The sequence below is a fragment of the Haloplanus sp. GDY1 genome (assembly GCF_023703775.1).
In the GTDB taxonomy this organism is placed as follows: Archaea; Halobacteriota; Halobacteria; order Halobacteriales; family Haloferacaceae; genus Haloplanus; species Haloplanus halophilus.
The window spans coordinates 928,845-986,515 of the sequence record NZ_CP098514.1 but is presented as its reverse complement, the minus strand read 5'-3'; the positions used below and the strand labels follow the sequence as shown (position 1 = coordinate 986,515).

The following is a 57,671-nucleotide window of genomic DNA, read 5'->3' as shown; positions in this document are numbered from 1 at the left end:
TTCATTTTCCTCCAATAGATCAAGTAACATATCATGCAACGACTCGTCTCCAAACGAAAGCTGGACAGCGTTCACGTTCTCCATCCGGAAGCCGATCCCCTCCTGTGTGTAGAGTGATGGGGAGCCAAACATGTAACTCGGCTTGTAATCGAACGTGATCTCGTTAATGTAGGCGTTTACCTGACCGGCTGTAGTGAAACTCAGTTTCGCCAGCGACTCCGCATCACCCCGTATACTAGTGACGTAATCATAGTTTCCGGAGGTCGGATCCTGATAGCCACGTACTATCCCCGGATAAATCTTGAACAAGCGTTCGTACTGGAATGGTCCTTCGTAGTGGTCACAGCGACTACCGCCGGTGAAGTCAGGGCAGTGTTGACGCATCGGACACTCCTGCTTGTTCGACGATGTCAGGACCCACCCCAGCTGACAGCTGTATCCCGAATTTAGTGCTTCATAGCTGAATTCGGCATACATCGGAGGATACTGCCAGGCACTTCGTTGCTTGTATTTGTGATGCTTGAATTCGATTGAGGCATCATCCTCTTCTCGAAACGTCTTTGTACGGAGAGAATGGGGATGGACGACATCCTTCTCAAACGTCTCCTTCGTTACTTTGTACGAGTCACGAACGGACTGAGATCTGTATTCCGACTTCAGCCACCGATCTGTCCGGAGATACGAGACTGGAGTTAAAAGTAATTCGTACGGGCTAGTATTTTGCAGGCTGAACGGCGTGAAGCTGTACAAAGCCTGCATTCCTGAGCGGTTTGAAGACTCTGATGCCGTATCTAGGTCATCTGTGGTTTGATCGTCACTCATTATTCGAACCTCATTTCGAATTTCGGTCGTGGGGGTTCCAGGAGTAGTGAGAACTGAGCGCGGCCTTGTAACATCTCACTCAGCGCATCGAATATCGAGAGACCATAGTTTTGGTTGTCTAGTGCTTGATGGAAGTTGTCGATAGACTTTGAGGCGGAGAGTCGTTCTAAATCCATATTTTTGAGGCTCTGTAACGAATCGTCTAGGTCGGCTAAAAGATCCCGCACCCCATCAGGGCTCTGTTCTTGACCGTTTCCACTGAGTTTCGTTCTAATTTCCCCCCAGTCGTCACTGATATCGCTCATGCGATGACCGGTCTCATTATGGAAGTTCGCTGGTGACCCGTAGGCATCGTTAATCCATGGCTGGACGTGCTGGAACCGCAACGCTTCGATATCGTCTTTTGCCGGGAGTGCTTCTCGTGCCGCGACAAAATCCTCGTAATGGCTGTCGTACCATTCAGTTAGTAGGCTTTCATCACGCTCGGTCCAGGCCCTATGAATCGAATCTGAGAGTTCGGCCAAGATGTCCGTCAGCTCGTCAACTGTATCCACGAATTCAGAATACCGTCTATCTAAATCATCTGTAAACTCGTTTTCCGACTCCAGTACTGCTCGTAACGATACAAGATCTTTCTTTAGATGCGAGGTTTCGTTGAAGGCTCGTAGGGATCTGGAGATGACTATATCTGGCTCAACCGTATCATTGGCGTCTGCCTCTTTTTCTCGCCCTTCGACAATCATATCGATGTAGTTGCGGAACCTCTCAACCCCGTCTTCTAACTCCTTATCGGTGAGGAGTCCAATCCGGTCGTTCAGTGTGTCTATTCCGTCTAAATCTCCGGAAAGATTTCGTAATGCGACCAAGACATCTTTTTCGCTCTCAAGCCGTTGATCCCCCTCCAGGTAGGTTTTCTTGTCTCGAAGTGCTCGAGAGTACATCACTAAGGATAGAACATGTTGCAGCTTGATTGAGCGAGTATTTGAAATTTGTTCCGTATCCAAGAATTTGGGGTCTCGAAGCTTCCGAGTTAAGTTCTCATCGTACATGTACATCTGGCTCGCCGGGTTTGGCGAAAACATTAGAATCCCAAGCCCAACTCGCTGGGTCGATGGGTCACGACCCGCGCGCCCGACCCGTTGAATCACCCCCTCTTCGCCTGTCGGCGGGAGTTGATACTGGACGACCGCTGCGATTCCTGACAAGTCAATACCAACTTCCAAGGTAGACGTGGAAAACAGATATCGATACGTCCCATCGTTGAACCGATCCTCAACAGTTGATCGCGTGGACGGCTTGAGGTTTCCGTGGTGAGTTGCGAACAGTTGCCTGAAATCCTGAATCCGGTCTTGACCTGCCGCTCGGCTCGTTAGATATGAATCTGGAGAGAGTGGTCTCCACGAATAGCTATTCGATGGGATGGGGTCTTCAACACTATGGAGGTGATCGATAACTTCTGCACCTGCACGACGGCCGGGGTGGAGAATCGTGTCCTTTACGAAACTCTTCATCTTGTTTAACTCCCCAATACTGTCAATGAAATTGATCGCTCGGAAGCCGTGCTTCTCAGACCACAGTCCAAGTATCAAAGTAATCGCTTGATTCAGGGTTTCAACTGCTCTTCGAGGAGTGGGGAGGAGGTACAGGTGAATCAAGAGTCGCTTCTCTGTCTCTACATCCGCTGATTCAATGGCGTCCTCGTAATTGATGTACGTGAGTTCGCTGGGGTCGATAGCCGCCAAATTCGCGATAAATTCTTTTGGCTGGGCCATGGTAGCAGAAGAGAATACCATCTGTGCGCTCTCTCCGCGGCGAGAGGTAACATCTTGCAGCAGCTGCAGGATATAACTTACATGTCCGCCCTTGTAGCTGGTATTGACGTGCGCTTCGTCTAATACAACGAATTCTACATCTTGGAGTCGATCAACTCCACCTGACAAGAGGAGGTTTCTGTAGACCATATACAGATTGGAGACGGTAATGGTCGGTCGCTGTTTCCGGATGGGCTCTTTGCCGACCACGATGTGACTGTAATCAAGGGGGCAGGAATCATGATTGCTACACCGGATATGAATATTGCTTTGCGGATTTTGTACTTCCAGCACACCGTCACAGCCATCGTGAACGCAGTCCAATCCCCTGTAGGACTGTCCGTGATCGTATTCCTCCACTCGCTCTCGGTCACCATCTTCTAACCCGACGGTTATCGGCTCCGCACCAATCTCCGAGAGCACTCGATTCAGACTAGCAGTGTAATGGAGGATGTCAGAGTATTGGTCTCGAGCTAGTGCTTTCCTCGGATACAGTAGCAAACAGTTTGTTCCGTTCCGCCCAGAAGCTTCCTTATAAAAGCTCTTGAGAATCGCTGGCAACAAGAAGGACAGTGATTTGCCGCTCGCAGTTGGGGCTTCCAGACTGAGATACTCCGTTTCTTCGTCAAGCAGCGATTCGATAACCTGTCGCTGGTGACTCGATACCGTCTCGATTCCAACTGACTCTATCTGCGAGATTACGTTGGCACGGTGTTCGTCCGGGAGTTCTGATAACACCTCTTTGATTGGATGTGTATCAAAGTCTGGAACATACTGTTCCTCGATCTCAATTTTGTGTTCTGAAACTAGCGACGGTTGCTGTTCGCGGTTGCGGATATTGACAATCCGGAAAAGCAAATCGAAGTGGCTGGTCCGGTACGTCCCATCATCATATTCAATTAGCTTTCCAGCATCTTCGAGCTTCTCCTGGACGTCGTCGGATACACACGACTCGATATCACTAGTCGTCAATCGTAACGAGGCGTCTCCTAGTGCCTGCTGATCACCAGCTTCAGTATATTTCTCGTATTCACGGCGAATCAAGTCTCGATAGCCCTTACCAGCTGCTTCACCCAGAATCATTTTTTGCTACCTATCTCTGCCTGTTGGTCATGCTTGGTGAGCTCCGACCGGAGATTCCGAATGACCTTTCGAAATGCGGCTCTGTCAATATCCTCCTCCGGAATAGCGATATGTAATTCTGGTGGAGAGGCCGATCCAGAAAGACCCTCCGACCTGATGGCGCGGCTCAATTTCCCGACCTCTCGGTTGATGATTTGTTCGAACTGCGCTTCCTCGTCAATCAACGAGAGTAGTTCATCCTCGGGAGTGATATCCACTGTCGTCTGAGCTGCGAACAGACAGACCGTGTGAACAAACTGCTCAATTAAGAACTCCACTTCAGGTTGGAGGGCGGACTCGTTCGCCGCCTTAATATTCGACTTTAGATATTCAACCAGCATATTGACGGGGATTCCTGAGTCTCCTTTCACCCCGACGTAGTAGGTGTGTATTATTCTGGCGGTTGCATTGTTGTAAGCAATGATAAACGCAGCGTCCGGTGGCACGTCAGTATGACGTTCTGGATTTCTAATCCGGTGCCGCAGTAGTTCGGCCTCTCCGGTATGCCAAGACAGTCCTGAAGATAGGATGTTGGGAGATTTGGTGGTATACAATTCAATAAGAGCAAACAAATCCTCACCGCAGAACCTGTCTGAAGAGATGCTATCGGCCAGTAAGCGAAGTTGATTCCCGGCCACGACTAATCCTCTATGCATGACACAAGACTGAATTGCGCTTATGATACGGGATTCAATCTCGTATCGAGCGGCAAAGGAAGAGACTGTATCGTCATGCAGCATCCAATATACTTCGAAGAGCCCTTCTACGAGCAGCTTTGAGCGGTTCTCAGTGGCGGTTTCCATTAAAACATCCATCTCATCATAGAAATTTTCATATTTTTCTTGCGGGAGTTCGGTGAGGAGTTCAGAGAGATGAGACTCGTACACCGGCCTAAATAAATCCGCTCCGACATCGTTATAGCGGACCGTTAAGACCTCATAGAACTGGAGTTGTTCAGGAACCACAATCGTGGGCTGACCAGCACCAAACTGCGCCTCGTTGTCGAGAAAAAAGAATCCAGAGTGATTAATATGCGGCACAAGGAACTGTTGCAGTCTTAGATCATCTGATGGAACATAGAGACTGTACTCCATCACCTCACCGACGATCTCGAAATATTTCTCGAGGCTCAATTCCGCCAATTTGTCCTCATCACTTTCGTTCAACTCAACGACGACATCGAACAACCCGTCAAGTGGATGCCCACTTACAACTCGTCCGTCACGCTCAGCGACTTCTGAGATGTATGTACGCGGCGTCAGGAGCTCTAAGAATATGTCTATCACCCCACTAGGAGTTAGTTTCTCAATTGCCTCAATCAGATAGAAGTAAATCATTAACAACGTCACAGCACTTGCCATCGAGATAACGGCAGCCGCCGATGTCCGCTGCCACGGGGTCATCGAACTTGCGGCCAAGAGACATACTATATCAAGCAGAAGGGCTAGCGTGAAGACCTGAAACGTCCGACGAAAAATCCAGACGCGCGTAAAAATCCAGGAGACTCGTGAGGAGAGTTCAGAGGATTTGAGCTCGACACCAATCAGTGTCACCGTAAACGCAACTGCAAAAATCGCTGTCTTTCCGGTTAAGAGGGCGGTCGCGAGCGACTTTAGTGATGATGTGGACGTGGCTCCATAGATATTAGCAATTAGACTACCGACTACTCCTGCTACAAGAGCGAACCCCAAAAATAAGGCTGACAGCCAATCGCGATATTTGGGGAGCTCTCGGACCCTCATTACGTTCGCCACCCACAGCACTTGCAAATATAACTGTGCATGCCTTCACTTTACGGCAACTTCACGAAGCGACTTGGCTGCAGTATCTTCAATCAGAGATCTGACTGAGTCTGGGAGTCCGAGAGTTTCGTAGACCGTCTGATCAAGTTGCTCCCGGTTTTGAGTATCGAGAAAGGTGTTGAACGATTTTGACAATAACTCGTGGGCGTCACTGTTTAGATGATCGAATTCTGGGCACGCAATCGATTTAGCACCTGTCACGCTTAACTCGCATACACCCCCGCCATAGACCTGGCCACTTAGCCGAACACATACTTCACCGAGTGTGGAGTTTAAGAATGCGAGTAGACTCTCAGTCGTTGACGCATCATTCGGTGTGACAATCAAGAAATTCTCATTCGCGACGATTTGATCCTGATTCCAGTAAGCAGTATATGCCTTATAGATTCGTCGAGGAAGTAGAACCGGTCCAGTACACTTGGTCTTCTCATCGCTCAAATCGTACCAAGGGTCACGGTTGGCTCCCTTGATACGAGGTTTTTCGTTGTAACCAGTGAATGTCTCGTCTGTATTCCGTTGACCGACCTCACGGTTTTCTCCCCATTCTACGTATTCAGCTGCACTATTTTGATTGGCGACATCGGTTTCATCAATATCAAGCAGTTTCCGGTCTGCATTGTCGCCAGTGATTCGTGGCGATTCGAAATTACTTGGTGAGTGTGCAAATGGCTGTTTGTACTTTTCAGCAAGTGAGGGAGAGGAAGATGATTCTTTCTCCGGATCAAATGTATAGAACTCCTTCGCCAGCGTTTGCAGTCCAATTCGCACATTGGCGACGGTCTCGAGCTCAGTGAATAAGGAGTCGTTCCTGATGTACTCAATCAACTCTGGAGCTCGCAACAACTCGTCGAAGTTATCGTCAGGATTGACGGGACTCTCTACGGAGGGCAGCATTGCCTGTTTGCGGAGTTCATCAATGGTCTCGGCACCTACGAGCTCTGCTTCATCTCGTAATTGGATGAATTCAATCTCCTGACTGTCTCCGCTCGATTCCTCACTTCTCTCTGCAAGAAGACATACCGGATTTGTCCCCGCGTCGAAGGTCGTGTGCTCGAACCCAATGATGGCTCGAATATCGTATTCGCTGAAAAGGAACTGTTTGAACTCAGTCCCATACCGCTTCCTGAGCCAACTGTTTGACAGTACGACAGCAAGGCGTCCTCCAGATTCCAGATACTGTGTGACATGTGCCGTCACATAGCAGTAGAGATCCGTATTGCCATTGAATCCGTACTTTTCCGTGAATCGAGTTTTCACACTATCCGGTAGCGAAAAATTGCTCGCCCCAGCGTACGGTGGATTGCCGACGATCGCTTCGACCATCGGCCCGTCGTATGCGAAAATATCCCCCGCACTAATTCCCGGCAACGAGATTTCGAACTCCCTGTGGATCCTCTCTTTTAGTTTATTGACTGCATCTTCGTCGACTTCCCGCCCGAATACCGTTGTCTCAACTGTCTCTGGATTTGCACCCAAATCGAATTTCCGACGGCAGATTTGCTTCGCAATGTTCCCGCTCCCCACAGTCGGCTCCAAGACAGATGTTCTCCCCTGCCTTACGGCCCAATCGGTGAGGAACCGTGCGATTCGCGCGGGAGTGTATACTTGGGTCGGTTCATGGCCGGATGACTTGAAATCCTGTGGCTGGACTCCAGTATCAGGGGTAGGTCTATTAAGCTCAAATACGGCATTTTCGTCTGTATTGATGCAATACAGGCCCCGGTTGACCCGTGCGATATACCCCTTCTCAACGAGTTTCTGCAATGCGTACTCGACCTCCCCCTTTTCGAGGTCTGTGGTCTGTCGAAAGTAGAGAGGGTTACCGAGCCCCCACCCTGGCCCATCTATCTCTTTTTGATTACGTAAGGCAGATAAGATACGTACCTCAGTGGGAGATAAATCACCGCTGGGTGTTGTCACTATAACGGTAGTACAGCAGACCTGCACTTAGTTATTTTGCTCCGCAAAAGGTATCTGCAGAACTGGTGGGCTGTCTACGCATCTTGGGAGAGGCCTGGTTGTCCAGATGTGGGAGAGACGAATAACTGGGAGTTAGGAATGAAGTGCTAATGCACAGATTTTGTCGTTCGCAACTACTGCCCGGGCTGTAGTTCCAACAGTTTCGGAGGATCGGCTATTTTCATCCGAGACGGCGTCGATTCGTGTTCTATTCACACGTCGCTCCGGCAACACCGCCTCCCGAAGGTGGCCGAGGTCGGCATCGTCGAGTACGGCAAGGACCGCGGCACGGTCGAGCGGTCGCCGGAGCGACGGACGGTCGATCCCACACCGACATCTTTTATTCGCCGTCATCGAACGGTGAATCGATGGCGTCACCGTCGAACGATTCGCCTGCCGTGTTTCTGGCGACAGTCGCGGCGAACGTCGTCCCGCTGGTCGGCGTGTTCCACCTCGGGTGGAGCGCACAGACGTTCGCGGTCGTCTACGCGATGGAACTGGTCGTCGCCGTCCCGTTCGCCGGAGTGAAGGCGCTGTTCGCGCGCCGTCCGCCGAACTACGACGAACTGGAGCGCCCACAGGAGGGTAACCCGCTCAAGCCCGACGAGTGGGGCGGGGTCTCCGCCGGACCGAGCGACCTCAACCGCCGGCGCGGGAACGTCACGGTCGTCGACCCGCTCCCGCCGATCTACCCCCGGAACGTCCCGTTCGTCTTGCGAGCGTTCGGGGCTGCCGTGGCGCTCGTCGGGATGTTCCTCTTCGTACTGAGCCGGTTCATCGACGTGCCGGCGACGCTCGCCGATCCGATTGTGGCGGCGAGCGCCGTCACCCTGATCGTCTCACACGTCGGCGTCATCAACCGCGAGTACTTCCGGAAGCGGCGCCACGAGACGAGCACCCCCCGGGACGTGATCGGAAGCGCGAAGAACGAGGCCGGGGTAGCCGTGGTGGTGCTCTGGTTCGCGGCCGCCGGTGGTCCGACCGGCGCGCTGGTCGCGTTCGTCGCGGTGAAGCTACTCGCGGAGTGGCGGGGCTACCGCGGCGGGCAGTCGTCCGACCCCGACGAGGCGGCGGGGACGCTCCCGCCAGTGGCGGCTCCGGACGCGGCACCGACGGCCGAGATCCGTCCGGACCGGCGCGCCGTCCGCGCCGCCGCGCTCTGGCGGGGCGCGACGTCCGCGATCGGCGGCGGCCCGGCGTACCTCCTCGCGTGGGTCGGGCTCACCGGCGGGTCGGCGGGGGCGGTCGCCGCCACGGTGATCTGTTTCGGCCTCCTGCCGGCCGGCCTCGGCGGGCTGAAGGCCGTCGAGTACGCTCTCACCCACGGCACGCTGGCGTACCAGCGCCGCGACGACGCGGTGGTCGCGTACGACGACCTCACCGGGGCGGTCCAGTGGGCGACCCCCGTCGACGACCTCCGGGACGCAGAGCTGTGCGAGGGAGAGCTCGTCGACCGCGCCTGCGACACTCGGACGTTCTCGCTCACGCCGTCCGCGGGGGAGTACGACCGCAGCGTCGCGCACCTCCGGGAGTACGTCCGGGCCGTCGAGGCGTTCGAACTCCCCGTCGAGACGACGGCGTTCGGCCCGTTCGACCGACGCGTGGCCGGGGCGGCGGCCGCGGCCGGAGCCTGTGGCGTCGCCGCCGTGGCGGGCGTCGCCTACTACGCCCCCTCCGTCGCGGCGGTCGCGGCCGGGTTCGGCGGCCCGTTCGGCGTCGTCGCCCTCAGGTCGGCGTGGCGGTGGGCGCTCCCGGCCGCCTGAACCGACGCCGACGGCGGGCGGCGGCGCCGCGGCCGGTCACCGCGACGCGGCCGGGGACATCGTGACCTGGGGGCCGCTGGAGTGCTCGAAGACGGGGTCGGGGTACAGCTTCCCGCCGATCTTTCCCTCGGCGGGGAACTCGAGAACGAACGTACCGCGGCTGTGGTCGTCCGCTACGAACGCCAGCGGATCACACTGCTGTGAGACTCGCTGACGTCGACCGCTGGACGATGCGTGACGTCCTCCGTGAGCGCGGCGTCGAACTCCGCCGCCGACTCGTCGACGAAGACGACGCAGCTTACGAGGTAGGGACAGCACGCGAACTCGAATTCGCTGATGCGGACTCGGACGACGTGGAACCGCCCGCGAAGTGACAGGTGACGATATTCCGGCGACCCCGAGCGTCGTGTCCCCTCGGATTTCGCCCACATCGATCAGCTGTGGGTCGTCGTCGACCTCTCCGGGAACCGTAGGTACCCGTCGTTCGCGAGGAGATCGAACACGGCGTTGATACGCGTCCGTATCGCCAGTCTGCAGTTGAGACACTCGACGGACGGGATTCCAGTCGCGACGATTTCCGACACCGTCACAGACAGGGAGGCGGTCGTCAGTGACCGTCTCGATGCCGGTGAAACACAGGTCCACTCTCCCGCTACGAGTCGCCGGGGTCGCGTGTCCGACACAGCGACGGGTGCGTACCGCCGTTCACGATACGCGGGACGCCTTGCCCACCGGGCGGAGGGAAGCGGGTAGCGACGTGTGGCCGGGGTGGTTCCCGCCGTGTTGCTGCCCGACGGCTGCGTTCCCGACCGTGACTGTGCCGTTCGCGGTCGGCGGGGTCAGTCGTCCTCACGAACGGGTCCGATCCCTGACTCGAACTCCACGACCTCCTCCTGGATGAGGTCGCGCTCGAAGTAGAGGAGTTCGACGGCGAGCACGACGGCGGCGATACCGATCACCATGTAGAACGTGTTTGGCTCGCGATCGTAGAGGTTGTACAGCATCAGCGGAAAGAACGCCAGAGCGCCGACGGTTCCGACCGCGGGAACGACGGCGTTCACCTCGTCGTGGCCACGCCGGCGGAACGCGAGATAGCTCATCGCACCGAAGACCAAGATGAACGACAACGACGCGAACGAGGTGATGGCACCGAGACTCCCGTACCACGTGAACGCCGCGGTGATCGCGCCGAGGACCAGAACCGTTCGTTCGGGGATGCCGTCGGCGGCCGCGTCCCCGATCTGATCGGGGAGCAGGTCGTCACTGAGCATGCCCTTGGCGAAGTGCGCCGACGAGAACAGGGTCGCGTTGATCGCACTCCCCGTCGAGAACAGCGCCGACAGGGCGAGCACGACCGCCCCGGCGCGTGCCAGACCGTACGGCTGCATCACCATCGAGGCGGCGTCCTTCAGAGCGACGTGTGGGTGAGACTCGAGCGCCTGCGGGACGAGGTTCACCGTCACCATCCCCGCGAGGACGTAGATGGCGACGGCGACCGGGATGGAGACGTACACCGCCTTCCGGATGGTTTCGACGGGGTCCTCGACGCTCTCTTGGTCGTAAAACAGGAGCTGCCACCCCTGGAAGGCGACGAACGAGATAGCGGCCGCCATGACCGGTTCGAACCCGCCGAGCCGGCCGACGCCGTATTCGAAGGAGGCACCGCTGACGCCGAACGCATACACGAGCCCGAGGATACCGAACGCGACGAGGATGCCGACCTTCAGCGCGACGAGCACGTTCTCCGCGGCGCCGGTCGTCCGGGCTCCGAGCAGGTTCAGACCGACGAACGCGGCCACCGCGGAGACCGAGATGAGCGGCCGGGCCGGGAAGCCCCCGAGGCTTTTCGGGACGACGGCGAACGCGACCGTGAACTCCCCGAAAGCGAACGCGTACATCGCCATCGAGCCGATGTACCCGAACAGGAGCGTCCAGCCGACGATCCCGGCCGCGGTGGCGTTTCCGAGATAACACTGGACGAACGTCACGGATCCGCCCCGGTTGTCCGTGAGGCTGTTGAGCGTGTTGTACGAGTAGCCCGCACACATGGCGACCGCACCGGCGAGCAAGAACGCGACCCAGATGGCGGACATCGTTATCCCCGCCACCACGCCGAGGACGGCGTAGATGCCGCCACCGATCATGCCCCCGAGTGCCATCGAGACGGCTTCTTTCAGTCCGAGCGTCTCACTCATGGCTATCGACCTCCATCGAACACGCTCCTCTCGGTGCGTTAGTGAGCCGCGAGGAGAGAATCCTTCGCTTGAGAGTGCAAGGACCCGGCGAGTGCACGCCGCGCGTTCACCAGGTGTGCGCGCTCCGACTCCCCGGGAACTCCCCCCGTCGACGTGGTCGAGCGCTCCTGCTCGGCCACGCCAGGGGTCCTCGTCGCCGGTCGCTACGTCCGGACCATCGAGGAGGACCTCCGGACCATCGAGAGGCGCCTCTAGTCGCCCTCCGGCGCGAAGACCGTCACGTCGCCGTCGCGGGTCAGGCCGAGTTCGACCGCCGTGTCGAGGCGGTTTCTCGTGGTGTGCGCCTCCAGTCGCCCGAACAGGTGCGTGTAGAGTTCCGGGCGGCAGTAGGCGAGTTTCGTCCCCGTCTCGTCGCCCCGCTCGTACACCCGGTCGACCAGAGCGTCGAAGGTGGTGCCCGCCTCGACCGTAAAGCGAACCGGCGACCGGACGACCCGGATCAGATCGAGCGTCTCCCGGGCTTTCTCGACGTTCTTCTCCGCGGCCCGCTCGATGGCGCTCACGTTCGAGTCGGTGGTCCCCAGCATCTCCGCCACCTCGCGCTGCGTGTGGCCCGCCTCGCGCAGTTCCAGCACCTCCACCTGTCGTTCGGTCAGCGTCGTCGACGCGGCCGAGACCATGCGGGTCAAACGAACGTGTTTGAGATAAGCCTTTACCTCAATCCTTTCTTTGCCAGGCGTATGGACGAACTCTCGGTCGGCCGCCGCGGTGCGCTCGCCGCCATCGCCGCGGGAGTCGGTGGCTGTGTCGGGCGAACCGCCGATCCACCGCCGCCCGTGTCGATGCTCGCGGCCGGCAGCCTGAACGACGCGCTCGAAAACGGCCTTCGCCCGCGCGTCGACGCCCGGTTGCGGGTCGAGGCACACGGCTCGGCCCGGGTCGCCCGACTCGTCGCCGCGGGCACCAAGGACCCCGACGTCGTCGCGTTGGCGGACGTGGCGCTGTTCGACGCGCCGCTCGATCCGCCGTGGTACGCCGAGTTCGCGACGAACGCCGTCGTCCTCGCGTACGACGCCGACAGCGAGGGCGGGCAGCGGGTGGCCGACGCCGCCCCCGGACGCTGGTATCGGCCCCTCCGCTCCGATGCGGTGTCGCTCGGGCGGACCGACCCCGACCTCGACCCCCTCGGCTACCGCACCCTGTTCGCCCTCGAACTCGCCACCGACCACTACGGGTTGGACACGGACCTCCGGGCGGCGATCCCCCGCCGCGAGCAGATCTACCCCGAGACGCAACTCCTCAGCCAGTTCGAAACCGGATCGATCGACGCCGCCGTCACGTACCGCAGCATGGCCGAGGAGCGGGGATACGACTACGTCTCCCTCCCCCCGGAGGTGGATCTGAGCAGCCCTCGGTTCGCGGACCGGTACGCCGCCGTCTCGTACGAACTCCCGAGCGGGCGGGTCGTCGCCGGCGCCCCCATCAGTTACGGGGCGACGATCCGCCACGACTCGGCCCCGGTTCGTGACGTGTTCGCGCGCGCGACGGCCGGCGACTACCTCGACGAGTTCGGCTTCGCCGTGCCCGACGACTACCCCCGGTTCACCGGCACCGTTCCCGATGGCGTCGCGACCTGACGGCGCCGCCCGCCTCGACTGGCTGTCCGCGACCGCGCTGCTGGGCGCGGTGTTGCTCTGTTACTACCTCGCTCCCCTCGTCTCCCTGGTCGTGGCCCAGCCACCGGGGGCGGTCCTCGCCCGACTCACCGCGCCCGAGGTGATCGGCGCCGCCCGAACGTCCCTGCTCGGGGCGGGCGCGAGCACCCTGCTCGCGACGGCCCTCGGCCTCCCGCTTTCCTACTGGCTCGCCCGCTCGGAGGGGCGTCTGCCGGCCCTCCTCACCGCCGTCGTCGTGTTGCCGCTCGTCCTCCCGCCGATCGTCAGCGGCATGGTGTTGCTGACGGTCGTCGGCCCGGACACCGCCCTCGGGAGCGCGGCCGCCGCCGCGGGCGTGCCGCTGACGCGGTCGCTCGCGGGGGTCGTCCTCGCCCAGACCTTCGTCGCCTCGCCGTTCGTCGTCGTCACCTCGAAGGCGGCCATCGAGGGGGTGAACCCGCGGCTCGAACACGCCGCCCGCTCGCTCGGCAAGCGCCGGCTCACGACCGTCCGTCGCGTGACGCTCCCGCTGGCGTGGCCCGGGATCCTGGCCGGCATCACCCTGGCCTTCGCCCGCGCGATGGGCGAGTTCGGCGCGACGATCATGCTCGCGTACTACCCGCGGACGATGCCGGTCCAGATCTGGGTCTCCTTCACCACGCTCGGCCTCGACGCCGCCTTCCCCATCGCCGTCGTCCTCGTCGGCCTCGCCGTCGCGACGCTGATCGCCCTCGAAACGCTCGGCACCAACCCCCTACAGTGACCCTCGACGTCACCGGCCTCGCGAAGGCCTACGACGGGTTCGACTTCGGCCCCCTCGACCTGCGGGTGTCGTCGGAGACCCTCGCCGTCCTCGGCCCGTCCGGCAGCGGCAAGTCCACGCTCCTCTCGCTCGTCGCCGGCATCCTCGCCCCCGACGCCGGCCGCGTCACGCTCGACGGCCGGTCGCTCGTGGGCCGCCCGCCCGAGGACCGCGGCACCGGAGTGGTCTTCCAGGACGGCGCCCTCTTTCCGCACCTGACGGCCCGCGAGAACGTCGCCTTCGCCGCGAGCGATCCCGGTCGCGTCGACGACCTCGCGGCGCTTCTGGAGATCGACTCCGTCCTGGAACGCCGCCCCGCCGCGCTCTCCGGCGGGGAGCGCCAGCGGGTCGCCCTCGCGCGGACGCTCGCGGCCGACCCCGACTGCCTCCTCCTCGACGAACCGCTGTCGAGTCTGGACGCGCCGACCGGCCGTCGACTCCGCGACGAACTCGCCGGACTGTTCGCCGACCTCGACATCCCCGTCGTCTACGTCACCCACGACCGCCGCGCCGCGACGGTCCTCGGCGACCGACTCGCCGTCCTTCGGGACGGGAGCCTCGAACAGGTCGGGACGCCGGAGGCGGTGCTGAACCGGCCGCGGACGGCGTTCGTCGCCCGCTTCACCGGCGCCGAGAACGTCTTCGAGGCGACGGTCGTCGAGCGGACCGACGCCTCGGTCACCCTCGCCGTCGGCGACGCCACCCTGCGGGCGCGGGTCGAGGACCCCGTCCCGTCGCCAGCCCGGATCTGCGTTCGCCCCGCGCGGATCGGCGTGACGGCGGCGTCCGACGGCGACGACGGGGGCGACGGCCTCCGGGGGACGGTCCGCCGCACCCTGAACGAGGGCGACGACCGTCGGGTGCTCGTCGACCTGGACCGGGCGGGGGTGACCGTCGTCGCGGCCGTCCGCGCGGGAGCGGTCGACGCTCCGGCGCTCGACCCGGGGACGGCCGTCCGGGTGTCGATCCCGCCGGCGGACGTCCACGTGCTCCCGGAGGAGTGAGGCCGGTGCCGCGGCTCCCGACTGTCGGGCGGGACGACGGCGTGACCGTCCGAGGAGGGCCGAAGGCGGGTATCGGTGTCGTGGCCCGTCGACGTCGTTCCCCGGCGACCGTCTCGGGGTCTGAGAGATCGGCGCGAGCGACCGCCGGACGAACGATTTACGGCGCTCGGGACGGGTGTGTCAGCCATGTCATCGCTCCGCTCCGGGTCGATCCGGGTCGCCGTCGTCGGGGGCGACGGGACGGCGGCGACGTTTCGATCCGGCGTCGGCGCCGCCGACCCGCCGGTTCGCGTCGAGTCCGTTCCTCCGGCGGCCGTTCGCGAGGGGGACCCGACGGTCGACTGCCTCCTCGTCGACGACGGCGACCCCGGGGTCGACGCCGCCGCCCTCGCCGCGGACGTCGACGACGGTCCGCCGGTGGTCGTGCTGATCGCGGACGGCTACGACCGGACGACCGCGGCCCTGTCGGCCGGCGCCGCCGACACGATTCCGCGTCGGATCGTCCGCGACGACCCGCACCTCCTGGCGACCAGACTCGCCGCGGTGGTGGACTGCGAGTACGAACGCGCCGTGGCGGAGGAGCGCGAGAAGTACTCGACGCTGGTCGAGCAGAGTTCCGACGGCGTCGTCGTCGTGCAGGACGGCGAGTTCACCTTCGTCAACGAGCGGTTCGCGGAGATCACGGGCTACGACCGGGAGACGCTGCTCGACGGGCCGTTCCACGAGGTGTTCACCTCCGAGAGCCAGGAACTGGTCAGGAACCGGTACCGCCGTCGGGTCGCGGGCGAGTCGCCCCCGAACCGGTACGACGTGCAGGTGGAGACGGCGGACGGCGACGTGCGGACGCTGGATCTGGTCGTCTCCCGCATCCGGCACGGCGGCGACCCGGCGACGATGGTGAACTTCCGGGACGTCACCGAGCGCCGCCGGCGCGAACGCGAGTACGAACAGATCTTCGACGGCGTCAACGACACCATCTCGGTCCACGATCCGGAGTCCGGCGAGATGATCGACGCCAACGAGAGCCTGTGTGACCTCCTCGGCTACGAGAAGGGGGAACTGCTCGACGCGGGTGCGGCGGCGATCAGCGTCGAGGAGGAGGGGTACACCGGGGACCGCGGCAAGGAGATCATCAGTTCGGTCGTCGGCTCGGAGGAGCCGACGCAACTGGAGTGGCAAGTCGAGACGAAGGAGGGCGAGCGGCGCTGGCTGGAGATCAACGGCACGACCGCCCGGATCGGCGGCGAGACGCGATATCTGGCCATCGGGCGCGACGTGACCGAGCGCAAGCGTCGCGAGCGCGAGTACGAACAGATCTTCAACGGCGTCACCGACATCATCAACGTCTACGACCCCGAGACCGGGGAACTGGTCGCGGTCAACGACACCCTCTGCGAGTTGACGGGCTACGACCGCGAGACGATCCTCGACCGCGGAATCGGTGCCTTGAGCGCCGACGAGGAGGGGTACACCTCCGAGCGGGCGATGGAGGCCCTCGAGGAGGTGATGGCGGGCGGCGAGCCACGGGAACTCGACTGGGCGCTCGAAACCGCGGACGGCGAGATCCGGTGGCTGGACGTGACCGCCACGCCGACGACGATCAACGGTGAGGACCGCCTGCTGACCATCTCGCGCGACGTGACCGAGCGGCGACGCTCCGAGCAGCGACTGCGGGCCATCCTCGACCGCATCGACGAGGCGGTCTTTCTGGCGCCGGCCCACGAACTCGACCGGGCGTCCCCGGACCCCGACTTCCTGAGTTCCGGCTACGGGGAGATCTGGGGCCAGTCGCTGTCCGACCTCCACGACCGGTATCCCGACGGCTTCTTCGGGGCGCTCCACGAGGACGACGAGGCGGCGTACCGGCGGTTCGTCGAGGGGATACAGGACGACGTCGAGTCCGGGTCGGCCGACGACCGCTACGCCCACGAGTACCGCATCGAGCGGCCGGACGGCGAGATCCGGTGGGTTCACTCCGACTTCTACCCGACCGCGTGGCCGAACGGGCCGCCGCGGATCGTGATCGTCAGCCGCGACGTGACCGACCGGAAGTCGCGGGAGCGCCGGATGGCGTCGTTCAACGCGGCGACCGAGGACCTCGCGACGGCGGACCGGCCGGTCGAGGCCGCCCGCCGGGCCGTCGAGGCGGCGACCGAGACGCTCGACCTGCCCGCCGTCTGTGCGTTCCTCTACGACGACGACGAGGGCGTCCTCCGCCCCGAGGTGTGCGCCGGCCGCGTCCCCGACGGTCACCGGGATCGGGTCGTCGACGCCGGCGACGGCCCCCTCTGGAGCGCCTTCGCGACTGGGACGGTCGTCGACGCCGACGATGGCGACCTCGACGGACTCGCCGACTGGCGGGCCATCGCGCTCGGCAACCACGGCGTCCTGCTGGTGGGGGCGCCGGACCGGTCGCTCGATCCCGACGCGATTCAGGCCGCACACGTCCTCTCGGCCACGCTGGACGCCGCACTGAACCACCTCCGTGGGCAGCGACGCCTCGCGGCACAGGAGGAGCGCCTCCGAACGCAGACGGAACGCGCCGAGCGCCTGGACCGCATCGCCACCCTCACCCAGCAGGTCGAGGCGGCGATCACCGACGCCTCGGGCGCCGCGGAGGTGGAACGCGCGGTCTGCGACCGCCTCGCCGATGCCGGCCCCTACGAGCGCGCCTGGATCGGCGGCGTGGAGGTGGGGGGCGACCGGCTCACGCCCCGCGTCGGCGTCGGAGCGTCGTCCGGCGCCGTCGGCGAGCGGGGACTGTCGACGGCGGACGCCGGGGCCGACCCCCATCCCGCCGTCCGCGCCTGGCGATCCGACGAGGTGGAGGTCGCCGACTCGCTGGTGACCGACGGCCCGAGCGGCGACTGGCGGCGGGACGCGCTCGCCGAGGGCGTCCAGTCGGTCTGTGCCGTGCCGCTGACCTACGACGGCATCACGCACGGCGTCCTCGCGGTGGGCGCGTCCTCGCCCAACGCCTTCGGGGAGCGCGTTCGCGACTTCCTCGACCAACTCGGCACGTCCGTCGGCTACGCCCTCACGGCCATCGAACGCCGTCGCGCCCTGGAGTCGGACGAGACGGTCGAACTCGTCTTCCGCGACGGCGACGGGGCGGCGGCCCGACTCCCCTTCGCCAGGGCCGCCCGCGAGGCCGACTGCCGGGTGCGCCACGAACGAACGGTCACGCGCGACGGGGACGTGAGCGTCTTCTTCACCTTCGACGACGGGGGCGAGGACGTGAGGGCCGTCGCGGAGCGGACGCTCCCGGGGTCGGTGTCGGTCGTGACCGACGACGCCGACTCGACGCTCGTCGAGGCGCGAACCGACTCCTGGTTCGGGTCGCCGCTGGCCGAGTACGGCGCCGTCCTCCGGCGAGCGGCGGCGACGCCCGCGGAGACGACGATCGTCGTCGAGGTGTCGGCGGGCGCGGACGTGCGCTCGTTCACCGACCGCCTCCGGGAACTCGCCCCCGCCGTCGAACTGGTCGCCAAGCGACAACACCAGCGCCAGGAGCGGACGCCCGAGGAACTCCGCGATCGGGTGACCGAGCGCCTCACCGACCGCCAGCGCGAGGCGCTGACGGCCGCGCTCTCGGCGGGCTACTTCGAGTGGCCCCGCGAGAACGACGGCCGCGAGGTGGCCGAACGCCTCGGCATCACCCAGCCCACCCTCAACAAGCACCTGCGCCTCGCGGAGCGAAAGACGCTCTCCCTCCTGTTCGACGACGGCGCCCTCGACTCGACGTAGCCGGCTCCGGGACACTATACACGTAGCCCCGCGGCCGAACCGGGACGACGTTCGTAGACAGCAGGACTGGGTGGCTGGCGCGTGAGGCTAGGGACGAGACCGATGACCGCATCCACGCCGTCGCTCACCTCCACCCCCGAGGAACGCGAGTCGGATCGAACGGACGAGGTGTTGGCCCTCCTGGAGGACGACTACAGTCGTGCCATCCTCGAAGCGATCCACGCCGAACCCCGGTCGGCCCGCGACCTGGTCGAGGAGTGCGCCGCCTCCCGGGCCACCATCTACCGCCGACTCGACCGCCTCGACGACGCCGGTCTGGCGGAGTCGTGGCTCTCCTACGACGCGGACGGGCACCACCGAACCGTCTTCGAGGCGACCCTCGACGCCGTGACCGTCGGCCTCGACGCGGACGGCATCGGCGTGACGGTCGCCACCGACGACGCCGAGGGCCCCGCCGACGGCTCCGTCGCCGGGGACTGAAGGGGACCTTACCTTTATTCCGCCCGACGCGGCTTGTACGCACGTCCACATGTCACTGGATATCCCCGCTGCGATCGAAGACGGACTCTCCCGACTCCCGACGCGGGTGGCCGCCATCCTGTTCGTGGCCTATCTCGTCGTCGGCGTCCTGTCGACCGTCGCGTCCCAGACCGTCGGACTGGCGGTGATGGAACGGCTGCAGGCCATGCTCGACCCCGCCAACGCCCCACCCGGCGGCCCGGGCGCGATGTCGGGCGGCGCCTCTCCGCTGGCGCTCGACGTCGGACTGGCCGTCGCCGCCGTCCTCTTTCTGGCACAGATCGTCGTCGCGCAGGCGCTCGGCGTCGTCACCATCCGGACGTTCGTGAGTTCGGCGCGCCGGGAGTTCCCCGACTCCCTGTCCCGCCGGTTCGGCTGGGTCGTGGTGAACGCGCTCGTCGCCGGCTTCGTCGTCAACGTCCTGATATTCGTCGGTGGCATCTTCCTGATCATCCCGGGCATCTACCTCGCCGTCGCGCTCTACTTCGTCCAGTTCGAAGTGATCGTCGAGGACAAGAACGTCGTCGACGCCCTCCGCGACGGCTGGGCGCTGACCTCGGGCCGACGACTCCATGTGTTTCTCCTGTTGCTCGTCATCTTCGCCATCGGGCTGGCGAGTGCCGTCCCGGCGTACCTCCTCGGGATGGTGAACGCGCCGGCGCTCGCCGTCGTCGCGGTCAGCGTGGTGCTGGGCGCGGTGACGGGGCTCGTCGTCGCCGCCATCGGCTCCCGCGCGTACGTGCAGTTGAAACCCGACGGCTGGGCGCCGGCCGGCGAGGCCTCGCCGTTCGACTACTAGCGCGAGGTTTTTGACGACCGGCGCGTCAGTGTCACGCGTGCGCATCGAGAACAGTTTCATCCCGATCCGGGGGGTGGGCGAGACGACCGAGCGCCGCCTCTGGGAGGCGGGCATCACCCACTGGGAGGAGTTCGACGGCTCCGTCGTCGGCCCGAAGACGGCCGACCGCATCCACGAGTTCGTCGACGTGGCGACCGACCACCTCCGCCGCGGCGACGCCCGCTTTTTCGACGACTCCTTTCCCTCGGGCGAGCGCTGGCGCCTCTACGAGAACTTCCGCGACGACGCCCTCTTTTTCGACATCGAGACCACGGGCCTCGACGCCGACCGCGACGACGTGACGACGGTCAGTTGCTACCGCGACGGCGACGTCGAGACGTTCGTCCGCGGCGACGACCTGACCGCCGGCGCGCTCCGCGACCGGTTCGCGGACGCCCCCCTGCTCGTCTCGTTCAACGGCGCCCGCTTCGACGTCCCCTTCCTCGAGCGGTCGTTCGACCTCTCCATCGACGTCCCGCACCTCGATCTGCTGTACCCCTGTCGCCGCCTCGACCTGACCGGCGGCCTCAAACGCATCGAACGGGAGGTGGGCATCGACCGCGACCGGCCCGACGTCTCCGGCGAGGACGCCGTCCGCCTCTGGCGCGAGTACGAACGCGGCGACGACGCCGCCCTCGACACCCTCGTCTCGTACAACCGCGAGGACACCGAGAACCTCGAACGACTCGCCGACCACGTCACCACCCGCCTGCACGAGACCTGTCGTCCACCCGATGCGACGTTTTAGGCAAACCTAAACGTTCAAGTGGAGCGGGCTCCTGCACGCTGCCATGGGCGAGTACACCTTCGACGACGTGGCCGTCGTCATGGGGACGTACAACGAGGAGGCGGCGATCGGGAGCGTGCTGGCCGACATCGACCGCGTGACCGACGGACGGGCCGAGGTGGTCTGTGTCGACGGGTCGAGCGACCGGACGCCGGAGATCGCGCGGGGGATGGGCGCCCGCGTCGTCGAACAGGAGCCCCAGGGGTACGGCGTCGCCGTCCGCGAGGCGGTGCTGACGCCGGAGCGGCCGGTGGTCGTCACCACCGACTGCGACGACACCTACCCGATGGAGCGCCTGCCCGACTTCCTCGACCGGATCAACGAAGGGTACGACGTGGTGAGCGGCGACCGCATCACGCCCGGCGCGGAGACGATGCCCGCGCTGAACCGCCTCGGCAACCGCGCGTTCGCGGCGCTGGCGAGCCTGCTCCTCGGGCGTCGCCTCCACGACGTGACGACGGGGATGCGCGCCTACCGGCGTGACCTCCTCCACCGGATCGAGTGGACCGAAAACACGGGCCTCTCGGCGGAACTCCTGATGCGTCCGGTCGCGCGGGGGTACCGGGTGACGGAGGTGCCCATCGAGTACGACGAACGGGCGGGCGAGACGAAACTGGACCCCGTCCGGGGTGGCGCCGCCATCGCGAAGTCCATCCTGCGTGTCGGCTTCGCCGAGCGCTTCGACCGGGACGTCGAGCGGACCTCCGAGACGGTCGAACGCGCCGAGACCTACAGCAGCGATTGACAGTCATCGCACATCGGATCGCAGTACGGCGTCCGATCCGATGTGTGCACAGTTTCAATCGCTACGATGGCCGACGATGTCGCCGATCCGGCGCGGTTCGCCCGTCAGCGCCGGCTCCTTTTCGACCATCTTCAGCACCTCGTGGTCGGTCACGTCCGGGTAGGTCTTGCCGACGGCGTCCTCGATCAGCGCCTTCTCCAGTCGGAACTCGGTTCCCTCGTAGACGACGTCGACGCCGCTGTCGTCGAAGGAGAGCGCGGTCATATCGGTCGTAATCGGTGCGCCCTCAAAACCCTGCCTGTCCGTCCGACGGTCGTCTGACGGCCGTTTTAATAACAGCAGCGTCTATTCACGCGCGTGTCACTCGGGACGGACCCGCTCGATGCGCTGGAGATCCCCGACGGAACGACCGTCGAGGAACACGACCTCGTGACCGACGGCGACGTGATCGTCGGCGGGCAGAGCACCGTCGAGTTCGGCGTCCGCGGGCGGAACCTGGTCGCGGGCGAGCGCGTCCGCTTCGGCGGCGACATCGAGGCCGAGGGGGACTGCCGGCTCGACATGTGGTGTGACGTGGCCGGGAACGTCCTCGTCGGCGACGACGCCTACCTCGGCGAGCGCGTCCACGTCGGCGGCCAGCTGATGGTGTCGGGCGACCTCGACATCGGCGACGACGTGGAGATCGACGAGGGGTTCGAGGCCAACGGCTGGATCGTCATTCGGAACCCCGTCCCGACGCTCGTGTTCTACTTCATCGTCCTCTCGCAACTGCTCCGGGTGGGAGAGCAGGGCGCCGCCGAGGAGATCGCGGACGCGCTCTCGGGCGACGCCCCCGAGGACCCGCTCGTGATCCCGCGCGGGAGCGAGGTGTCCGACGACTCGTGGCAGGTCTCGACGCCCGCCCGGATCGGCGACGACTGCCGCCTCCACGGCAACGTCCGCGCGACGGAGATCGACGTGGGCGCCGACAACAACGTCTTCGGGAGCCTGCGCGCCCGCGGCGACGTGACCGTCGGCGAGGGCACCCGCATCCACGGCGACGTGACCACCCGCGGCGGGGCCGTGCGCTTGGACCCCGACGTGCGCGTCCTCGGCGACGTCTCCTGCAACGACCTCGAACTCCACGAGGACGCCGTCGTCGACGGGTCGATCCGCTCGCGCGGCGAGATGCGCATCGTCCGCGCCGAGGCGAGCCGCGAGGTGGAGTGAACCGCCCGTCGACGACTTCCCAAGCCTGATACGGCTCCGGCGTCCAGTCGGCACATGACCGAACCGGGGTCGGGTGCCGCCGTCGACGGCGACACCGGCGGATCGGCCGACGCCCGCCGGTACGCGGACCTCCGTGCCGACTTCGACGAACTCGGCCCCGGTCACCACGTCGCGCTGTTCTACGACTCGCTCGACGCCCAGCGGCGGGTCGCGGCCGCGTTCGTCGGGAGCGCGCTCGACCGATCCCGGCGGTGTCTCTACCTGACCGATCGCAACGACCCCGCGGACGTCAGGGCGGCGTTCCGGCGGGTCGGCATCGACGTGGCCGCCCGGGAGGACGCCGGCGACCTTCGGATCGCCCCCGCCGCCGAGGTGTACCTCGACGACGGCTTCGACGCCGACCGGATCGTCGACACGCTCGGGGCCGCCGCCGAGGCGAGCGTCGCCGACGGCTACGACGGGTTCGCCGCCGCGGGCGAGAACTCCTGGTCGTTCCGGACCGGGGCCGACTTCGACGAAATCGTCGAGTTCGAGGCCATGTTCGACGCCCACGACACCGACCACCCCGTGACGACGCTCTGTCAGTACGGCCTCGACGACTTCGACGAGAGGGCCGTCGCCAAGGCGCTTCGTACCCACGAGTACGTGGTCTACCGGGACACGCTCTGTCGCAACCCCTACTACCTGCCGCCGGAGCGGTACGCCGAGGCGTCCGACACGGGGCTGAACGCCACCCTGATGCTCGAACAGACCTACGGGCTCGCCCGGAGTCGGCAGGCGGTCGACCGCCACGAACAGCGCCTCGCCGTCGTCAACCGCATCCTCCGACACGACATTCGGAACGACCTCAACGTCGTCCTCGGCACGCTCTCGCGGGTGCGGGAGGGCGCGTCCCTCGACGAGGCGGAGCGAGCGCAACTCGACCGGGCCTACCGGGTGGCGAGTCGGCTGGTCGACCGGGCGGAGAAGGCCCGGTACGTCCAGCAGACCCTCGCCGACTCGGCGGTCGAGCGGTTCGACCTGCGGTCGGTGGTCGACGACGCCGTCGCGAGCGTTCGCGAGGAGCATCCGGCCGCGACCATCACCGTCGACGACGTCCCGGCGGTGTCCGTCTTCGCCGACGGCCACCTGGAGGTCGCGCTCGTCGAACTGCTCACCAACGCCGTGATCCACGGCACCGCCGACCCGCCGTCCGTGACGCTCGTCACGTCCCGCGACGCCGACACCGTGACCGTCGACGTCGTCAACCCCGGGCCGCCGGTCCCGGAGTCGGACCGGACGGCGCTGGAGCGCGGCCTCGAAACCACGCTCGAACACGCCGGCGGCCTCGGCCTCTGGCTGGTGAAGTGGATCGTCGACAACTCCCGGGGGCGACTCCACTTCCCCGACGCCGACCCCGAGGAGTGCCACATCGCCGTCGACCTCCGGGTCGTCGACTGACCGAAAGTAAGTTGCCGCCGACACGCCACCGTCCGGTATGCTCTCTCTCGCACTCGCGGGCAAGCCCAACGCGGGCAAGTCCACGTTCTACAAGGCGGCCACGCGCGCGGACGTGGACGTGGGGAACTACCCCTTCACGACCATCGACGCCAACCGCGGGGTGACCCACGCACGCACCGACTGCCCCTGTCTCGCACGCGACGAGCGCTGTGGCAACGAGCGCTGTCACGACGGCAAGCGATACGTCCCCGTCGAACTCCTGGACGTGGCCGGACTCGTCCCCGGCGCCCACGAGGGGAAGGGACTGGGCAACCAGTTCCTCGACGAACTCACGAACGCCGACGCCATCCTGAACGTCGTCGACGCCTCCGGCGGGACGAACGCCGAGGGCGAACCGGTCGAAGTCGGCACGTACGACCCCGTCGAGGAGGTCGACTTCGTCGAGCGCGAGATGGACCGGTGGCTCGCGGGCATCGTCGCCCGCAACTGGGAGGGCGTCGAGCGCAAGTCCCGCTCCCCCGACTTCGACGTCGACGAGGCCCTGACCGACATGCTCACCGGGTTCGGCGCGACGGTGGCCGACGTGGCCGCCAGCCTCCGGTCCCTCGAGTACCCCGAGGACCCGATCCAGTGGACCGACGAGGACCGCGCCGCCCTCGCCCGCGAGATTCGCGCCCGCACCAAACCCCTCCTGATCGTCGCCAACAAGGCCGACGTGGCGCCCGCCGAACATCTCGACCGCCTCCGCGACACCGACAAGCCCGTGATTCCGACGACGGCGGACGGCGAACTCGCGTTGCGCTCCGCGGCGGAGGCGGGCGTCGTCGACTACGACCCCGGCGACCCCGAGTTCACGGTCACGGGCGACGTGACCGACACGCAGCGCGAGGGACTGGAGCGCATCCGCGAGGTGATGACCGAGTACGGCGGCACCGGCGTCCAGGCCGCCGTCGACGCCGCCGTCTACGACCTGCTCGACCGGATCACCGTCTTCCCGGTGCAAAACGAGTCGAAGTGGACCGACGGCGCCGGGAACGTGCTTCCGGACGCCGTCCTCCTGCCGCGGGGGGCGACGCCCCCCGACCTGGCGTACGCCATCCACACCGACATCGGCGAGGGCTACCTCCACGCCGTTGACGCGCGCTCGAACCGTCGGATCGGCGAGGACCACGAACTCGACGAGGGGGACGTCATCAAAATCGTCAGCACCGCGAAGTAACGGTTCGGTGGGGGAGTCGGACGGTCGGTCGTGTCACACCATGTCGGGGTCCTCTCCGGCCCACTCGCTCGTCCGTCCGACTTCGGTCGGAGGCCCTGCGCTCCTTGAGGCCGGAGGCTCCACCTCGAAAACCTGAGGGGGAGGGGGATAGCCCGAGTCGCCAGCGGGCAGTCAACTTACGACGCGTGGATAGTTTAACGTAGTGTTTTCACCACCCTCGCGAGTTTATTCGAGTTCCTTCACGGCGCGTCGACCGTCCCGGGCCGGGCGAGCCGACGTGTGAGCCACCGCCGGCAGTCGCGCCCGCGGTCCCAGCGCGACGGAGCGGATGGGACGATCACGCCACTCCACCACGTATTAGTGGAGATACGTCGTATGACTCTCCGAATAGTAGGACGAATAGAAATAAGTCCCGGGGGCGACACGTACGGTACGTGAACGCACGCTCAGCATCGGCCGTCGATCCGTCCGTCCCCGGGCGGGCGGCGGAGTGAGTCGCCGATGGGCGACGCTCGGACGGTCGGGTTCGGCATCGAATCGCTCCGCGAGGCGTACGCCGCCGGGACGCGTACGCCGACCGACGTCGTCGACGAACACCTCTCGCGGGCCGCGGCCGGCCCGGACGAGGTCTGGATCCACCGGCTCGACGGGGACACCCTGCGCGAGCGGGCCGCAGCGCTCGAAGCGGCGGCGGGCGACGGCATCGACTGGGAACGACGGCCCCTCTACGGGATCCCGTTCGCGGTCAAGGACAACGTCGACCACGCCGGGTCGCCGACGACCGCGGCGTGTCCGGCCTACGAGTACTCGCCCGACGACCACGCGACGGTCGTCGAACGGCTGCTCGACGCCGGGGCGATACTGGTCGGCAAGACCAACCTCGACCAGTTCGCGACCGGGCTGGTCGGGACGCGCAGTCCGTACGGCGCCCCCCCGAACGCCGTCGACCCCGAATACATCTCCGGCGGGTCGAGTTCCGGATCGGGCGTCGCCGTCGCCCTCGGGCAGGTCGCCTTCGCGCTCGGAACCGACACCGCGGGTTCGGGGCGTGTTCCGGCCGCACTGAACGGTATCGTCGGCCTCAAGCCGTCGCGCGGGATGCTGAGCACCGAGGGCGTGGTCCCGGCGTGCAAGAGCCTCGACTGCGTCTCGATCTTCGCCACGACGTGTCGGGACGCGCTGGCGGTCGAGCGCGCGGCCGCCGGGTTCGACCCGGCCGACGAGTACTCGCGGCGGCAGGCCGACGAGGTGACGCTGACGCCGACGTTAGTGCCGGACGACGTCGTCGTCGGCGTCCCCGAATCCGAGCAACTGTCGTTCTTCGGCGACGAGGAGGCGGCGGCGTGTTTCGAGGAGACGGTCGAGTGGTTCGATCGCCTCTGGACGACCCGGCCGGTCGATATCACGCCCTTTTTGGAGGCCGGGAAGCTCCTGTACCAGGGGCCCTGGGTCGCCGAGCGGCTCGCCGCCATCCAGGACGTTCTCGCGACCGATCCCGACGCTCTCCTGCCGATCACCCGGGAGATCATCACTCGCGGCCGCGAGTTCTCCGCGGTCGACGCCTACACCGCCGAGTACGAACTGCGTCGGCTGGAGCGAGCGGCGACCGACCGGCTCGAGGGCCTGACCGCCGTCCTCACGCCGACGACGGGGACGACGTACACCCACGACGAGGTCGACGACGCGCCGATCGAGCGAAACAGCACGCTCGGCCACTACACCAACTTCGTGAACCTGCTCGACCTCTCGGCCGTCGCCGTCCCCGGAGGTCGCCGGCCCTCCGGGCTCCCCTTCGGGGTGACGCTGTTCGCCGACGCGTTCGAGGACGCCCTGCTCGCGAGCATCGCGGACGCGTACTGCACGGAACGAAACGTCGCGCTCGGCGCGCTCGGGGATCGGTACGACGAGCGCTCGGAGCCGGCCGACCCGTGACGGGCCTCCCGGTGCGACGCTCAGTACCCGCTAACGGTCCCGTCCTTGCGTGGGTCGGTCCCGCCGGACAGCACCCCGCCGTCGTTTCTCGCGATCTGACCCCCGCCGAAGTGCCCGACTGGGGCGTCTTCGAAGACGGTCGGCGGGAGGACGCGGACGTCGTGTCCCCGCCTGAAGAGCCCGGAGACGATTTCCGCGTCCATCCGGGACTCGACCGTCACCTCCCCGTTCGCCAGGTACCGCCAGCGCGGCGCGTCGACGGCGGCCTGCAGCGACATGTCGTAATCGACGAGGTTCGAGACGACCTGTAGGTGCCCCTGCGGTTGCATGGCTGCACCCATGACGCCGAACGCCGCCCAGTCGTCCGGCCCGAAGCGGGCCAGTCCCGGAATGAGCGTGTGGAACGGCGTCTTCCGGGGCTCTAAGCGGTTCGGGTCGTCGGGATCGAGGGAGAACGCCGCCCCGCGGCTGTGTAACATCACTCCGGTGTCACCGGCCGCGATCCCGCTGCCGAACGCGTCGAACAGGGAGTTGATGAACGAGACGACGTTCCCGTCGCCGTCGGCGACCGTCAACAGGACGGTGTCGGAGGCGTCCGGAACCCCGGGCGTCGGATCCCGTGTGGCCGTGGCGGTGATCTCGCTTGCTCGCTGGCTGGCGTGCGCTTTCGAGTGAAGTTGCGGCACGTCCGCGTGATTCGGATCCGCGATGTACCGATGGCCGTCCTCGAACGCGAGTTTCATCGCCTCCACGCCGTAGTGGACGCGCTCGACCGAGTCGTGAGCGTACTCCCGGAGGCCGAGTTCGTCGGCGATGTTGAGCGCCTCGAGCGCGATCGCCCCCTGGTTGGCCGGCGGGAGTTCGAACACCTCTACCCCGCCGTAGGTCGTGCTCACCGGGTCGACGAATTCGGCGTCGTACGCCGCGAGGTCAGCCCGGGAGAGCAAGCCGCCCCTCGCCCGGACGGTCTCGACGATGGCGTCGGCGATGTCGCCCTCGTAGAACGCGTCCGCGCCGCGGTCGGCGATGCGTTCGAGCGTCTCTCCGAGTGCGGGCAGCGTGACGACCTCGCCCGGCCGCGGCGCCCGCCCGTCGATCGAATACTCCTCGCGAGCCCCCTCGTTCGCGAGGCGGTCGTGGCCGTACGCCCACAGATTCGAGATGACCTCGGAGACCGGGTAGCCGTTCGTGGCGTAGTCGATCGCGGGACGCAGGGCCTCGCCCAGCGACCCCCTCCCGAACTCGTCGAGGAGCGCCTCGAACCCCCGAAGGGCGCCCGGGACCGTGACCGCGTGGGCGCCGCTCTGTGGCATCGTCTCCCGGCCCGTTTCCTCCCGCATCGCCTCGATGGACGCCGCCGCGGGCGCGACGCCGCTCGCGGCCATCGCACCGACGTCGCCGTCCGCGGTCCGGTAGAGCGCGAAGGCGTCGCCGCCGATGCCCGTACTGGGCGGTTCGACCACGTTGAGCGCGGCGGCGGTCGCCACCGCGGCGTCGAACGCGTTTCCCCCGCCTCGCAGTACCGACACGCCCGCCTCGGCGGCGAGCGGTTGGCTGGTCGCGACGATCCCGTTTCGAGCGTGGACGACCGACCGGCGCGACTCGAAGCGGTCGATGTCGACCTCCGCCCCCGAGGGCGCTCCCGTGTCCTGCATACTGTTCGGAAATACGCCCATATAGAAAATGGTTACCCAAATATATGGGAATTTACTGCTGATATTGACACTATATCCGGAGTTAGTTATTCGTGATGGATGTTCGACGCGGCCATCGGCGGCTCGCGCCGACGGCGGAGTCGATCGGGTGGTCACGGGGCCGTTCGGCGAGCGATACCGGCCGTCGCTCACGGGGCCGCCGCGATCGCTTCGATCTCGACGTCGATGCCTCCCCACAGCCCGGTAACGCCGACGACGCTTCGCGCCGGATAGTCGTCGAAGAACTCGCCGTAGGCCTCGTTTACGCGGCTCCACATCTGGGGATCGACGACGTAGACGGTGGTCTTCAGGACATCGTCCATCCCGAGTCCTTCGGCATCGAGCACCCGATCGAGGTTCGTGAGACACTGTCTGGTCTGTTCTTCGATCGACGCGTCCCGTAGGACCTCTCCGTCGGCCGTCTCGGGCACCTGGCCGGCGGTGAACACCAGATCGCCGTCGGTCGTCGCCAAACTGAAGTTGCCCACTGGTCCCGGAGCGCCGTCCACATCGACAGTTCGTTTCATCTTCGACGAGAGATTCGCGACATAATACAACAATTTTTCCCTTTGATGGTTTTAAGAAAACTAATGGTCGGTAATTTTGGAATCTGCTGGACGAACAGGAACTGATAGTTTTCGGCGGTCGCCCGTCTCCTCAGAGGATCGGCAGGTGGTCGACACCGATGGCCGTCTGGTCGAGGAGTACCCTCCGCCGGGCCAGCGAGAGGCCGCCGTCGTCGGCGCGGAGCGTCGAGTGGCGTTCGGCCGAGAGAACCGTCGGGTCGCGTGCGTCGCGGTCGTGGCGGACGACCAGCAGGTAGTCGGTCGCGGTCGCGAGTTCCCCGTCCGGTTCGACGAGGACGTTCGAGACGAAGCGACGGATTCGAGACGGCGGATTCGCCGACCAGGCGTACTCGTTTTCCAGTCTGTCGATCCGGACCTCGAGAGACTCCCGGTCGTCGTCGAAGTGCCACGACTCGGAACTGAACTCGGACCGCGTGTTCTTCTCCTGTGTGGTGTGTGTCGGCACCCGGTACGTCACCTCCTCGGCGAGAAACTCGTCGACCCACCGTCGGTAGCGCCGCCGGTCGAGCGTGCGGGCCTCGCGGTAGAGGAACTCCCGGACCGGGGTGCGGATCGAGTGCGTCCCGTCGGTCACCGTTCGTCGGCCTCCTCGGGGCGGCCACGCGACCCCGATCCGGACATCATCTCGGCCCACCCGCTGTAGACGGTGTGGCCCGCCATATCGGAGGAGGGGGCGGCGTCGACCTCGCCCGGCCACTCACTCTCGTTCAGTCGGTCCGCGTACTCGGCGTCGTCGATCATCCCGAGGTGTTGGAAGTTGTTCCGATACGTCTCGAGGTCGTGTTTTCTGGCCGTGATCGATTCGGCGGCGTCGGGGATGCTCCGCCAGACGGCGTAGTCGTCGGGTTCGAAGTTCCCGGAAGGGGAGAACGTCGCGTGCATCGCCCTGTAGGCCTCCTCCCGGTACTCGTCCGAGACCCCCGTCGGAACGAGGATCCAGTTCCAGATCTCGGTCGTGTTCGGGCCGATGGGACGCCACTTGCGAACGCTCATGGCGGACCTGAACTCCTCGCCGTTCCGGGTCGCGTCCATCGTGAGAAAGGAGAAGTTCGGGAAGAGGTTCCCGACGAACTTCTGGGCCACCTCGAGGAAGGCCCGCTGCTCGTCGTCGAGCCCGCTGGCGTCGATCACGTCCGCGGGGAAGTCGAGCAACTCGTCCGGTGGCCCGGTGATGAAGTCGGCGCCGTGTTTCCCCTCGCACGCGACGAGGCGGGACATCCCTCCCGAGAAGGTCTCGTGGAGGCTCTCCTCCTGGCCGAATCCGTACGCCTCGGTCAGTACGGAGTGGTGCGTCGAGGGATGGTGGTACGTGTCGCCGGCGAAGTTCTCCGCACCGAGTTTCCAGTTCGTGTCGAGTTCGTAGCGGTGTGGGTCGCCCACCACCTCCCAGCCGTCCGTGGCTATGTCGAAGTTCACGTCGAGATACCACTCGAAATCGCCGATCCACTCGTCGAACGGGTCCGTCCCCGCGTCGAGGCAGGCGAAGTAAAACCCCGCATACGAGTCCACCTGTGGCGGTTCGAAGAGGTCGACGTCCTCCTCCTCCAGGTCGAAGCAGTCCTCCCGGAACGTCTCCTTGAACGGGACGCCGGTCAGCGAGCCGTCGTTCGAGAACGTCCACCCGTGATAGGGACACCGAAAGTGCGAGGTGTTACCCTTCTCAGATCTGCAGACCTCGGTCCCCCGGTGGCGGCAACTATTGAACAACACCCGGATCGTTCCCCCCTCGTCCCGGACGAAGATGTACGGATCCGTCCCGATGTAGCGGAGTCGATAGTCGCCGGGTTCGGGAATCTCCGACGCGTGGCCCACGAACACCCAGGACCGACCGAAGATCCGTTCGAGTTCGAGTTCCCAGACGTCTCGGTGGCTGAACACGAACGCGGGCACCTTCGCGTCGGACTCGATGGCTCGACAGGCCGCTTCGACGCGCCCGTCGACGTCGCCGACGTTCGACGGCGAGTTCGATCCACTCATGATATTGTCGAACGTTCATGCTAATCGGGTATAACCTTGAATACAATAGCTATATTCGCAGATAACTCAATATTTATAAGATAGTACGGAGAGATAGACGATGAATGAGGAGTTCTTTCAGGGACGTCCGGAACTTCCTCGCCGGAGCGAACGCGCCGGTCGACGAGGCGGACACCGCCGTTCGCTGGAAGACAGCGGATAACCGAACGGACAGTAACCATGGACACCGACGAGAGATCGACGATACGATTCCGGCAGACGGTGGCGTTGGAGAAGGCGTACACGCCGAACGGGAACCGACTCCGGGTCGGTTCCCCCTCGCTCGACGAGGCGGTGTGTCTCGACGCCGTCCAACTCGAATCCCTGACGTGGCAGGAGCGATCGGACCTCCTCGGGTTCGTGGACCGGAGCGAACTCGTCGCCGACGTCGACGCCGACGCCGTTCGGACCCACTGGCGCGGCCTCGGTGAGGGCACCCCCGAAGGACGGGCCGACGTCGCCACGATCACGAACGAATACGCCGAGTCACACGTGCGGAGCGTCTCCCTCGGAGACGCCCGGTGTTGCGAGATCGTCGCGCCGAAGATGGGGTACGGGATTCGACTCACCCCCGCGGAACTCCTCGCCGTCGCGGAGCGGGGACACGGCGTCTTTCGGCAGTTCCTGCGAACCCCGTTCGGTCCCCGTTCGGTCTACAGGTGACTCCGCCGGGGCCGATCCCGCGGCGGGAGTCCCCGCCGACCCGCCCGAGCCGCCGGTTCTCGGCCCTCACCATGTCCTTATATTCTTGCCGAGTTTCTAGGAATATCCTGAATTCTAGTGAAAACTACTAAGTATAGGTGAGATATGCTGGATGTATGTCCAAGATAAGCAGGGACAGGCGCAAGTTCTTGAAAGTAGCCGGCACCGTCGGCGGCGCGACCATCGTGGCGGGCTGTACGGGTGGCGGCGGCGGCGGAGAGAGTACGGATTCCGGTGGCGGCACGACGGGAACGGCGAGTTCCTCCGGCGGCACGTCGTCCGGCGGGGACGACATCCTCATCGGATACGGTGGCGGGCTCACGGGCAAGTGGGACTACCTCGAAGACTCGATGGGGCCGCTCCTGAACATGGCCATCGAGGAGGTGAACGCGGCGGGTGGACCGCTCGACCGGACGCTGACGCTGTCCCGACGGGACACCCAGGTCCAGGTGAATCGGGCGCGGCAGGTACTCCAGCAACACATCAACACCGACGACGCGAACGTGTTGATGGGCTACAACAGTACGGTTCTGGTTCCGCTGTGGGACTTCCTCCAGGAGCAGGAGGTGCCGCTCGTCACCCCGTGGATGGGGTCGACGTACAAGGACACCCGCGGCGGCGACAACGGCACGCCGGAGGACCTGAGCGACGACGAGTGGGTGTGGCGGTCGATGGTCAGCGACTCCATCTCCACCGCGACGGGCGCGATATCGGCCGCGGATCGCGGCGTCGAGAACTTCGCGGTCCTCAACGGGACCAGCGCCGGTGAGCGCGCGTGGTCCGACGCCTACATCGCGTCGACCAAGCCGATCGATCAACTGGAGATGGTCAACCGCGTCGAGGTCGAGGAGGGGAAATCGACCTACCAGTCCGAACTCAGCCGACTGTTCCAGAGCGACATCGACATGTGGGTGTTGGCGATCGGTCTCCAGGACGCACAGACGATCATCCGCGAGTGGGAGCAGGGTGGGTACGGCGTGCCCGTCACGCTCGAAAACGCGCTCCAGCAGGAGCAGTTGCTGGAACAGATCAAGAACTCGGTCGGGGAGGTGTCGGCCGAGATGTGGATGTTCTCGGGCAATCCCACCGGGCCGGTCCGGGAACGCGTTCGGGAGAGCTACACCGAGTACACCGACCAGGACATGATCCCCTGGAACTACGCCGGGTACGACGCCGTGATGTCCACCGCGCTCGCCATCGAGCGGGCCGGCTCAGCCGAACCGGACGCGATCCAGCGCAACCTCGGGCCGGTGACCCGACCCGGCGACGACAAGGTCACCGTCACCTCGTTCGCCGAGGGGAAAGAGGAGCTGGCGGCGGGCAACGACATCAACTACGACGGGGCGCTGTCAAAGTTCGACTACTCGGACAAGGGGAACGTGTTCGCTCCGGGGCAGACCTACGAGGTGGACGTGCCGAACACGTCGTTCAACGCGGCCGAAACCATCTCCGAGGAGGAGGTCCGGAGCATCCTCACCGACCAGGCGTACCAGGACGCCATCCAGGGTTGATCACCGGGAAAGAATGGTCTCACTGGCACAAGTCCTGATATTCAGCGCGGAGTTCGGCTCGTTCGTCGCCATCGCGGCGATCAGCTTCAGCATCGTCTACCGCGTCGTCGGCATGATCAACTTCGCTCACGGCGAGTGGCTGACGATGGGGGCGTACATCGGCGTGTTGACGGTGCAGGCCCTCGGCGGGAACGCCCTGCTCGCCTTGCCCGTCGTCGTCCTCCTGTCGGGGGTCGGCGGGTACGGGCTGGCACGCGGGTTCTATCGACCGCTGCGACGCTCGGGTGCGGGGCCGATCATGCTGATGCTCGGCTCGATCGCGGTCGGCTACATCCTCCGGGCCGGGTTTCGGATCGTCTTCAGCAGCGAACCGAAGACGGTCGTCATCCCGACCGACGTCTACCGGTTCGACGTCCTCGGCGGGTTCTTCGTCAACACGACGCAGCTGTTCGTCATCGGAATGGCGGTGATCGTCTTCACGGTCGTCCACCTGATGTTCAAGCGGACGAACGTCGGCATCGCCATGCGGGCGACCGGGAGCGACGAGGATCTGGCCGAGGTCTGCGGGATCGACACCAGTCACATCCGCCGGAACACGTGGCTGTCGATGTCGGGGCTCGCCGGGCTCGCCGGGTTCCTGATCGGCGTCAGTACGAACGTGTACCCGCTTCTGGGCTACCAGTATCTCCTGCTGTTGATCGCGGCGGCGATCCTGGGCGGGATCGGTAGCGCCTACGGGGCGATCGCGGGGGCGTACGTCATCGGTCTCGCGGTGACGTTCACGACCAGTTACCTGCCGACGGCCGTCTCGACGCTCGGTACCGCGGTCGCGTTCGTGCTGCTCATCCTGGTGTTGCTCGTGCGGCCGAGCGGGATCGCCGACGTGGAGGCGGCGACATGAGCTACCTGTCGGACACCGTCGACCAGTCGGAGTGGCTGCAGCGCGTCCTCTCGCCGGTCCCCGTCAGCGTCGGGCTGATCGTCTTCGGCGTCGCCCTCCTCTCGGCGCAGGTGGGGATCGGCTATCCGAACTTCATGATCGCCGCGCTCGACCTCGCGGTGCTGGGTCTGACCTACGGGCTCGTCGTCCTGGGGCTCAACCTCCAGGTCGGGCACACCGGCCTCATCAACTTCGGGCCACACCTGTACTACGCCATCGGAGCGTACACGACGGCCATGGTCGCCTCGGAGTCCACGATCGCCGGCGTCGCCCTGGGACTTCCGGTGCCCGTCGGCGTCGTACTCGGCGTGGTCCTCTCGATGGTCGCCGGGCTGTTCATCGGGGCGACGTCGCTCCAGTTGCGCACGGACTACCTCGCGATCGTCACCCTCGCGTCCGCCGAGATCATGGTCCGGGTGATAAACGGGATCCAGTTCGTGTTCGGCGGCCAGACCGGGATCCTCAACGTTCCCCAGCCCATCCACGAGGCGGCGGTGAACTACAAGAGCGAACTCCTCGTGACGCTGTTGATCCTCGGGGGGGTTCTGCTGCTCGCCTACGCGGCGGTCGACCGGCTGACCAGTTCGCCGTACGGGCGCGTGTTGCGGGCGATCCGCGCCGACGAGGAGGCGGCCCAGTCGCTCGGCAAGGCCGTCCCCCGATACAAGCTCTGGGTGTTCATCTACGGCTCCGCGTTGATGGGGCTCGCGGGGACCATCGTCCCCCTGTACAACGGCTCGATGGCCCCGACGTTCACGACCATCCAGATGACGGTCACGGTCTGGATCGGGATGCTCGTCGGCGGCGCCGCCAACAACCGGGCGGTCATCGGCGGCATCGGCATCATCATCGGCCTGCGTCTGGTCACCCGCTATCTCCAGCAGTACTCGCCCGTCGGCGGCGGCGTCTTCGCGCCCCTCCGACTCGTCCTCATCGGGGCGGTCCTCTGGGCGGTCATCTACTACCGACCCCAGGGGATCTGGGGCGACCCGGACAAACTCGGGGAGGTGTTCACCCGCAAATGACGTTCTTCGAGGTGTCGGACCTCCGGAAGGAGTTCGGGGGTCTCAGCGCGCTCGACGGCGTCTCGTTCACGGTGTACAAAAACGACATGATCGGCCTCATCGGACCCAACGGGGCCGGGAAGTCGACGCTGTTCAACTGCATCACCGGCTACCTGGAGCCGACGAGCGGCGCGGTCACGTTCAAGCGAACCAACGTGACGGGCGAGGATCCGGACGAACTCGCCCGGCGGGGGCTGGTCCGGACGTTCCAGATCCCGCGGGTCTTCCCGACGATGACGGTCCTCGAGAACGTGAAGGTCGCCGCACAGGGGCATCCGGGAGAACGCGTGTACGCGGGCATGGTCGGGACGGACGACTCCCTGGAGTTCGAGGCCGAGACGACCGACCGAGCCCTCGAACTCGTCGACCAGTTCAACCTGAAGCGGGTCGTCGACGAGTACGGCGCCAACATCTCCGGGGGACAGCGAAAGCTCCTCGACCTCTGTCGGGCGCTGATGGTCGACCCCGACCTCCTGTTGCTCGACGAACCGTTCGCGGGCGTCCAGGAGGAACTGGTCAAGGAGATCACGGCCCAGATCCGACGACTCAACGACAACGGCGTCACCGTGATCGTCATCGAACACGGGATCGAGACGCTGGTCGACCTCGTCGACCGCATGATCGTTCTGGACAACGGCGCGGTGCTGGCCGACGGCGACCCCGGGGCCGTCGTCAACGACCGGGAGGTCCTCGAAACGTACATCGGCGACGTCGACGAGGCGGCCGTGGGAGGCGAGCAATGACGCTCCTCTCGGTCTCGTCGCTGGACGCCGGCTACGGGGACCTACAGATCCTCTCGGACGTCGAGCTGTCGGTCGAGGAGGGTGGGTACGTCGCGACCTTCGGACCCAACGGCGCGGGGAAGAGCACGCTGATCAAGTCGATCATCGGACAGACGACGATCATGGACGGCGAGGTCTCGCTCAGGGACCAGCCGATCCACACGCGCCCCACCGACGAGATGGTCGAACTGGGAATCGGCTACGTCCCGCAGAACGACAACCTGTTCCCGGAGCTGACGGTCCTCGAGAACCTGCGCATGGGGGCCTACACGCTCGAGGAACTCCCCCAGTCACAACTGGACGACATCTACGCGCGATTCCCGCGGCTGGAGGAGCGGAAACACCAGCAGGCGGGGACGATGAGCGGCGGCGAACAGCAGATGCTCGCCATCGCGCGGGCGCTCGTTCCCGATCCGGACATCCTCATCCTCGACGAACCCACCGCCGGCCTCCAGCCGTCCCTCATCCCGGAGCTGTTCGACGAGATCGATTCGATTCACGACGACGGGACCGCCATCCTCATCAACGAGCAAAACGTCGGCACGCTGCTCGAACGGGCGGACTACGGCTACCTCCTCGCCGAGGGCAAGGTGAGCGAGCGGGGGCCGACCGAGCAACTGCTGGCGAACGACGAACTCAGGCGGAGCTACCTGGTCGGCGGATAGCGACTCCGCCCCTCCCTCGGCCCTTCATCCTCACCCGTCCACCCGATCGTAGGCGTCGTGCCACGGCTCGACCCGCTCGAAGGCGCCGCTGAGCGCGAGGACCCGAGCGTCGTCGAACCGCGGGCCGACGATCTGGAGCCCCACCGGGAGCCCGTCGTCCGTGAATCCGGCGGGGACCGATGCGGCCGGGTGACCGGTCAGGTTGAACGGCCAGGTCAGGGTCCACTCGAGGGGCGGTTCGACGGCCTCGCCGGCGACCGACTCCGGCCCCCACGTGCCGTGCTCGAACGGCGGCACGGCGATCGTCGGCAGCAGTAGTGCGTCGTACTCCCCGAAGAAGGACTGCATCGCCTCGAACAGTTCGGTCCGGACGACGTCCCAGCGTCGGTACTCGACCGCGCTCATCGCCCTCCCGCGCTCGGCCAGGTCGACGTTCGCCGCGTCGAGGTCGTCGCGGTGGTCGCCGAGCAGATCCCTCCCCTCCCGTTTCAGGTTCTCCAGCGTCTCCGCGAGTACGACCGCGAACCCGGCTTTCCAGCACGCGTACAGTTCGGTGCGACTCCTGGGAAGGTCGGGGCTCGCCGCCGTCACGGTCGCGGGCGTGGACTCGAAGGCGGAAATCGCCCCCTCGAAGACGTCCCGGACCCGGGGGTCGATGGGAAAGGCGCCGTCCAGATCGACCGTCCAGGCGACGGTCAGGTCCGCGACGGACTGCCGGGTGGCGGCGACGAGGTCGACGTCGCTCGCTTCGAGCGCGAACGGATCGGCCGGGTGCGGGCCGGCGAGGACGTCGAGCATCATCGCCCCGCCCTCGACCGTTCGGGTCTGTGGACCGCGGCCGCGCATCGGCGTGTGGTGGCTGAAGCCGTCGGGGCGGAGCGCTATCGGGACCCGGCCGAACGTGGGTTTGATGCCGAAGACGCCACACGCGCTCGCCGGGATCCGGAGCGACCCGCCCCCGTCCGTCCCCAGGGCGAGCGGGACCATCCCGGCGGCGACGGCGGCCGCACTCCCGCCCGAGGAGCCGCCGGCGGTGCGATCCGGGTCGAACGGCGTGCCGGTCGGCCCGAACAGGTCGTTGTCCGTGACCGCCTTGGTGGCGAGCTCCGGCGTGTTCGTCTTGCCGAGGACGATGGCGCCGGCGGCTCTCAGCTGTCGGACCGTCAGGTCGTCGGCGTCGGCGACGTGGTCGGCCAGCGGCACCGACCCGTTCGTGAACCGCTTGCCCGCGACGGCGTAGTTGTCCTTCACCGCGACCGGGACGCCGTGCAGCGGACCGAGTTCGTCCCCGGCCTCGACGGCGCGTTCGGCCTCTCTCGCGGCGGCGCGCGCGTCGTCCTCGTAGACGTCGACGAACGCGTTGATCTCGTCGTCGCACGCCGCGATGCGGTCGAGGTACGCGTCCACGACCGCGACCGGCGAGAGGTCCCCTCGTCGGATCCGCGTGGCGAGTTCCGGCGTCGGCAGGCGGTGCGATCGTCGCCCCATCAGGGGTCCCCGGGCGTCGTATCGGTCCCGCCGCGTGACGGTCCCTCGGTCGGCGCCGGCTCCGTCGTACTGGCGTGGTCGTCGTCCATCATTGGGAAGTATCGGCGCTTTCTCTGGACATTGTTTCGTCTATTGGTAGATACCCGAACGAATAAAAACTTCTAGGGCGAACTACGTGGGATTCTCGCACCGCGGTCCCGCCCGAGCGGCTCCCGGCGTTCCGGGGACCGACGACCCCCTACCGCAGGTCCGACACCACGTCCGCCATCACGTCCAGCGCCTCGTCGAGGGTGTCGGTATCGTTGGCGTAGGAGATGCGGGCGTGGCCGGCGCCGTTGGCGCCGAAGGCGTCGCCGGGGACGACGATCACCCCCCGCTCGATGCAGGCGTCGACGAACCCGTCCGGGACGCGGGGCATCGCGTAGAAGGCGCCCTGTGGGGTCGGCACCTCGACGCCCATCTCCGAGAAGCGAGCGAGCAACAGGTCGCGCCGCTCCTCGAAGGTGTCGCGCATCTCGTCGACGACGTCCTGTGATCCGGTGAGCGCCGCCTCGGCGGCGTACTGCGCCGGCGCGGAAGCGCAGGCCTGGATGTACTGGTGGACGCGGAGCATCCGCTCGATCCGGCGGGTCGAGGCCGTGACCCAGCCGAGGCGCCACCCCGTCATCGAGTAGGTCTTCGAACAGCCGTTGACGACGACCACGCTGTCGGTGTCGGCGTAGGAGAGCGGCGAGTGGTGGTCGCCGTCGAAGACGAAGTGTTCGTACACCTCGTCTGAGAGACAGATCACGTCGTGTTCGTCGGCGATGCGGGCGAACTCGCGGACGTCGGCCTCGGTGGAGACGGCGCCGGTGGGGTTTCCGGGGCTGTTGACGACGAAGGCTGCGGTGTCGTCGGTGATGGCGTCCTCCACCGCCGCGGGGTCGAGGGTGAGGTCCTCGCGCAGGGGGACCGGCACCGGCTCGCCGCCCGCGAGTTTCGTCAGCGCGTCGTAGGAGACGAAGCCCGGATCGGGGATCAGCACCTCCTGGCCGGCGTCGACGTGGGCCTCCAGGGCGAGGTGGAGCGCCTCGCTCCCCCCGGCCGTCGCGATGACGTCTCCCGGGTCGACGGCGACGCCCTGGTCGCGTTCGTGCTTGGCGGCGATGGCCTCCCGGAGCGGGCGGATGCCCTTGTTGCCGGTGTAGGCGTCGGCCTCGCCCGCCTCGATGGCCTCCACGGCCGCCGCGCGGGCGTGCTCCGGCGCCGGGAAGTCGGGTTGGCCGAGGCCGAGGTTGATGGCGTCCTCGCCGGCGGCCTCGAACACCTCGCGGATGCCGCTGATCGAGATGGCCTCGACGCGCGGGGAGAACTCGGACATCTATTCGTCCTCGTGGGCGTCCCGCAGCGTCGACACGTGATCGCCGAGCAGCGAGAGCGCGCTGTCGGCGTCGACGTAGCCGTCGTCGTACTCGTCGTAGACGCGTTCGGCGGCGTCGAGGAACTCCGCCACCGCCGCATCGAGGTCCGTGTCGGGGTCGTCGGGTGCCATATCGGACGGGGGTGCGGAGGGCATATATTTCCACCCCTCCAACCTCGCGAGCGTGACCCTCGTCGCCCGGTTCGAGGACGGCACGATCAGGCTCGACGGCGACCCCGACCCCGCCGTCGTCGACGTCCTTCCCGTCGAGTTCGACGACCGGAGTCGGACGCTTCGGGCGCCCGCCCACCGCTACGCCGCCCTCCGGCGCGCCCTCGACGACGCCGGCGTCGACTACGAGGACCGGGTGTTCGACCTCCCGAGCCTCGACCTCTCGACGAGTTACGACCTCCGGGCGTACCAGCGGGAGGCCCTGGAGGCGTGGGAGTCCGCGGACCGCCGGGGCGTCGTCGAACTCCCGACGGGCAGCGGGAAGACCGTCGTCGCCGTGGGGGCGATGGCCGCGCTGTCGACGCCGACGCTCGTGGTCGTGCCCACCGTCGACCTGCTGACCCAGTGGCGCCGCGAACTGGAGACGGAGTTCTCGGTCCCGGTCGGCCAGCTCGGCGGCGGGGAGCAGCGGGTGGAGGACCTCACCGTCGCGACCTACGACTCCGCGTACCTTCGCGCCGACGAACTCGGCGACCGGTTCGGCCTGCTGGTCTTCGACGAGGCCCACCACCTCGGCGGCGAGGGGTATCGAGACGTCGCGCGCCTGATGGCCGCGCCGGCCCGCATGGGCCTGACCGCGACGTTCGAGCGCCCGGACGGCGCCCACACGGTCGTCGCGGACCTGCTCGGCCCCGTGGTGTACGAGCGCTCGGTCGACGACCTGGCGGGCGACCACCTCGCCGACTACGAACTCCGGCGGGTGGAGGTGGAACTCACGCCCGAGGAGCGCGAGGCCTACGAGGACGCCCAGGGGACGTTCGTCGACTACCTCCGGACCTCGAACCTCACGCTGACGAGCGGGAGCGACTACCAGGAACTGGTCAAGCGGTCGGGGTCGGACCCCCGGGCCCGGGAGGCGCTGCTCGCCAAGCAGGAGGCCCGGGAGATCATGATGAACTCCGACGCGAAGGTGGCGGCGCTCTCGCGCCTCCTCGACCGCCACCGCGACGACCGGATCATCGTCTTCACCGCGCACACGGACCTCGTGTACCGCCTCTCGGAGCGGTTCCTGATCCCCGCCGTCACCGCCGAGACTGGCGCGAGCGAGCGGCGGACGATCCTCGACCGGTTCCGCGAGGGCACCTACTCCCGCGTCGTCGCCGCGAACGTCCTCGACGAGGGGGTCGACGTGCCCGACGCGAGCGTCGCCGTCGTGCTCTCCGGCAGCGGGAGCGAGCGCGAGTTCACCCAGCGACTGGGGCGGATCCTCAGGCCCAAGTCCGACGGTCGGATCGCCATCTGCTACGAGGTGGTGAGCGCCGAGACGGCCGAGGAGCGGGTGGCCGAGCGTCGGCGCTAGCGGAGCGAGGACTGCAGCGACCCGTCGCCCGTGAAGTCGTCGTACGCGACGGTTTCGAACGCGAGGGTGACCGATCGCTCCCCGTCGGCGGGGACGGTCACCTCCCGGGAGCGTTCGGTCGCGTCGTCGCCGACCGTCACCCGGACGCGGAGCGTCCCGGTGCGTTCGGTCCCCGTGGGGTTGACGACCGTCGCCAGCACGCGAAGGTGTCCGTCCTCGGCCTCCTCGACGCCGAGGTCGGCCACGCTCATCGACCCCGCCTCGCTCGGTGCTGCGGTCGGCTCGCCGGGCGTCGGCGGGGTCCGGGGGCCGGTCGCGGGCGTCGCCGAGCAGCCGGCGGCGAGGACGAGTCCGAGGAGGGAGAGCAGGCGGCGCCTGTCCATACCGGTGGGACCCCCGCGACCGACAAGAGCGTTGTCCTCCGTGTGTCGTCCGCGGTAGCGGATCGGGAGGCCGGCGGGACTTTATCCGCGGAGCCCCGAGTCGCCCCCGTGCTTCGGAAGGACCTGCTCCGGGTGTCGCGGGCCGGCGGCGGCTACCACCCACAGTTCGCGGAGCGCGCCGACCGACCGCTCGCGGCGCGCGTCCTCGGCACGTTCGCCGAGCACGTCGGTCGGCCGCGGGCCGACCTCGACGCCGCGCTCGCGGACCTGGAGGCCGACGCCGACGACTTCAAACTCGTCCGCGGATTCGCGTCGCTCTGTGAACGCGACGCGACCTTCGAGACGCGGGCCGCGGTCCCTCCGGAACGGGCGCGGCGGGTCGCCTTCGAGGCCGCGGAGGCCGTCGGCGTCGTGAGCGAGGCCGACCGGGAGCGGGCGCTCTCCCGCGCCGCCGACCGCCTCGGCGTCGACGCCGACGCCGTCGCCGACTCGCTGCATGCCGACCGCGAGTCCCGGCAGGTGCTCGCCGACTTCGACCCGCGGTGGTCGCCCGACGAACTCCTCGACCAGTACGACCTGTCGCTCGCCCAGACCGCCCTGTTCGACGCCGTCGAGGTGCGGGTGCGGAGTTCGGACCCCAGGGCGTTGGTGTCGGCGGTCAAGCGCCTCGGCCTCATGTACGAGGTGCGCCGGACCGACGGGGGACGCGAGGTCGTCGTCACCGGCCCCGATCACCTCTTCCGGCGGACCCGCCGGTACGGCACGGCCTTCGCCCGACTGCTCCGCTCGGTCGCGAAGACCGGCGACTGGCGGCTGACGGCGACCATAGACGACCGCGGCACCGAACGGGAACTCGTCCTCACGGACGAGGACGTGGCCGTGCCGGGGGTCGACCCCGTCGCGGACCCCACCTACGACAGCGGCGTCGAGGCGGACTTCGCCGCGCGGTTCGCGGGGCTCGACCTCGACTGGGACCTCGTGCGAGAGCCCGAACCGCTCGCGGTCGGTGCGCGGGTGATGATCCCCGACTTCGCGTTCGACTACCGCTTTTCGGACTTCCGGGTCTTCTTCGAGATCGTGGGGTTCTGGACCCCCGAGTACGTCGAGAAGAAACTCGGGCAACTGGCCGACGTCGAGGACGTGGAGATGCTCGTCGCCGTCGACGAGAGCCTCGGCGTCAGCGAGGAGATCGAGGCGCGGGACCACCGCGCCATCACCTACTCGGGGTCGGTCCGCGTGAAGGACGTGGTCGACGCCCTTCGGCGCTACGAGGCGGACCTCGTCGCCGAGACGCGCGCGACTCTGCCGGACGAACTCCGGCCCGAGGCGGACGCCGTCTCGCTCGCCGACCTCGCGACCGACCGGGGCGTGAGCGAGGACGCCCTCGACGGCGTCGCGTTCCCCGACCACGAGCGCGTGGGGCGGACGCTCGTCCGCCCCGGCGTCCTCGACGACCTGCGCGAGCGACTCACCCCCGGTCAGTCGCTCGCAGAGGTGGAGTCGATCCTCGACGAGTACGGGATCGACGACGCCAGCGCCGTCCTCTCGGCGCTCGGCCTCCGCGTCGAGTGGGAGGGACTGGGCGGCGGAACGATCCGGCGCCGGTAGCCCCGATACATCGCTATTCGCTATACGAAACCGGGATCGGCCTGCTGATGCGATTCGGATCTCACTTCAATCCCTGGTCATCGGAGATTGGATATGTCCAACCGAATCTGAATCTCCAAGAGGAACAGCGATCAAAGAGGCTATCCTCGACGTTCGTACCGGACTTCGCTTCCCTTCTCTCCGAGACTCCACAGGCAGTCACCGAACTTCTCGGCCTCATCGTCGGCCGGCCCGAGACGTGTTCCGAAGGAGCGGATAATGCACAGGTCTGACGACGACCACTCGCCGCGATGACCGGTCACGCGCACCCCTGCCCACGAGTGAAATTCGGGGTTGTCTCAGAACTACGAGAGAAATCTACACATGCTTATGTTCTATGGGATCATAGGACATACTGAGTGGGAGGATGCCGGAGAACCAGCCGATTGAACTCAACCGCGCTGTCCCAGGTGGCCGCGTAGAGTTGTTCGCGATCCGCGACGACGAGTACCCCGGCGGCTGGTTCTACCGGTTCTAGTACTACCACCCGGAAGAGGGCGAATTCCTGCGCTACGACGACGCACACGCTGACGACGACCTCGGTTGGCACCATCGCCATGTTCGGTTTGGCGAGGATACCGAGATCCCGTTTCGGAACCTCATGTCGCACCTCGTCCTCTTCTTCCAAGAGATCGCTGAACTAACCGACACCGAGCATTCCAACCCATGACCGACACCGATCACGACGGCTGGCCCGACAAGTACCGTGACCCTCGCGACCGCCCGCACCCGGCCGTCCTCCGCGTGACCGTCGAACGATTCGACGAGGCCCGTGAGAACACACTCGAGGTCGCCGACGCAGCCACCGAGGGAGAGTCATCGCCGGCGGTCGTGTCGTTCGCGACGGTCGGGGAGCTGCGGAAGATTCTGACCGACCGCCGCATCGAACTCCTCCGGGCCCTGCTGAACACCGACGGCGCTGCCGAGAGCATTTCGGCGCTGGCTGATGAACTCGACCGCGACTACCGGACCGTCCACGGCGATGTCTCCCTGCTCGCGGACTACGGCCTGCTGTTTGTCGTCGACGAGGGCCAGTCCAAGCGGCCATACCTGCCCTACGAGCGGGTTCATCTGGACGTTGACCTCGTTGGCGGCGAGTCAAGCGAAGAGCCAGCGCCTGCGTGAAACCTCTTCTGCTATTTACAACCGACAAATCACGTAACATACAAGTTAGCGGGACTTATTCCGGCGGCGACACCGACGCCCGTCGCCCCTTCGGAACCACCGACCGCAACTCGTCGTGGACGTAGAGGCCGACGCCGATGGGCTCCCGGTCGCCCGCGAGTTCGTGGGCGACGATCAGGTAGCCCCAGTCGCCGTCCCACGCCGGGTCGAGGTCCTCGCCGGCGAGGAAGCGCCGCGCCTCGTCGGGCGCGAGGTCGATCACGTTCCGCGTCGCCTCACGACCGAACCGCTGGGCGGCGTTCGTCGTCGGCTTCCAGTGTTCCTGCCGGGTCCGAAGGAACGTCATGCCGACGCCCTCGGCGTCGACGGGCGTGGGGAGGTCGGCGGCGAAGATCCAGACCTTCCCGGCCCCCTTCTCCCAGAACGTGTAGCCGTCGAAGGCGTCGGCGGGGAGGCCGAAGCGGTCGACCCACCACTCGATCACCTCGGCGCGGGTCGCCCGGCCCGCAACCTCGCGGTCGTCGGCCGTCGCGGGCAGGCGGTCGAACACCTGCCCGTCGTTCGTGGGGGCGTCGCTCACGACCCCACCTCCAACTTCGCACAGAAGAACCCGCCCGTGTCGTTGTGGTGTGGGTAGATGCGGAGCGCCTTCTCGACGCTCGGGTCGAACCGGTCGCCCTCCCACTCGGTGACGCCGGGGACGCCGTCGAGGGGAGCGTCGACGTCGACGAGGCGGCAGTCCTCGCGTTCGAGGACGTGATCCAGCACCGCCTCGTTCTCCTCCGGGGCGAAGGTGCAGGTGGAGTAGACGACGGTCCCGCCGGGGCGGGTGGCCTGCACCGCCCGCCGGAGGATGCCCTTCTGGACGCCGGCGACGCTCCGGACGTGATCCAGCGACCAGGTGTCGAAGGCGTCGGGGTTCTTCCGGATCGTCCCCTCGCAGGAACAGGGCGCGTCGACGAGGACGCGGTCGAAGGCGTCGACGCCCGCACCCTGACTCCCCAGGGGTTTCAGCGAGAAGTTGCGCGCGTCCTGGTTCGTGACGACGAGGTTCGTGACGCCCAGGCGTTCGGCGTTGTGTCGGAGCGCCGAGAGCCGACCGAGGTTGTTGTCGTTGCCGACGAGGAGCCCCCGGTCGCCCATCAGCGCCGCCAGTTGCGTGGTCTTGCTTCCCGGGGCGGCACAGGCGTCCCACACCCGGTCGCCCGGGTCGGGGTCGAGGACGAGCGCCGGCAGGTTCGACACCTCCTCTTGCCCGTGGATCCAGCCGTGAGCGTGCGGCCAGTTCCGCCCCGGCGAGTCCCGGGGGAGACGCAGGACGCCGGGGTGCCAGTCGGTCGGTTCGTGGGCGATTCCCGCCTCGTCGAGGGCGGTCCGTACCCGGTCGGCCGTCGCCTTGATCGTGTTGACGCGGACGACGGCGGGCAGCGGCCGGTCACAGGCCGCGCGGAACGCCTCGGCGTCGTCGACGAGCGATTCGTACCGCTCCAACGGAGTCATCGACGGCCCTTCGGGGGGACCGGCTTAGTGGGTTTCGACCCGGCGGCTCATACGGATTATTGTACGTCAGTGCCGGTGGTTCGCCGAGACGATCCGGCGAACCACCGGTAAACAGTTACAATATTCCGTATCAGTTCGGAACGCCCGTGCCCGCGTCGCTCTCGGTGCCGACGGTCGCCGACGCGTCCTCCCCCTCGAGGACGCTCACGTCGAAGTCGGCCTCGAGGAGGCGGGACCCGCATCCCGAACAGGACACCGCGATCACGTCGTAGTCCCGACAGCAGGACTTCACGACGTCCTGTTCGAGCGTGACGGGGGCGTCACAGGCCGGACAGCGGTCGAGGAACAGGCGGAGCGAGCCGAGCAGTTCGCTGCGGACCGCCAGCGGGAACGAGCGCCAGCGCGGCACCCAGTCGTCGAGTTCGCGCGCGGCGGCCACGTCGGCGGCGAAGGCCGCGTGGGACTCCCAGCGGCCGATGCGCTCCGCACCGAGGGTCGCGACGACCGCCTCGCCGTACCGCTGGATCGTGAGCGCGTCGGGGTCGAGGTCCGTCAGCGCCGCCAGCGCCACCACGTCGACAGGGCTGTCCCCTCGGGGCGCCGCCTCGCCGTTCGCGCCGTCTCCACCGGTCCGTTCGGCGTCCATCTCGCGGAGCCGTTCGTCCCACGCCGCCGCGAACGCGGGCGAGAGTTCGAGGTCCTCGGGCCCGTCGACGAGGACGCCCGCCGCGACGAGCGTCCCCTCGACGTCGAGGCCCGTGGGAGCGGGGTCGGCCTTGTCGAAGACGGCCAGGAGCCAGTCCGGGAAGTACCGCCGGGTGAACGCCGGCGTTCCGGGGACGAGGTAGCCCCGGAGGTAGATGGCGAGGAGGCCGACGACGAGGAAGGCGACGCCGAGCGGCGGGACGAGCGCGCCGAGCGCCAGCGCGCCGACCGCCGCGATGGCGACGTTGGTGATCGTACACGGGACACACCGGTTCGGACCGGTGTACTGGGGATTTCTGAGGTCGTCTACGAGTGTGAACATGAGGTCTCCGTGACTCGCCGTCCGGGCGAGTGACGGTCCTCCAGACGGTCGAATCGGGCATAGGTATGGGCCACCTGCCGCCTGCCGCCTGCTACCTGCCGCCTGCCGCCTGCTACCTGCCACCTGCCGCCTGCTACCTGCCACCTGCCGCCTGCCGCCTGCCGCCTGCCGCCTGCCGCCTTGCCATCCTCCCGCCGCCTACCGCCGTCGCCGGAGGAGGTTCCGGACGGTTCGGCGGACCCGCCACCGGTCGTCCCAGAGTTGGACGGCGCCCGAGACGGCGAAGGTGACCAGGGTGCCGCTGGCCCAGAGCAGCGGATCGACGAGGCTCACGACCGGCAGCCCGGCCAGCGCGGCGATCACTAGCACGAGACCGAACACGCCGAGGCTCCGGTAGTAGCCGCCCCAGGTGACCCCGAGGCCGTTCACCACGTCCATGTGACGGTCGACCTGCCGGACGGCCGGACGGAGGTGGACCAGGCTCCGCTCGCGGTCGTACTCGACGACGCCCGCCTCGTGGAGTTTGGGCAGGTGGGTCTGGTGGAGCGAGGTGTAGACGCTGTCGCGGACCTTCGGCGGCGGCGGCGACTGACTCGTCTCCGCCGCGGCGACCCACGTCGACAGGTCGCGCACGGTGACGGTACCGGTCGAGGCGTCGAGGCGCTCGATGACCGCCCTGCGGCGCTCGTTGGCGAGCAGTTGATGGATCTGACACTCGGTCATCGACCGACGGGTCGTCTCCACGGACGTCACTGACACACACGACCAAGCGCCGCGGAGGGGTATAGGTATGATCGGACCGACGGGGATGGCGGTTCGGCGGGGACCGTACAGGCCCGGCCTTCCGGACGGGCGGTCGGCTTCAGGCGTGCCCTTCCCGCGTCCTAACGATCCCGTATTCCCCGCTAATCGGACCGTAGAAACCGCTACTCGAAGGTTTGGAAGCAGGGTCGAGGTCATTACCTATACTCATAGCCCTCGGAGGGGGTGGTGTCCCGAACCGGTGGCCGACCGACCTCGGTCGCCGCGGGCATCAACCAACAATGAACGACGACCGACAATTCAGCGTTTCCCGGCGGAAGGTACTCGCCGGGCTCGGCACGATCGGCATCGCCTCCGCGGGCGCAGGACTCGGCACCACTGCGTACTTCTCGGACCAGGAGACCTTCGAGAACAACCAGCTTACTGCCGGTACCCTCGACCTGCTCGTGGACTGGGAGGAACACTACTTCGACGGCTCCGCGGGCATGGATCACGTCGAATACGTCGATCCCGATGCGGACGGCGCGTACGTCCTTCCCGCGGTCGCGAACCCCGACGCCCGCGCCATCGCGGTGCGGTTCGTCGGTGAGGGAACCGACCAGGAGAACAAGGACGCCTTCTGGGACGCCACCTCCATCGAGGCGCTCCCCGACCCCGACAACGACGGCGTGCAGGACTCGCTGGACAACGTCGACGTCTGCGCGCTCGGCCCCGAGGACGGCCTCCGACTCGCCAACGTCGGCAACGAGGACGCCGAGGAACGGAGCGAGGGGCTCTACCAGTCCAACCGCACCAGCAACGACCACACGTCGTCCGGCGACCCCCTCATCAACCTGGGCGACGTGAAGCCCGGCGACTTCGGCGAGGTCACCTTCAGCTTCCACCTCTGTGACAACCCCGGCTACGTCTGGGTCAACGGCATGCTCGACGAGGAACTGACGGGCGAAGGTGTCATCACCGAACCCGAGCGCAACGATCCCCACGAGATCGACGGCGTCGTCGAACTCCTCGACGAGATCCAGGTGCGCATGTGGTACGATCCCGACTGCGACAACCAGGCCGAGCGAACCGGCGACGTGGACGTGATGCTCGCCATCGACACCTCCGGCTCGATCCAGGGCCAGGAACAGGACGACCTCGAGAACGGCATCATGGAGTTCGTCGACGCGCTCCCGACCGACGGCTCCGCGCGCGTCGGTGCGGTGAGCTTCGGCGGCGGCAGCGTCACCGGCCTCTCCGGGCTCGTGAGCCCGGACTCGTTCGGCCTGCCGAGCCTGAGCTACGGCGGCAACACGCCCCTGCCCGCGGCCATCGACATCGCGGACCAGGTACTCGACGATCAGGGTCGGCCCGACGCCCTGCCCGTCATCGTCGTCATCTCCGACGGCGGCCCGAACTACGACGACGACACGGGTCTCGTCTACACGGCGACCGTCAACGGGACGGATTACGACGCCCCGCGCGGCGCGGGCTTCTCCGACGACGACGGCACGGCCGGCTACGACGGCGGCACGGACAACAGCGAGGTCGACGCCACCGAACAGGCCGAAACCGCCGCGGTCGCCACCGCGGTCAAGAGCGGCATGGACGGCGCCCGGATCGCCGTCCTCAACATCGGCGACGACCCGAACGCCGACCTCGGTGACGGGACGGACCTGAGCGTCTACCTGCAGAGCCAGATCGCGTCCTCCGGGTTCTACCGCGAGACGCCGGTCAGCAACTTCCCGGACGTCGCCGACGACATCGCCAACGAGGTCACCGTCGAGGAGGAGATCTTCTTCAACGGCAGCCTCGGCGACGCGCTCGACGCGATGATGGGCAACGACGGTCGCGGCATCCCGCTGGACGGCGACCGCATGACGGAGTTCAACGAGATCAACGACCCCGAAGACGACGCGGACCGCGATCCGTTCACGGGCGCGGGCGTGACCCACTGCCTGGGCTTCCAGTGGTGGGTGCCCGTCGACCACGCGAACCAGATCCAGGGCGACACCGTCGCCTTCGACATCGGCTTCTACGCCGAACAGGGCCGCCACAACGACGGCGCGGGGCAGGTCCCCGAGAACGAAACCGCCCAGAACGGCGACGCTCCGGAGTTGACCCCCTCGTAATCCGTCCGATCCGGTGAGCCCAATCCCCGTCCTCGTTCGCTGACCGCGCTCACCGTCGCCCACCCGGACCGTCATCGCGACGGCGGCCGCCCGGCGGTTCGACTCCGCCGGTGGGCATCCCCCCGTGGGAGTTGACACACACATGAGTACATTCACCATCACCAGACGCCGACTGCTCGCCGGTCTCGGCACCGTCGGCGTCGCCTCGGCCGGGGCCGGTCTCGGCACGACCGCCTACTTCTCCGATCGGGAGTCGTTCGAAGGCAACCGGTTGACGGCCGGTCAGTTCGACCTCATGGTCGACTGGCAGGTCACCTACCGGGGTCCGAACGGGTTCGAATACGTCACCGCGTACCCCGACCAGTACGAGAACGAGGACCTCGACACCATCGCGACCAACCTCATCGGCGACCGGATCACCGTTCCCGACGACGTTCGCGACCCGCTCTTCACGCGCGACGACATCGCGTTCAACCGGGAGGGCGTCCCCTACGCCGACCTGTCGGACGCCGACCGCGACATCGTCGAAGCCGCCTTCCGGAACCAGTTCGCCGACGTCCCGCAGGACCTCGACGGGCCGATCCTCGACGTCGAGGACGTCAAGCCCGGCGACAGCGGGTCGATTTCGTTCAGCCTCCACCTGTTCGACAACCCCGGGTACATCTGGCTCGACGGTGGCCTGGTCGAGGCCCGCGAGAACGACGTGACCGACCCCGAACGGACCGACGACGAGGAAGCCGGCTCCCCGTCCGAGGTGGCGACGTCGCTCGACAACGACGTCGAACTCCTCGACGAGATTCGGGTCACCGTCTGGTACGACACCGACGGCGACGCCGAGGTCGACGCCGACGAAGCGGTCCTCCTCGGCGGCAACGAGGATCCCACGGCCAACCCGACGCTCAGACAGGTACTCGACCTCCTCTCGACGGGTTACGGCGTGCCCCTCGACGGGACCGGTGCCGTCGACGCCGGCGCTGCGGACCGCGCCTGCTTCGAGAACTCGACGACGTACTACGTCGGCTTCCGCTGGGAACTCCCCGTCGACCACGCCAACGAGGTACAGTCCGACGGCGTCTCATTCGACGTGGGCTTTTACGCCGAACAGTGCCGGCACAACGACGGAAGCGGGATCGGTTCCTCGGTCCGCATCACGAACGCGTCCACCATCGAGACGCCCGACCTCGCCCCCGTCGGTCTCGGCTTCGACGTCGAGAACGGGTTCGACGAACCGGTGGCGATCACGTCCCTCGGCGTCGCGCCCGCCGACCCGGCCCTGACCCTGCTGAGCGACGACGTCGACGACACCGGGAGCCGCTACGGCTACGAGGTGTACGTCGACGCGTCGACGCCCGGGTACACCGACGTCGCGGGTGGCGTCACCCTGCCCGGAACGGTCGTCCTCGGGAGCGACGGGTACGCCGACGTCGCCGACCGGGAGCCGATCCTCGCGCCCGGCGAGGTCGGGTACGCGACCGTGTTCGCGTTCCGCGACGGCGACGGCGACGGTATCGACATGAACGGCCGGTCGGTCACGCTCACCCTCGCCTACCGCGGCGAGACCAGCGGCCAGACCGGCACGGAGGTCGTGACCGTCGTCGGGTGATCGACGCCGGCGTCGATCACTCGCCTTCGATCCGGAGGTTCACGTGGACACGAATACGCCTCCCCCACTCGGCCTGTCGCGGCGACGAATCCTGCTCGGCGTCGGCGCCGTCGGCATCGCCGCCGCGGGCGCCGGCGTCGGCTCGCTGGGCTATCTCGCCGACCGCGAGCGGTTCCGGAGCACCGTCGCCGCCGGCAGCCTCGACCTCAAACTCGGTTACCGGACGACGTACAACGGCGAGGTGGTCGCCGAGGCGCCCGGCGGCGACGCCGGCGCGGTCGACTGCGGGACGCCCGGCCTCGTCGACGGGGCGGGCGTTCCCGTCGTCTCCCTCGACGACGTGAAACCCGGCGACTGCGGGACGGTCACGGCCGACCTCTACGTCTGTGCGAATCCCTCGCGGCTGTGGCTGGCGGTCGGCCTCGTGGCGGCCGCCGAGAACGACCACCGACCCGAGGAGGTGGCCGCCGGCGACGCGACGCCGGCGACCGGCGAACTCGGCGACGTCGTCGAGGTGACGGTGTGGATCGACGCCGACGGCGACGGCGTCGTCGGCGACGACGAGCGAGTCCTCTACGAGGGGACGCTCGCGGGCCTGACGACCGACGCCGCGGGTGGGCTCCCGGTGACCGTCGACGACGACGGCGCGCCGGCCTGTGTCGACGGCCCGGACGGTCCGGTTCCGGTCGCGCTCTCGTGGTGTCTGCCGCTCGACGGCCCGGACCACAACCGCGCCATCACCGACGCCGTCCGGTTCGACCTCCGGTTCGCGGCGGTCCAGTGCCGCCACGACGCCGTGGGGCTGAACCCCTTCGAGACGGGCCCGTCGACGCCCGAGAACGAGTCCGGAACGGCGCCGATCCGGTCGGGTAGGGCCGCCCTTCCCGGCGCGGAACCGGGGTACGGGAGCTATACCTAACTCCCGATCCCGCGCAGTAGAGATCGCGGGCTGCGACGGCACCCACTCACGGTGGCACGACGGCGGTTCGACTCCGCCGGTGGGTCTCCCCCCCTGGGGGTTTCCATGACAAACGGTTCATCACTCTCGCGACGGCAACTCCTGGCCGCCATCGGCGGCGTGGGACTCCTCGCGGCCGCGCCGCGGGTAGCCGGCGCCCTCGGCCGGGAGCCGTCGTTCACGCGGTACACGTACGCCCAGTCCGTCGAGGGCGGCCCGAACCTTCGGGTGGCCTGGTACGAGCGGTACAACGGCGCCCTCCTCGAGGAGAGCAACCGCTTCGGCGGTCGGGCGCCGCTCACCAACTCCTCGGACTCGTTCAACGAGTCGGCCGCCGCGGGGGCCTTCGTCGACGTGACCGGTCCCGACGCCGTCGACGCCGGCCCCGTCCTCTCCATCCCGAACGCCCACCCGGGCGACGAGGGACTACTGGTGATCGGCCTGCGGGCCGAGGAGGCCGACGCGCGGGCGTGGCTCCGGGTCACCGCGAGCGAGTTCGCGGAGAACTCGCTCGTCGAACCCGAGGTCAGCGACGGCGACGCGCCGACGGCGGGCGATCCGGCGGTCGAGGGCGGCGAACTCCAGGACCACGTCGACGTCGAACTCTGGTACGACACCGGTCGCCTCGGGGTCGGTGGCTGCAACGGCCTCCGCGACTTCTCCGAGGAGGCCGTGATCGGTCGGGGGACGCTGGCGGCCGTCGACGTCGCCCTCGACGGTGGCGTCCCGCTCGATTTCGGCGTCGTCGAGGCGGCCTGCATCCCCGAGGGGGCACAGCGGTGTCTGGCGCTCCGGTGGGCCATCGACCCCGCGGTGAACAACGTGATCCAGAGCGACTCCGCCCGCCTCGACATCGCCGTCGCGGTCACGGCGTGTGGGGACACGACCAACCCGTTCGAGGGATCGGTATGAGCGACGCGACGGGGCCGCGGCTGAACCGCCGGACGCTGCTCGCGGCCATCTCGACGGTCGGCACCGTCGGCGCCCTGACGGGTCGCGGCGCCGCGGCCTACCTGCAGGACGAGGAGTCACTCGCCACGAACGCGATGACCGCGGGGGCCGTGACGCTCTCGCTCGACGGCACCGACACCGGGCGAGTGAGCCTCGGGTTCACCGTCGACGACTACGGCTACACCCGGCGGGACGAGCGGACGGTCTGTCTCGGCCTCGACGAGGCGTCGAACCCGGGGTGGGTGTGGATCCGGGCCTGTCCGCGGGTTCCCCACGCGGAAGACGACCTCTCGGCCCGGGTGACCGCCGACGGCGCGACGGTGTTCGACGGGACGCTCGGCGGCCTCCTCGCCGCCCTCTCCGGCGGCGACGGCGGGGGCGTCCTCCTCACCGAGTTCGTCGGCGAGGGGACGACGCCGCTGTCGCCCGGGCCGGACGGCGAGGTCTGTCTGACCGTCGCCGTCTGGGCGCCGGCGGCCCTCCGCGACGACCCGGACGCGGTTCGGGCGCTGCGGGCGGCGTCGCCGCTCTCGTTCACGCTCGACGTGTACGCCGAGCAGTCCCGGCACGTGCCGACGCCGCGGCGGCCGGTCGAGGGGACGAACCCCTCCTTCGCGTTCCCGGCGTGCGAGGACCCGGAGGACCCGCCCGAGGAGGACCGCGACCGCGGCCACGGCATCAGCAACGTCTCGCTGTGCACCGACTCCCCGGTCGATCCCGGGGCGGTCACCTGGGTCGTCCGCGACCCCGAGACGGGCGCGGACGTGACCGGGACTCCCGGCGAGGTGTACGTCGTCGAGGTCACGTCGCCGGTCCCGATCGACTACGTCGTCGTGAAGGCCGGCAGCAGGGCCGCGCCGAACGGCGGTCACCGCCGGTTCGACGTCGGCGGCGTCACGACGGCCACCGTCGACTCGGTCGGCGGAGCGCTCCTCGACGTGCCCCCGAACTTCTCGCGGTGTGCCTGCGAGGGGGAGGGAATCAAACTGGAGTTCGACGAGGGCTCGGGGTCGTTCACCGACCTCGAACCGCTGTCGTGCGGGACGCGGCGGGGCGGCCCACCCGTCGCGGCCGGCGAGGACGGAACGGACGACCCCGAGGACCCCCCTCGGGGCCGCGGCGGCCGGGGGCGCACTCCCCCGAACGGAGCAACCGAATGAATCTCACCACACACTCACGGACGGCCGGTCGGGCCCTGCTCGTCGTCGTCCTCCTGGCGTTGATCGCCCCCTTCGTCGTCTACGCGGTGCCGGGCACCGTCGGCGCCGAGGCGAGTTACGTCGTCCTGACCGCGAGCATGACGCCGGCCATCGCCCCCGGCGACGTGGTGGTCGTCGACGAGGTGCCGGCCCGGTCGGTCCGCGTCGGCGACGTGATCGTCTTCGAACAGCAGGCCGGCGGGGAGGTGCCGGTGACCCACCGGGTGATCGGCGTCGAACGGGCGGGGGACGGCACCCCCGCGTTCGTCACCAAGGGCGACGCCAACGAGGACGCCGACCTCGGTCCGGTGACGCCGGACCGGCTGATCGGTCGGGTGGTCCTCACCATCCCCCTCATCGGTCACGTCATCCAGTTCGTCGGCACGCCCCTCGGCTTCGTCGCCCTGGTCGTGTTGCCGCTCGGCCTCCTGATCGCCTCGGAGGTCGCCGACCTGCTCCGGTCTGGGCGTCCCGATCCGGCGGCCACGACCGCCGCCGACGGCGACGACGACGGCGACGGCGTGCCGGCCACGGGGACCGGCGGCGACGGCGGACCCGACGAGTCGCCCGCCGGGACGGACGATCAGTTCACCTTCACGCAGCGGGACCTCACGCTCGCGAGCGTCGTTCTCGGTGTCGTGACGGCCTACGCCGGCTACTCGGCCTACCAGCGCCCCTCGGGAATCGCGGTCGGCGTCGCCGTCGCCGCGGGGGCGGGGTTCGTCCTCGCGGCCGGCATGCGGTCGTTCGCGCCGTCCGCGCCCGTCGGGACGCAGCCAGCCGTGACCGACGGCGGCGACGGCACGACTCCGGTGGGCGTCCCCAGCGTCCGGATCGACCGCGGGGCGACGGCCGGCCCCACCGTCGAGGTGGCCGGCCCGGCCGACCTGCGCGCCATCGCCGCCGCCGTCTCCCGGCCGCTCCTTCGGGCCGACGACCGCTACGTCGTCCTCGACGGGGCGGTGACGTACGCCTGCGACGTTCCCGCCGACCCCGACCCCGAGGCGACCGCCGCGGCGGACGACGAAGCGGTGACCGACGCGGCGGACGGTCCCGAGACGGCCGACGACGCATCCGACGCCGACGGGGTGACCGAGCCACGCGACGACGACGACGGGGCGACCGAGCCACGCGACGACGACGGGACCGTCACGACCCTCTCGCCCGACGGGGGTGCCGAGCGGTGACGGCTGCCGACCGGCGCGCGGTCCTGCCCCTGCTCGCGGTGGCCTGCGTGGTCTTCGCGGCCGCCCTCGGCGGCGGCTACACGCTCGCGGTGTTCAGCGACGCCGCCGGCGTCGACGCCACCGTCGACGTCTCCGACCTACCGGTGATCGAACCGCAGGTGCAGGCCGCCCCCCTCGCGCTCGACGCGCCGTCCGGGCCGGCCTCCGCCACCGGGAACGACACCGACGTCGCGGGCACGGCGCCCGCGGGCGAGCCGACCGGCGGCGGTGCGAAGGGGGCGGGCGACGTCCCGACCGGCGCCACCTCGACCGGCGCCACCGACGACGAGGGTGACGGCGCGGGCGACGCACCCGCCGCGGACCCGAGCGGATCCGACGCCCCCGCGCAATCGCCCGACGACGGCGATGGCGACGACGGAGCGTCGGCGGGCGGGGGTGTCGGCGAGGACGGTGTCGGCGACGATGATGCCGGTGAGGACGGTACCGCCGAGGACGACGTCGGTGCCGGTGATGCCAGCGAGGACGGTTCGGACGCCGGATCGGCCGACGCCGGTGCCGATACCGGAGCCGCCGGCGACGACGAGGCCGGCGGAGCGGGCAACGACGAGGCCGGAAGCGACGCGGACGGTTCGGACGCCGGATCGGCCGACGACGGTGGGTCGGCCGGCGATCCGAGCGACGGATCGAGCGGCGCATCCGATGCTGGCGGTTCGAACGGCGATTCGGACGACGCCGGTGGGGCGAGCGGCGGATCGACCGACGGTGCAGATGGCGGCGACGGTGACGGCGGTTCGGACGCCAGTGGATCGGACGCTGGCGGGTCGAGCGGCGGCGACTCGGACGCTGGCGGATCGAGCGGCGGCGACTCGGGAGGGAGCGATTCGGGAAGTAGCGATTCGAGCGGCGGCACCGCCGACGGCGGCGCGGACGCCTGATCGGTCAGATCGGATCGATCCCCTCGCGTCGGCCGTCGAGTATCGCGAACCGCTCGCCGCGTCGGCGTTCGAGCCATTCGAGCAACCGCTCGGCCCACCTCAGTTTCTTGCGTTTCGTCGCGTCGACGGCGGGGTCGTCGAAGTCCCACCCCGGGAACCGCAGGGTCGCGGCGCCGAAGGCGTCGGCGAGGAAGGCCGCCCGGTCGCCGTCGGTGAACCCGCCGTAGTTCGCGACGGGGCCGCGGGGTTCGGTCTGCGTCGTCGGGACGACGTGGTCGCCGTCGAGACGGGGGACCCACTCCTCGACGGCGGGGACGTTGTCGCCGTGGGCGTGGACGGCGACGGGGACGCCCTCGCGGGTCAGGTCCCGGGCCGTCGCGGGCGTCTTGTCGAGGTCGGTCACCATCAGGTCGACGCCGACGCCGGCCTCCCGGAGCGTCGCCGCGGCGGTGGAGGCGGCGACGACCAGGTCGGCGTCGGCAGCGACGCCGACCTGGTCGCCGAGGGAGGGTCCAGCGCCGGCGACGGCGACG

At 67.1% G+C, this 57,671-nt stretch carries 50 protein-coding genes and 2 pseudogenes (2 of these 52 cut by a window edge); 31 read left to right on the top strand and 21 right to left on the bottom strand.

All coding sequences use genetic code 11. The features are described 5' to 3' along the window. The 4 genes in view from NBT67_RS05295 to NBT67_RS05280 are tightly spaced (at most 45 nt apart) and all read right to left on the bottom strand, a layout consistent with a single transcriptional unit that may run on beyond the window. A protein-coding gene (locus NBT67_RS05295; protein WP_251343765.1) for a protein kinase family protein crosses the window boundary here: on the bottom strand, window positions 1–822 show its 5' end (the start). The gene continues 1,302 nt to the left of window position 1, outside the view; the window shows 822 of its 2,124 coding nt (coding positions 1–822); its start codon is at window positions 820–822; its stop codon lies off the left edge, out of view. Next, window positions 822–3,716: a DEAD/DEAH box helicase gene (locus NBT67_RS05290; RefSeq protein ID WP_251343763.1), complete on the bottom strand. Its 2,895-nt coding sequence runs from the start codon at window positions 3,714–3,716 to the stop codon at window positions 822–824. The genes NBT67_RS05295 and NBT67_RS05290 overlap by 1 nt, the downstream gene beginning before the upstream one ends. Then, on the bottom strand, window positions 3,713–5,497 hold the full coding sequence (locus NBT67_RS05285; protein ID WP_251343762.1) for a hypothetical protein: 1,785 nt from the start codon (window positions 5,495–5,497) through the stop codon (window positions 3,713–3,715). Before NBT67_RS05285 ends, NBT67_RS05290 begins: the two co-directional genes overlap by 4 nt. 45 nt (window positions 5,498–5,542) lie before the next feature. Beyond that, window positions 5,543–7,477: an N-6 DNA methylase gene (locus NBT67_RS05280; protein ID WP_251343760.1), complete on the bottom strand. Its 1,935-nt coding sequence runs from the start codon at window positions 7,475–7,477 to the stop codon at window positions 5,543–5,545. 216 nt (window positions 7,478–7,693) lie between these two features. On the opposite strand from NBT67_RS05280, the pseudogene NBT67_RS18170 reads away from it, so the two are divergent. From NBT67_RS18170 to NBT67_RS05270, 3 genes and pseudogenes are all read left to right on the top strand, one after another. Continuing rightward, window positions 7,694–7,801, top strand: a pseudogene (locus NBT67_RS18170) (hypothetical protein); the annotation flags it as partial. An 83-nt stretch (window positions 7,802–7,884) separates the two neighbouring features. Then, entirely contained in the window at window positions 7,885–9,279 is a 1,395-nt protein-coding gene (locus NBT67_RS05275) for a DUF6498-containing protein (RefSeq protein WP_251343758.1), read from the top strand. Between the two features lie 141 nt (window positions 9,280–9,420). Further along, window positions 9,421–9,653, top strand: a pseudogene (locus NBT67_RS05270) (UPF0175 family protein); the annotation flags it as partial. 465 nt (window positions 9,654–10,118) lie between these two features. On the opposite strand, the gene NBT67_RS05265 reads toward NBT67_RS05270, so the two are convergent. Both NBT67_RS05265 and NBT67_RS05260 read right to left on the bottom strand, forming a co-directional pair. Next, complete coding sequence (locus NBT67_RS05265) at window positions 10,119–11,474, bottom strand: APC family permease (RefSeq protein WP_251343755.1); 1,356 nt, start codon at window positions 11,472–11,474, stop codon at window positions 10,119–10,121. A gap of 251 nt (window positions 11,475–11,725) precedes the next feature. After that, the gene (locus tag NBT67_RS05260) at window positions 11,726–12,154 is read right to left on the bottom strand and encodes a Tfx family DNA-binding protein (protein ID WP_251343754.1); all 429 of its coding nucleotides are present in this window, start codon (window positions 12,152–12,154) and stop codon (window positions 11,726–11,728) included. A gap of 60 nt (window positions 12,155–12,214) precedes the next feature. Between NBT67_RS05260 and NBT67_RS05255 the strand changes: the two genes are divergently transcribed. The 8 genes from NBT67_RS05255 to NBT67_RS05220 all read left to right on the top strand — a co-directional run bounded on the left by NBT67_RS05255 (window position 12,215) and on the right by NBT67_RS05220 (window position 21,571). After that, the gene (locus tag NBT67_RS05255; protein ID WP_251343753.1) at window positions 12,215–13,111 is read left to right on the top strand and encodes an extracellular solute-binding protein; all 897 of its coding nucleotides are present in this window, start codon (window positions 12,215–12,217) and stop codon (window positions 13,109–13,111) included. Continuing rightward, the gene (locus NBT67_RS05250; RefSeq protein WP_251343752.1) at window positions 13,095–13,892 is read left to right on the top strand and encodes an ABC transporter permease; all 798 of its coding nucleotides are present in this window, start codon (window positions 13,095–13,097) and stop codon (window positions 13,890–13,892) included. The genes NBT67_RS05255 and NBT67_RS05250 overlap by 17 nt, the downstream gene beginning before the upstream one ends. After that, window positions 13,889–14,935: an ABC transporter ATP-binding protein gene (locus NBT67_RS05245; RefSeq protein ID WP_251343751.1), complete on the top strand. Its 1,047-nt coding sequence runs from the start codon at window positions 13,889–13,891 to the stop codon at window positions 14,933–14,935. Before NBT67_RS05250 ends, NBT67_RS05245 begins: the two co-directional genes overlap by 4 nt. A 186-nt stretch (window positions 14,936–15,121) precedes the next feature. Beyond that, window positions 15,122–18,682 carry a PAS domain S-box protein gene (locus tag NBT67_RS05240; protein WP_251343750.1) on the top strand — a complete coding sequence of 1,187 codons (3,561 nt, stop codon included), beginning with the start codon at window positions 15,122–15,124 and terminating at the stop codon, window positions 18,680–18,682. A gap of 102 nt (window positions 18,683–18,784) precedes the next feature. After that, entirely contained in the window at window positions 18,785–19,162 is a 378-nt protein-coding gene (locus NBT67_RS05235; protein WP_251343749.1) for an ArsR/SmtB family transcription factor, read from the top strand. A gap of 49 nt (window positions 19,163–19,211) precedes the next feature. Further along, window positions 19,212–20,000, top strand: coding sequence for a DUF7847 domain-containing protein (locus NBT67_RS05230; protein ID WP_251343748.1), 789 nt, complete (start codon window positions 19,212–19,214; stop codon window positions 19,998–20,000). A 37-nt stretch (window positions 20,001–20,037) separates the two neighbouring features. After that, window positions 20,038–20,787, top strand: a complete 750-nt coding sequence (locus tag NBT67_RS05225) for a ribonuclease H-like domain-containing protein (protein WP_251343747.1) — start codon at window positions 20,038–20,040, stop codon at window positions 20,785–20,787. Between the two features lie 43 nt (window positions 20,788–20,830). After that, window positions 20,831–21,571 carry a dolichyl-phosphate hexose transferase gene (locus tag NBT67_RS05220; RefSeq protein WP_251343746.1) on the top strand — a complete coding sequence of 247 codons (741 nt, stop codon included), beginning with the start codon at window positions 20,831–20,833 and terminating at the stop codon, window positions 21,569–21,571. A 54-nt stretch (window positions 21,572–21,625) separates the two neighbouring features. On the opposite strand, the gene NBT67_RS05215 is transcribed toward NBT67_RS05220, so the two are convergent. Further along, on the bottom strand, window positions 21,626–21,835 hold the full coding sequence (locus NBT67_RS05215) for a DUF5800 family protein (protein ID WP_251343745.1): 210 nt from the start codon (window positions 21,833–21,835) through the stop codon (window positions 21,626–21,628). Window positions 21,836–21,928: 93 nt separating this feature from the next. On the opposite strand from NBT67_RS05215, the gene NBT67_RS05210 reads away from it, so the two are divergent. The 4 genes from NBT67_RS05210 (at window position 21,929) to atzF (ending at window position 27,371) form a co-directional block, all read left to right on the top strand. Next, window positions 21,929–22,780, top strand: coding sequence for a polymer-forming cytoskeletal protein (locus NBT67_RS05210; protein WP_251343744.1), 852 nt, complete (start codon window positions 21,929–21,931; stop codon window positions 22,778–22,780). 54 nt (window positions 22,781–22,834) lie between these two features. Beyond that, window positions 22,835–24,220 (top strand): MEDS domain-containing protein, encoded by a 1,386-nt coding sequence (locus NBT67_RS05205; protein WP_251343743.1) that lies wholly within the window; start codon window positions 22,835–22,837, stop codon window positions 24,218–24,220. Window positions 24,221–24,257: 37 nt separating this feature from the next. Then, the gene (locus NBT67_RS05200; RefSeq protein ID WP_251343742.1) at window positions 24,258–25,439 is read left to right on the top strand and encodes a redox-regulated ATPase YchF; all 1,182 of its coding nucleotides are present in this window, start codon (window positions 24,258–24,260) and stop codon (window positions 25,437–25,439) included. Between the two features lie 501 nt (window positions 25,440–25,940). Beyond that, window positions 25,941–27,371: an allophanate hydrolase gene (gene atzF / locus NBT67_RS05195; RefSeq protein ID WP_251343741.1), complete on the top strand. Its 1,431-nt coding sequence runs from the start codon at window positions 25,941–25,943 to the stop codon at window positions 27,369–27,371. Between the two features lie 20 nt (window positions 27,372–27,391). Here the strand turns inward: atzF and ggt are convergent, their stop codons facing one another. The 4 genes from ggt to NBT67_RS05175 all read right to left on the bottom strand — a co-directional run bounded on the left by ggt (window position 27,392) and on the right by NBT67_RS05175 (window position 31,629). Next, window positions 27,392–29,026, bottom strand: a complete 1,635-nt coding sequence (gene ggt, locus NBT67_RS05190) for a gamma-glutamyltransferase (RefSeq protein WP_251343740.1) — start codon at window positions 29,024–29,026, stop codon at window positions 27,392–27,394. A gap of 188 nt (window positions 29,027–29,214) precedes the next feature. Next, complete coding sequence (locus NBT67_RS05185; RefSeq protein WP_251343739.1) at window positions 29,215–29,592, bottom strand: RidA family protein; 378 nt, start codon at window positions 29,590–29,592, stop codon at window positions 29,215–29,217. A 130-nt stretch (window positions 29,593–29,722) separates the two neighbouring features. Then, window positions 29,723–30,226, bottom strand: coding sequence for an aromatic-ring-hydroxylating dioxygenase subunit beta (locus tag NBT67_RS05180; protein WP_251343738.1), 504 nt, complete (start codon window positions 30,224–30,226; stop codon window positions 29,723–29,725). Further along, window positions 30,223–31,629: an aromatic ring-hydroxylating oxygenase subunit alpha gene (locus NBT67_RS05175; RefSeq protein ID WP_251343737.1), complete on the bottom strand. Its 1,407-nt coding sequence runs from the start codon at window positions 31,627–31,629 to the stop codon at window positions 30,223–30,225. The genes NBT67_RS05180 and NBT67_RS05175 overlap by 4 nt, the downstream gene beginning before the upstream one ends. A 219-nt stretch (window positions 31,630–31,848) precedes the next feature. Here NBT67_RS05175 and NBT67_RS05170 point away from each other — a divergent pair, with 219 nt between their 5' ends. The 6 genes from NBT67_RS05170 to NBT67_RS05145 all read left to right on the top strand — a co-directional run bounded on the left by NBT67_RS05170 (window position 31,849) and on the right by NBT67_RS05145 (window position 37,332). Next, on the top strand, window positions 31,849–32,331 hold the full coding sequence (locus tag NBT67_RS05170) for a hypothetical protein (RefSeq protein ID WP_251343736.1): 483 nt from the start codon (window positions 31,849–31,851) through the stop codon (window positions 32,329–32,331). A gap of 155 nt (window positions 32,332–32,486) precedes the next feature. Then, entirely contained in the window at window positions 32,487–33,881 is a 1,395-nt protein-coding gene (locus NBT67_RS05165; protein ID WP_251343735.1) for an ABC transporter substrate-binding protein, read from the top strand. 13 nt (window positions 33,882–33,894) lie between these two features. After that, entirely contained in the window at window positions 33,895–34,782 is an 888-nt protein-coding gene (locus NBT67_RS05160; RefSeq protein ID WP_251343734.1) for a branched-chain amino acid ABC transporter permease, read from the top strand. After that, a complete protein-coding gene (locus tag NBT67_RS05155) occupies window positions 34,779–35,846 on the top strand; it encodes a branched-chain amino acid ABC transporter permease (RefSeq protein WP_251343733.1) in 1,068 nt (355 codons plus the stop codon). Before NBT67_RS05160 ends, NBT67_RS05155 begins: the two co-directional genes overlap by 4 nt. After that, window positions 35,843–36,628, top strand: coding sequence for an ABC transporter ATP-binding protein (locus tag NBT67_RS05150; protein WP_251343732.1), 786 nt, complete (start codon window positions 35,843–35,845; stop codon window positions 36,626–36,628). The genes NBT67_RS05155 and NBT67_RS05150 overlap by 4 nt, the downstream gene beginning before the upstream one ends. Then, entirely contained in the window at window positions 36,625–37,332 is a 708-nt protein-coding gene (locus NBT67_RS05145) for an ABC transporter ATP-binding protein (RefSeq protein WP_251343731.1), read from the top strand. The genes NBT67_RS05150 and NBT67_RS05145 overlap by 4 nt, the downstream gene beginning before the upstream one ends. 30 nt (window positions 37,333–37,362) lie before the next feature. Here NBT67_RS05145 and NBT67_RS05140 read toward each other — a convergent pair whose 3' ends face one another. From NBT67_RS05140 to NBT67_RS05130, 3 genes are all read right to left on the bottom strand, one after another. Then, window positions 37,363–38,820 carry an amidase gene (locus NBT67_RS05140; RefSeq protein WP_251343730.1) on the bottom strand — a complete coding sequence of 486 codons (1,458 nt, stop codon included), beginning with the start codon at window positions 38,818–38,820 and terminating at the stop codon, window positions 37,363–37,365. Window positions 38,821–39,058: 238 nt separating this feature from the next. Further along, a complete protein-coding gene (locus tag NBT67_RS05135) occupies window positions 39,059–40,180 on the bottom strand; it encodes a pyridoxal phosphate-dependent aminotransferase (protein ID WP_251343729.1) in 1,122 nt (373 codons plus the stop codon). Next, on the bottom strand, window positions 40,181–40,351 hold the full coding sequence (locus NBT67_RS05130; protein WP_251343728.1) for a hypothetical protein: 171 nt from the start codon (window positions 40,349–40,351) through the stop codon (window positions 40,181–40,183). 52 nt (window positions 40,352–40,403) lie between these two features. Between NBT67_RS05130 and NBT67_RS05125 the strand changes: the two genes are divergently transcribed. After that, entirely contained in the window at window positions 40,404–41,750 is a 1,347-nt protein-coding gene (locus NBT67_RS05125; protein WP_251343727.1) for a DEAD/DEAH box helicase, read from the top strand. On the opposite strand, the gene NBT67_RS05120 is transcribed toward NBT67_RS05125, so the two are convergent. After that, the gene (locus NBT67_RS05120) at window positions 41,747–42,133 is read right to left on the bottom strand and encodes a transcriptional initiation protein Tat (protein WP_251343726.1); all 387 of its coding nucleotides are present in this window, start codon (window positions 42,131–42,133) and stop codon (window positions 41,747–41,749) included. The genes NBT67_RS05125 and NBT67_RS05120 overlap by 4 nt on opposite strands. A gap of 108 nt (window positions 42,134–42,241) precedes the next feature. Between NBT67_RS05120 and NBT67_RS05115 the strand changes: the two genes are divergently transcribed. Further along, window positions 42,242–43,741 (top strand): DUF790 family protein, encoded by a 1,500-nt coding sequence (locus NBT67_RS05115; RefSeq protein WP_251343725.1) that lies wholly within the window; start codon window positions 42,242–42,244, stop codon window positions 43,739–43,741. Window positions 43,742–44,123: 382 nt separating this feature from the next. On the opposite strand, the gene NBT67_RS05110 is transcribed toward NBT67_RS05115, so the two are convergent. Next, window positions 44,124–44,408 carry a hypothetical protein gene (locus NBT67_RS05110; RefSeq protein ID WP_251343724.1) on the bottom strand — a complete coding sequence of 95 codons (285 nt, stop codon included), beginning with the start codon at window positions 44,406–44,408 and terminating at the stop codon, window positions 44,124–44,126. Between the two features lie 38 nt (window positions 44,409–44,446). Between NBT67_RS05110 and NBT67_RS05105 the strand changes: the two genes are divergently transcribed. Then, entirely contained in the window at window positions 44,447–44,905 is a 459-nt protein-coding gene (locus NBT67_RS05105) for an HVO_A0114 family putative DNA-binding protein (protein ID WP_251343723.1), read from the top strand. A gap of 55 nt (window positions 44,906–44,960) precedes the next feature. On the opposite strand, the gene NBT67_RS05100 is transcribed toward NBT67_RS05105, so the two are convergent. The 4 genes from NBT67_RS05100 to NBT67_RS05085 all read right to left on the bottom strand — a co-directional run bounded on the left by NBT67_RS05100 (window position 44,961) and on the right by NBT67_RS05085 (window position 48,191). Continuing rightward, window positions 44,961–45,485: a DUF7122 family protein gene (locus tag NBT67_RS05100; protein WP_251343722.1), complete on the bottom strand. Its 525-nt coding sequence runs from the start codon at window positions 45,483–45,485 to the stop codon at window positions 44,961–44,963. Beyond that, window positions 45,482–46,405, bottom strand: a complete 924-nt coding sequence (locus tag NBT67_RS05095; RefSeq protein ID WP_251343721.1) for an RsmB/NOP family class I SAM-dependent RNA methyltransferase — start codon at window positions 46,403–46,405, stop codon at window positions 45,482–45,484. Before NBT67_RS05095 ends, NBT67_RS05100 begins: the two co-directional genes overlap by 4 nt. A 130-nt stretch (window positions 46,406–46,535) precedes the next feature. Next, window positions 46,536–47,432, bottom strand: coding sequence for a DUF8054 domain-containing protein (locus NBT67_RS05090; RefSeq protein ID WP_251343720.1), 897 nt, complete (start codon window positions 47,430–47,432; stop codon window positions 46,536–46,538). Window positions 47,433–47,630: 198 nt separating this feature from the next. Next, complete coding sequence (locus NBT67_RS05085) at window positions 47,631–48,191, bottom strand: DUF7344 domain-containing protein (protein ID WP_343218025.1); 561 nt, start codon at window positions 48,189–48,191, stop codon at window positions 47,631–47,633. Window positions 48,192–48,475: 284 nt separating this feature from the next. Between NBT67_RS05085 and NBT67_RS05080 the strand changes: the two genes are divergently transcribed. The 7 genes from NBT67_RS05080 (at window position 48,476) to NBT67_RS05050 (ending at window position 57,138) form a co-directional block, all read left to right on the top strand. Then, entirely contained in the window at window positions 48,476–50,305 is a 1,830-nt protein-coding gene (locus tag NBT67_RS05080; RefSeq protein ID WP_251343719.1) for a vWA domain-containing protein, read from the top strand. Window positions 50,306–50,447: 142 nt separating this feature from the next. Next, window positions 50,448–51,908 (top strand): SipW-dependent-type signal peptide-containing protein, encoded by a 1,461-nt coding sequence (locus tag NBT67_RS05075; protein ID WP_251343718.1) that lies wholly within the window; start codon window positions 50,448–50,450, stop codon window positions 51,906–51,908. Window positions 51,909–51,951: 43 nt separating this feature from the next. After that, window positions 51,952–52,827 carry a hypothetical protein gene (locus tag NBT67_RS05070; protein WP_251343717.1) on the top strand — a complete coding sequence of 292 codons (876 nt, stop codon included), beginning with the start codon at window positions 51,952–51,954 and terminating at the stop codon, window positions 52,825–52,827. A gap of 105 nt (window positions 52,828–52,932) precedes the next feature. Continuing rightward, window positions 52,933–53,778, top strand: coding sequence for a hypothetical protein (locus NBT67_RS05065; RefSeq protein WP_251343716.1), 846 nt, complete (start codon window positions 52,933–52,935; stop codon window positions 53,776–53,778). Continuing rightward, window positions 53,775–54,977, top strand: a complete 1,203-nt coding sequence (locus tag NBT67_RS05060; protein ID WP_251343715.1) for a hypothetical protein — start codon at window positions 53,775–53,777, stop codon at window positions 54,975–54,977. The genes NBT67_RS05065 and NBT67_RS05060 overlap by 4 nt, the downstream gene beginning before the upstream one ends. Next, window positions 54,974–56,203, top strand: a complete 1,230-nt coding sequence (locus NBT67_RS05055; RefSeq protein ID WP_251343714.1) for a signal peptidase I — start codon at window positions 54,974–54,976, stop codon at window positions 56,201–56,203. Before NBT67_RS05060 ends, NBT67_RS05055 begins: the two co-directional genes overlap by 4 nt. Further along, on the top strand, window positions 56,200–57,138 hold the full coding sequence (locus tag NBT67_RS05050; RefSeq protein ID WP_251343713.1) for a hypothetical protein: 939 nt from the start codon (window positions 56,200–56,202) through the stop codon (window positions 57,136–57,138). Before NBT67_RS05055 ends, NBT67_RS05050 begins: the two co-directional genes overlap by 4 nt. Window positions 57,139–57,142: 4 nt before the next feature. Here the strand turns inward: NBT67_RS05050 and NBT67_RS05045 are convergent, their stop codons facing one another. Further along, window positions 57,143–57,671, bottom strand: partial view of a 6-hydroxymethylpterin diphosphokinase MptE-like protein gene (locus NBT67_RS05045; protein WP_251343712.1) — the 3' portion only. Its footprint extends 149 nt past the window's final position; only the last 529 of its 678 coding nucleotides appear in the window; the start codon falls outside the window, past its right edge; the stop codon is at window positions 57,143–57,145.

Bases quoted from the DNA above. Each gene is read 5' to 3' on its own strand.
- NBT67_RS05255 (WP_251343753.1), top strand. From the start codon at position 12,215: ATGGACGAACTCTCGGTCGGCCGCCGCGGTGCGCTCGCCGCCATCGCC.
- NBT67_RS05055 (WP_251343714.1), top strand. From the start codon at position 54,974: ATGAATCTCACCACACACTCACGGACGGCCGGTCGGGCCCTGCTCGTC.
- NBT67_RS05235 (WP_251343749.1), top strand. From the start codon at position 18,785: ATGACCGCATCCACGCCGTCGCTCACCTCCACCCCCGAGGAACGCGAG.
- NBT67_RS05290 (WP_251343763.1), bottom strand. From the start codon at position 3,716: ATGATTCTGGGTGAAGCAGCTGGTAAGGGCTATCGAGACTTGATTCGC.
- NBT67_RS05155 (WP_251343733.1), top strand. From the start codon at position 34,779: ATGAGCTACCTGTCGGACACCGTCGACCAGTCGGAGTGGCTGCAGCGC.
- NBT67_RS05130 (WP_251343728.1), bottom strand. From the start codon at position 40,351: ATGGCACCCGACGACCCCGACACGGACCTCGATGCGGCGGTGGCGGAG.
- NBT67_RS05250 (WP_251343752.1), top strand. From the start codon at position 13,095: ATGGCGTCGCGACCTGACGGCGCCGCCCGCCTCGACTGGCTGTCCGCG.
- NBT67_RS05230 (WP_251343748.1), top strand. From the start codon at position 19,212: ATGTCACTGGATATCCCCGCTGCGATCGAAGACGGACTCTCCCGACTC.
- NBT67_RS05215 (WP_251343745.1), bottom strand. From the start codon at position 21,835: ATGACCGCGCTCTCCTTCGACGACAGCGGCGTCGACGTCGTCTACGAG.
- NBT67_RS05260 (WP_251343754.1), bottom strand. From the start codon at position 12,154: ATGGTCTCGGCCGCGTCGACGACGCTGACCGAACGACAGGTGGAGGTG.
- NBT67_RS05205 (WP_251343743.1), top strand. From the start codon at position 22,835: ATGACCGAACCGGGGTCGGGTGCCGCCGTCGACGGCGACACCGGCGGA.
- NBT67_RS05105 (WP_251343723.1), top strand. From the start codon at position 44,447: ATGACCGACACCGATCACGACGGCTGGCCCGACAAGTACCGTGACCCT.
- NBT67_RS05175 (WP_251343737.1), bottom strand. From the start codon at position 31,629: ATGAGTGGATCGAACTCGCCGTCGAACGTCGGCGACGTCGACGGGCGC.
- NBT67_RS05240 (WP_251343750.1), top strand. From the start codon at position 15,122: ATGTCATCGCTCCGCTCCGGGTCGATCCGGGTCGCCGTCGTCGGGGGC.
- NBT67_RS05200 (WP_251343742.1), top strand. From the start codon at position 24,258: ATGCTCTCTCTCGCACTCGCGGGCAAGCCCAACGCGGGCAAGTCCACG.
- NBT67_RS05165 (WP_251343735.1), top strand. From the start codon at position 32,487: ATGTCCAAGATAAGCAGGGACAGGCGCAAGTTCTTGAAAGTAGCCGGC.
- NBT67_RS05120 (WP_251343726.1), bottom strand. From the start codon at position 42,133: ATGGACAGGCGCCGCCTGCTCTCCCTCCTCGGACTCGTCCTCGCCGCC.
- NBT67_RS05265 (WP_251343755.1), bottom strand. From the start codon at position 11,474: ATGAGTGAGACGCTCGGACTGAAAGAAGCCGTCTCGATGGCACTCGGG.
- NBT67_RS05080 (WP_251343719.1), top strand. From the start codon at position 48,476: ATGAACGACGACCGACAATTCAGCGTTTCCCGGCGGAAGGTACTCGCC.
- ggt (WP_251343740.1), bottom strand. From the start codon at position 29,026: ATGCAGGACACGGGAGCGCCCTCGGGGGCGGAGGTCGACATCGACCGC.
- NBT67_RS05140 (WP_251343730.1), bottom strand. From the start codon at position 38,820: ATGGGGCGACGATCGCACCGCCTGCCGACGCCGGAACTCGCCACGCGG.
- NBT67_RS05075 (WP_251343718.1), top strand. From the start codon at position 50,448: ATGAGTACATTCACCATCACCAGACGCCGACTGCTCGCCGGTCTCGGC.
- NBT67_RS05090 (WP_251343720.1), bottom strand. From the start codon at position 47,432: ATGTTCACACTCGTAGACGACCTCAGAAATCCCCAGTACACCGGTCCG.
- NBT67_RS05185 (WP_251343739.1), bottom strand. From the start codon at position 29,592: ATGAAACGAACTGTCGATGTGGACGGCGCTCCGGGACCAGTGGGCAAC.
- NBT67_RS05065 (WP_251343716.1), top strand. From the start codon at position 52,933: ATGACAAACGGTTCATCACTCTCGCGACGGCAACTCCTGGCCGCCATC.
- NBT67_RS05170 (WP_251343736.1), top strand. From the start codon at position 31,849: ATGGACACCGACGAGAGATCGACGATACGATTCCGGCAGACGGTGGCG.
- NBT67_RS05060 (WP_251343715.1), top strand. From the start codon at position 53,775: ATGAGCGACGCGACGGGGCCGCGGCTGAACCGCCGGACGCTGCTCGCG.
- NBT67_RS05275 (WP_251343758.1), top strand. From the start codon at position 7,885: ATGGCGTCACCGTCGAACGATTCGCCTGCCGTGTTTCTGGCGACAGTC.
- NBT67_RS05285 (WP_251343762.1), bottom strand. From the start codon at position 5,497: ATGAGGGTCCGAGAGCTCCCCAAATATCGCGATTGGCTGTCAGCCTTA.
- NBT67_RS05145 (WP_251343731.1), top strand. From the start codon at position 36,625: ATGACGCTCCTCTCGGTCTCGTCGCTGGACGCCGGCTACGGGGACCTA.
- atzF (WP_251343741.1), top strand. From the start codon at position 25,941: ATGGGCGACGCTCGGACGGTCGGGTTCGGCATCGAATCGCTCCGCGAG.
- NBT67_RS05150 (WP_251343732.1), top strand. From the start codon at position 35,843: ATGACGTTCTTCGAGGTGTCGGACCTCCGGAAGGAGTTCGGGGGTCTC.
- NBT67_RS05160 (WP_251343734.1), top strand. From the start codon at position 33,895: ATGGTCTCACTGGCACAAGTCCTGATATTCAGCGCGGAGTTCGGCTCG.
- NBT67_RS05095 (WP_251343721.1), bottom strand. From the start codon at position 46,405: ATGACTCCGTTGGAGCGGTACGAATCGCTCGTCGACGACGCCGAGGCG.
- NBT67_RS05220 (WP_251343746.1), top strand. From the start codon at position 20,831: ATGGGCGAGTACACCTTCGACGACGTGGCCGTCGTCATGGGGACGTAC.
- NBT67_RS05135 (WP_251343729.1), bottom strand. From the start codon at position 40,180: ATGTCCGAGTTCTCCCCGCGCGTCGAGGCCATCTCGATCAGCGGCATC.